This is a genomic window from Flectobacillus longus, from assembly GCF_030056705.1.
Lineage (GTDB): Bacteria > Bacteroidota > Bacteroidia > Cytophagales > Spirosomataceae > Flectobacillus > Flectobacillus longus.
On record NZ_JASHIC010000007.1, the window covers coordinates 1 to 57671 of the forward strand.

The following is a 57671-nucleotide window of genomic DNA, read 5'->3' on the forward strand; positions in this document are numbered from 1 at the left end:
TTAATGTGTTAATTTTGTTCATGGCTCGTCTTTTTTAGTTTGTTTGGTTTTGCAACTACAAATCTAAAAAATTCAAGCCTTTTTTTATGATACTTCTGAAACCGTGATAATGTCTATTATATTCTCAAATTACCACTTTAGCATAATTTAGTTCAACCCATTTTCTCATTTGAAATCATATCAGTAAAAACAATTTATTGGTAAACAAGGTTAAAACCTTGATAGAAATCTTGGAAAATCTCCAAGATTTGGTCTGCCCAATAGATAATATCCCTATTTTTGTAAAATAATCAAATGGGATTTGAAAAATTCATCTATATTATTTGCCAAAATCAGATAAGTTATCTAAAATTTATTAGCCTAGTAAATAAAAAATCTTGTTCTAGTAAATTTGCGGCATTAATTAACAGTACACAATTTTCATCAAGATTATGTCGGACGATAAATTCATCAATCCTATCAATAAAGATAAAGTAGCCGAAAATCCGGGCTTATTACCTTATGCACATACCGCTGGTGGTGCAGTAATTAGACCCGAGGATATGGGCAAAACCAAAGGTCGCTCGGTAACTGCAATGCGCCAACAAACTGACCGTCAAATGAACCAGTTGTATGAACAAATGGAGACTTTGGCAAGGCAAGCAAAAGCGCTTGCTCAGCGCCGTGAAATTTCTGAAAGGATTTACACTGCTACCGTGGGGTTTGACCCTATCATCAACGAAACCTACTATATGTACGAGAAAGAAGATGGTACAGATTTATTGTCGCTGGTAGCACCACACGAGTGGGGTCGTTCGTTCAAGTATGTTAGATATGTCGCAAAAGTATTACTTTTGGCCGACCATACTTGGGATGTTACTTACAATGAAGAATTAGACAAAGAACAATAAGGCATTAGTGCTTATTCATTATTTAATTATACAATTATGATTCAGTGGGAAACCATCAAGGAATATCAAGAAATCCTGTTTCAATTTCATGAGGCTGGGATTGCCAAAATCTCTATCAATCGCCCTCATGTACACAATGCTTTTACGCCATTGACCGTAAAAGAAATGATTGACGCCATGAACATCTGTCGTGACGACGAGCGTATTGGTGTTATTATTTTGACAGGTGAAGGTGGTCGTGCTTTTTGTAGTGGTGGCGACCAGTCTGTTCGTGGACACGGTGGATACATCGGTACAGACGCTGTACCTCGTTTGAACGTGTTAGATTTGCAAAAACAAATTCGTTCAATTCCTAAACCAGTGGTGGCTATGGTTGCAGGTTGGGCTATTGGCGGAGGTCACGTTTTGCACGTAGTTTGCGACTTGTCTATCGCTGCTGAAAACGCTCGTTTTGGACAAACTGGTCCAAATGTAGGATCTTTCGACGGCGGTTTTGGGGCATCTTACTTGGCTAGAGTAGTAGGTCAGAAAAAAGCTCGTGAGATTTGGTTCTTGTGTGACCAATATAATGCTCAAGAGGCTTTGGATATGGGATTGGTCAACAAAGTAGTTCCTTTAGAAAAACTTGAAGAAACAACCGTTGAATGGTGTTTGAAAATGTTAGAAAAGAGTCCTTTGGCACTTCGCATGTTGAAATCTGCGTTTAATGCTGAATTAGACGGACAAGCAGGTATTCAAGAATTAGCAGGAAATGCTACTTTGTTGTACTACTTATCTGACGAAGCAAAAGAAGGAAAAAATGCTTTCTTGGAAAAAAGAAAACCAGACTTCAGCAAATTCCCAAAATTCCCATAAAGAATCGAATACTGAACTAAAGAGCATTGAAATGCTTTTTTCAAAACTCAACATTCAGCATTTTCAAACGACGCCCAATCATATTTTTATGGTTGGGCGTTTTTGATTATTGACTCATATACAACAATTTAGATTTTATCCAAAAAAAACTTATCACCGCAAATCAACCTTTTATCTACAAATTGTGTCTATAGTGGAAGCAAATACTTCCAAATTTTCATAACAAGATTCAAGACCAAAGCGTTAAGTATATCAAGATTTCTCTTAGTTTTGGGGAAATAACAAACGAAGAAGATACGTACGGGATTTTCTTTTATAAAATTTGTAAAATACTTAATTCTTATAGAAATGAACTATTGGTTAGTAAAGTCTGAGCCTTTCAAATATTCGTGGGATGATTTTGTAGCGCAAGGAGTCGGTATGTGGGACGGTGTTAGAAATTATCAAGCTCGTAATAACATGAAAAGTATGAAGCTTGGAGATTTAGTGTTTTTTTATCACTCCAACGAAGGACTTGAAGTTGTCGGTATTGCTAAGGTGGTTAAAGAACATTACCCCGACCCTACTACCGACGATGAACGTTGGGTTGTTGTAGATTTATCACCTGTTGAAAAATTGCCAAAAACAGTTACACTTAAACAAATGAAGAATGATGAAAGACTACAAGATTTAGCATTAATCAAACAATCTCGCTTGTCGGTTACTCCTGTAAAATCGGAAGAATTTGACATCATAGTGGGATTGGCTCATGAGTAAATAGCTGATCTACAAGCTTTTGTTAATCTATAACCCAATCACAACATACATGAAAAAGATATTGTTGATTTTAAGTTGGCTACTTTGTACAACTGCAATGTATGCCCAAAGTGTAAAGCGCATAGAGATTCCGCTGCCCTCGGCATCTTCTGAATACTTTACAATTCCTTTACAAAAGCAAGGTGTGCTTCTTTTGTCCCAAATCAACAAAAATCAGTTTAACCTCATTAAACTTGATACCAACCTTGAAACTGTTTGGAATGTAAATGGTACAATAGATGGCAATCTCGATTATGTAAAACACTCTTATGATGGCAAAAATGTGTACTTGCTTTTTAGCCGCTATCGTAGCAATGTATTCGAAGTAATCAAGGTAAATCTTGGCCCTGGTTTTATCGAAAAATTTCAAATTATGTCAGTCGACAGACTTGAAGTTTCTGATTTTCAAGCACTCAACTCATCAGTATTTATCGGAGGACTTGTCAACAGCCAACCCATTATTCTGTACACAGATTTAGCCGCTCGCAAGACCAAAGTATTGCCTTCTGCTTTGAAAAATCAAGCTGAATTACAATCGATGGAGCTCGACACGGTAAACCATTTTGTCAACGTAACTTATGCTGTTGGTAATAAAGGGAAAAATTATCAATTAGTAGTAAAATCCTTTGACGAAGAAGGTACGCCTATCAATCAAATTGTGATGGATACCCAAGAAGATTTTGCTATGATGAACGGGCGTCTTAATATGGTTTCGGATAGCACTCAAATCATGTTTGGTACTTACGGTCACAAAAATTCAATCGGTACACAGCGAGGACCTACTTCTCAAGGAATTTATTTCAGTAAAATGCTCGACAATGAGATGACAGATTTGAAGTTTTATAGTTTTACCGATTTCAAAAACTTCTTTAATTATCTCAGCGAAAAACAGCGTTTGAAGCAAGAGAGAAAAATTCAAGATAAAAAAGATAAAGGTGAAGACCTCCGCTTGGATTATCGTTTCTTGGTACATGATATTGTCAAACAAGATGATAAATACATTCTTGTAGCCGAAGCATTTTATGCAGATTATCGTTACAACAACTTCAATAACCCTTACAGTCCGTTTAGCTCTTGGGGTTCTGGTTTGTATGGTAGCCCTTGGAATTCCTTCTATAATCCATACCGTTGGGGCTATGGCTACTATGGTTTGTATTCGCCATTTAGTAGTTACTACAGTCCATGGGGATATGGAAACCGATATTATGGTAACTCACAAACTTTTGATGGTTGGATATACACCCATGCCATTGTAGCTGCCTTTGATGAAAAAGGAAATCTGTTGTGGGATAACAGTATTCCACTAAAGGATGTTAAAGAGCCCAAATTGGTTGAAAAAGTACAAGCTTCAATCAAAGGCGATCAAATCACACTTACCTACAGTAACAGAGGTCAAATTTTTACAAAAACTATTGTAAAAGATGTTACACTAGATGATTTAACACCCAAACAAGTAGATACTCAAGTGGAGGGTGATGTTGTGAAAAAAACTACGTCCGACCATATCGATTATTGGTTTGATAATTACTTTTTGGCTTCTGGCATTCAACGAATTAATAACGATTCCGAAAACCTTCGCCGTAATGTATTCTATTTGAACAAAGTATCTTTTTAGAATGCATTATTAGATATTCTCAACAAGGAGTATTTTAGAGGAATAGCGAAAAATTGAATTTTATAAATTAACGTTCTGTTTTTCAGATGTTTAAAGCCAAAACAAAAAATATTCGTAGTAAGCTTGAAGCATATAGCTAAAATTGCACGTATTCTAACAAGTCTTTTTTGTAAATTTGTAGCGGTATTCGAAAAGGATACCGCTTTTTATTTGCAGAAGTTTAATCAACAGAACAATTGAGCACAACCGTAATACAAACAGCAACGCCCAAAAACTGGAAAGCCTATCAACTTTTAGATTCGGGTGGTTTTGAGAAATTAGAGAAATTTGGAGACTATATCTTACGTCGTCCCGAACCGCAAGCGGCATGGGACAAGTCACTTTCTGAATTAGAATGGCAAAATAAAGCGCATGCTTATTTCAAAAAAGACAAAGGCTCACAAGAAAAGGGCGAATGGATGCTGAAAAAAGGTATGGTTGATCGTTGGTATATGCCTTACCAAACAGCCACATTGAATCTTAATTTTAAATTAGCTCTTTCTTCTTTCAAACACGTTGGTATTTTTCCAGAACAAGCTATGAACTGGGATTTTATTATGGAAAAAGTAAAGAAAATGCCTGTAAAAAATCCTAAGGTTTTGAATCTCTTTGCTTATACTGGTGGTGCTTCCATCGCAGCCAAACAAGCGGGAGCCGATGTAACACACGTGGATTCAATCAAACAAGTGATTAGCTGGTCACGCGACAATATGGAAGCTAGTCAGCTCGACAATATTCGTTGGGTAGTCGAAGATGCCATGAAGTTTGTACGTCGTGAGGCAAAACGAGGAAATGTATATCAAGGAATTATTCTTGACCCTCCTGCCTATGGCCGTGGGCCAGATGGAGAAAAATGGATATTGGAAGAACAGATAAATGAAATGCTCAAAACTGTTGCACAAATTTTAGATAAAGAAAATTATTTTCTCATCTTGAATATGTACTCCATGGGATTCTCTTCTCTCATTGTCGAAAATCTAGTAAAGTGTAGCTTTGAGCATTCCAAAAATCATGAATTCGGGGAGCTTTACTTGGAGGATTCTTTCAAAAAGAAACTTCCTCTTGGTGTGTATTATCGTTTTGCAAGCATCTAAAAATAGTACGAATTGGAGGATTTATTAAAGAAAGTGCTATCTAACTCAACTATCTTCCAATGTAGTAGTTATTTTTATTGTCGAAAAACTAGATAAATACTTCCAATGCTTTGAGTAGCAACAAGAAAAGGGCTAAAAGATAAAATTTCTTCATAACAACAAAATCAGTGATTAGTTAAGGTTTTACTAGTAGCAAATATATTGTTATTTATATTTTCAAACAATAATTTTTCTTTGTTTTGGGAACTTTTAAATGTTTTTTAATACAGCAATAATTTACATAGTAAAGGCTGTAATTTTGAGAATGATGAAAAGACTGTTTTTCGACTTTATATTCTTATTGGGGATAGGACTTTTATTGATAAGCTGTAATAGCGAGTCTAAAAAAGGGCTTTCGATCCCTGCTGTTCCTGAAGTTACCGAAAAAGCTCGCAGAGCTGCCGCAATTGAATTCTTAACCGATTTGATTAATTCGTCTTCTAGTTCCTCTGAAATTTATTACAAAAGAGCCAAATTATATCTTGAAGACGAAAGACCTAAAGATGCCTTAGATGATATTAATACCGCTATTGGCATGAAAGCCAACAATGGTCATTACTATCAAACGAAAGCGTTAATATTAAGAGAACTCAAGGAGCCACAGCAAGCACTTGAGGCTGCTTCTAAGGCAGAGGTGCTCAATGTAGAGTCGCCAGAACTCTTTACTCTTTTAGGAGATTTGTATCAGCAAATTGGACAATTCGCCAAAGCAAAATTGTACTTGAATAAGTCCTTACAAATTTCTCCTAATCATGGCGAAACCTATTTCTTTAAGGGCGAAATTGCTGCAAGGCAGGGCGATACCACAACGGCTTTACAGTATTTTCATCAAACACTTAATTTCAAGCCAACGTTTTTACCGCTTTATCTCAAGTTTGCAGAGGTTTATACAGCCTTACGTCAATATGATTTGGCCTTGTTTTATAGTGATGAAGGGATTAAACAACATCCTAAAAACGCTGAATTATACTATAAAAAGGGGGTTACCTATCAACGCGCCTATCAAACCGATAGCGCATTGGCAAGTTATACCAAAGCTGTCAAGTTAGATTCTTCCTTGACACAAGCTAGTTTTAGTGCTGGAATGTTGTATTTCAAAATCAAAAACTATCGTTACGCTTTGCCTCAATTTGCCCACACGGTCAAGATTAACCCTAAATACCCAGATGCCAAGCTTTACATGGCTATTTGTCAAGAATTTACAGGTGATTTTACTTCGGCAATCCTCACTTATGAGCAAATTATCGCCGAAAATCCAACAGATTACCGTGCTTCAGGAGGACTTTATCGTGCCAAACGTAAACAAGATTATGGAGCCTTTATTCCAGACAATTATGGCTCGTCTACCGATACCAGTAGCTTAAGTCAATATGATATTCCAAGAAAGAATGTAGATACTACATTTAGACCATTGCAACCAAAGTCAAGATTAAACTTAAAACCTGATTCTTCTCGAAAGAATTAATTATCTTTGAATAGTCTTTACGTTTTAATTCATAAATACAAAAACCCACGCCTGTAATGGCTATCCCTTCGAAGAAAGTTGTTTGTATAATTTTCTGACTTGGAAAGATAGAATACTGGCCGAAACTAAAACAATCAAATGATTAAAATCACTTTACCCGATGGTAGTGTTAGAGAGTATGCCCAGGGAGTCACTGGGATGGACATTGCCCTCAGTATTTCAGAAGGTCTTGCCAGAAATGTACTGGCAGCGAAGGTAAATGGAAAGGTAGTTGACGCATCATTACCTATCAATGAAGATTCCAATTTTCAATTACTTACGTGGAATGATACGGATGGAAAGCAAACCTTCTGGCACTCTTCAGCTCACTTGATGGCAGAGGCTATCGAGGCTTTATACCCAGGTACAAAATTTGGTATCGGTCCTGCTATCGAAACTGGATTTTACTACGATATCGACATGGGTGATAAAACCTTAAGCTCGGAAGACTTCAAGAAGATTGAAGATAAAATGGTAGAATTGGCTCGTCAAAAAAATGAATATCAACGCTCACCAATCTCAAAGGCAGAGGCGATTGAATACTTCACCGAAAAAGGCGACGAATATAAATTAGAACTAATCGATGGCTTAGAAGATGGCTCGATTACTTTCTATTCTCAAGGAAATTTTACTGACTTATGTCGTGGACCACACATTCCTAATACTGGCTTTATCAAAGCTATTAAATTGATGAGTGTAGCGGGTGCTTACTGGCGTGGTGATGTAAGCCGCAAACAAATGACACGTGTATATGCCGTTACATTCCCGAAACAAAAGGAATTAGACGAATATCTACACTTATTAGAAGAAGCTAAACGTCGCGACCACCGCAAGTTGGGTAAAGAATTAGAATTATTTGCTTTCTCTGAGAAAGTAGGTATGGGCTTGCCACTTTGGTTGCCAAAAGGAACAATGTTGCGTGAGCGTCTGGAAGGATTCCTTCGCAAAGCGCAAGTTCGTGCAGGCTATTCTCCTGTTGTTACTCCACATATCGCTTCTAAAGAACTATATGTAACATCGGGTCACTATGCCAAATACGGTCAGGATTCATTCCAGCCAATTCATACACCTGATGAAAACGAAGAGTTCTTCCTAAAACCAATGAACTGCCCTCATCACTGCGAGATTTACAAAGTGAAACCTCGTAGTTATCGTGAACTTCCATTGCGTTTGGCCGAATTCGGAACTGTATATCGTTACGAACAATCAGGTGAACTACACGGTTTAACTCGTGTAAGAGGATTTACTCAAGATGATGCACACATCTTCTGTCGTCCAGATCAAGTGGAAGAAGAGTTCATGAAAGTAATTGACCTTGTATTGTATGTTTTCAAGGCATTAGGTTTCGATAATTATTCGGCACAAATATCGCTTCGTGACCCAGAAAATAAAGAAAAGTACATCGGTAGAGATGAGGACTGGGAAAGAGCAGAAGCAGCTATTATTCGTTCGGCAGAAATCAAAGGTTTGCCAACAGTAGTAGAATTAGGCGAAGCGGCGTTCTATGGGCCAAAACTCGACTTTATGGTGAAAGACGCACTTGGTCGTAAATGGCAGTTGGGTACAATCCAAGTGGATTATCAATTACCACAACGTTTTGAGTTGGAATACACTGGTTCTGACAACCAAAAACACCGTCCAGTGATGATTCACCGTGCGCCATTTGGTTCATTAGAGCGTTTTGTGGCAATTTTGATTGAAAACACCGCGGGTAACTTCCCATTGTGGTTGTCACCAGATCAATTGGCCGTATTACCAATTTCTGAAAAATACGAAGATTATGCAAACGATTTATTCTTGAGATTACAAGAACAAGATTTGCGTGGATATATCGACCATAGAGATGAAAAAATTGGTAGAAAAATCCGTGATGCGGAAGTTTCAAAAATTCCATTCATGCTAATTGTGGGAGAAAAAGAATCTGCTGAAGGAAAAGTTTCAGTGCGTAAAAAAGGAGAAGGCGATTTAGGAATGATGACGATTGAAGAATTTATTCAATTGGCTCAAGAAGAAATCAATAAGAATTTAGCACGCATTAGCTAGACATCAAGTATTTGTAGCATTGGGCAAGTAACAAAAGAAAATTTTGAATTGCTTATCTAATGCTACAGATCAAATATGTAATAGCATCGAAAAATAATTTTGTGGTTTCACAGACGTGGAAATTTGCATTTCATTTTTTTTTGATTTAGATTTCGGAAAGATAAATTGATAACTATCTAATAATCACGAAAATCTGTAAATAGACTTTGTGCTGGAACATTTTTAGGACTATTATAGTTATTGATTTAAACAGTTTTTGAACTTCTAGCTCAATCTGATTTTATATAATTTAAAACTAATAACTTTTACAATATGGCGTTACGCCCGAATAATAATTACAAAGGGACAAAAAGAGAAGAGGAACCTTACAGAATTAATAATGCTATCCGTGGCGTTCAGCAGGTTCGTCTTGTAGGTGAAAACGTTGAACAAGGCATCGTTGAGTTCAAACAAGCCTTAGAAATTGCGAGTCAACAAGGATTAGACTTGGTAGAGATTTCGCCAAAAGCAGTTCCACCAGTATGTCGTGTTATTGATTACGCAAAGTTTAAATACGAACAGAAGAAAAAACAAAAAGAAATTAAAGCCAACGCAGCTAAAACAGTTGTAAAGGAAATTCGTTTCGGTCCTAACACAGATGAACACGATTTTAATTTCAAGTTAAAACACGCTATCAGTTTCTTGAAAGAAGGTGCAAAAGTGAAAGCTTATGTACACTTTGTTGGTCGTGCTATCGTATTTAAAGAAAGAGGAGAAATGCTTTTGCTTAATTTTGCAAAAGGTTTGGAAGAAGTGGGCAAGCCAGATGAAATGCCAAGATTGGAAGGAAAAAGAATGTCTATTATCTTCTCTCCAAAAGTTGTGAAGAAATAGTATTCAATTTCAAATTCTAGTTTGACTTTGACAATCTAATAAATCTGTAAAGGTTTATAGGTATATTTCAGGTAAACCCCTGATAATCAAAAGCCATTAATGACTGTTCGCAGCATTAATGGCTTTTTAAGTATTAATGCAAAATAAAATTGTATTAATACGCTACTGGCCGTAAGCCATAAGCATTAGGCAAAAAAGGTTTACCTATTTCATGAGAAATACTTTTCAATTTTTAGCTCTATGCAGATGCTTGGGGCTTTCAGGTAACGGCTTTCGGCGGTGGGTTTTGGAAAAAAGCATGGATGTGGGTAATAAAACATTTTAACACTCTGTGCCTTGTGCCTGTTGCCTCGTGCCTAAACACATAACTTAAATCTTATTCTGCACGATTACTTATTTCTTAAAAATTAATTACTAACGCAATTAATTGCAAACTTTTTTGTATCTTTGCGGACTATTTTACCAAGCCAAGACAGAAATGTTAAGGCAATTACTTTTCACAATTTAAACGTTTAACAGAAATGCCAAAAATTAAAACTAAGTCAGGAGCGAAAAAACGCTTCAAAGTGACTGGATCAGGCAAAATTAAGCGTAAGCACGCTTTCCACAGCCACATTTTAACAAAAAAATCTACTAAACGTAAGCGTAACTTGGTTCATGATACATTAGTATCATCTTCAGATATGAACAGAGTTACAGCTATGTTAGTATTGTAATTTTTTTCGGAAATCTAATTTCCATTTAGTTATTGTTCAACCAGAGAATTGGCCTTAAAGTTTTCTTCAATGAAACGCCAAATTTCAAAAAACAAACAAGATTATGCCACGTAGCGTCAATCACGTAGCGTCGAGAGCAAGACGTAAAAAAGTGCTTAAATTAGCCAAAGGTTTTTATGGAAGAGGTAAAAACGTTTGGACAGTAGCAAAAAACAAGATCGAGAAAGGTCTTCAATATGCTTACCGTGACCGTAAGGTTAAGAAAAGAGATTTCCGCTCATTGTGGATTCAACGTATCAATGCTGCTGCACGTCAAGAAGGTCTTTCTTACTCAGCATTCATGGGTAAAGTGAGCAAATCTGGTATCGAATTAAATAGAAAAGTATTAGCTGACTTAGCAATGAACCACCCAGAGGCGTTCAAAGCTGTAGTAGCTAAAGTAAAATAGCACAACAAAAGCCGAACCTCTAAGGAAGTTCGGCTTTTTTGTTTTTCTAGGTTTCAATCACCTTTGTTTTGATACCCACACAATTTCCTTCGGTAGGCTTTCCTAACAAATACACCTCAATCTCTATATTTCCTATTCTGTATATTTTTATATCTGTTAAATTGGCTGTTAATAGGGCTTGTAAATCTTCCGAAGCTTTTAACCAGCCCAATTCTTCTTCTCCAAACCAATCTTCTTTTTTTAATAAAGGTTTAAAAAAAGTTTCTAAATCCCATTCTGAAGTGGTGACATCTGGAGGAATTCCTAAAAATATTTTAAGAGATGCCACATCTGGTGTTCCCTCTATGGCAAATGGAGCATCAAAGAATTCAACCTTTTCATCAGATTCACTGGGATAATAAAGGTCAGCTACTAAGGCTGTTATCTTTTCGCCTAAAGATAAATTTGGAGCTTCCTGTGACAAATTGATAGCTGTTTCTGTCATAACACTGATTTTTATAGATTTTAATCATATTTTAGTTGAATTTATAAAAAGTCTTTCTATTATTGTACTCAACACAAACCAAATTTAAACCCCCATAAAGATGTTAGAGCAACTCATGGGTCTAATCCAAGACCATTCTCAAGACGCAATCGTTAATAACCCCGCTATTCCTAACGAAAAAAACAATGATGCAATGCAAACTATCCTTGGTGCCATTACTGGCGGGCTGCAACAGCAAGCTCAAGGCGGTGGTTTAGCTAGCGTTATGGGTCTTTTGGGTGGACAAGCAAATACAGGTGGTGGAAGTCTTATGTCTAATCCAATTGTAGCAAACATTACTCAGCAAGCAGTAACAGGTTTAATGCAAAAATTTGGACTTGAGAATAGTGCAGCAGCAGGAATTGTTAGTCAAGTATTACCAGGCGTAATTGGCTCCGTTATTTCAAAAACTAATGATCCAAATGACAATTCATTGAACATGTCAGATTTCACAAACGCATTTAGCGATGGTAAATTTGATATGAACGATGTATCTAACATTGCAGGCAAATTACTAGGCGGAGACGCTGGTGGCATTGGTGGCATGTTAGGAGGCTTATTCAAATAATAGAATCATACCGAACCCATTTATATATTCGAAGGTGTAAGATTTTTCTTACACCTTTTTTATTTTATCACTCACCATATTTCTAGTTAAAACTGTGATAAAATTTACTCAAGATGAAAAATTGAACAAGTTTCACCTTTATGATAATTGATTTCGTTACAATTTTTTTCTATCACATGACGACTTTACTTTTCTGATTATAAGTATTTTCTGATAAAAACTACATTATTAAGGAATAACTTTCTATTATTTATCAGTATTAAAACAGATAGAAATGTGTAGTTTTGACACAATATTTGTGAAATTAAATTCAATCTATCAATCCCCAATTAACAAAGCGTAATGCTTTTTAACCTCAATTATGAAAAAAGTACTATTTATCGCCGCGATGCTTCTGCGAATTTCCAGCTTCGCTCAGGAAAATGTAAGTATCTTTAGTCCCGACAGGCAATTAAAAGTTAATCTGACTATTACAGATGGAAAGGCAAATTATTCTGTTACTTACCAAGGTATTAAAGTATTGGAAAATTCGCCGCTGGGACTCATCACAAGCATTGGAGACTTTAGCAAATCGTTGACTTTGGTAAAAAAAGAAGAAAAGCAAATCGATAAGAATTACCAACAAAGCAGAATCAAAAAATCCGAGGTTCGTTATGTAGCTAATCAGCTAGTTTGTACTGTTTCAAATGCCGAAAAGAAGGTAATGGAAATTACATTCAACGTAAGTAATAACGATATTGCATTTAGATATGGGCTTGTACCTTTTAAAGAAACTGCCAATTGTATCATCGAAAAAGAGCTGACAGGTTTTAGTTTTCCAACTCAAACCACTACATTTTTGACCCCTCAGGCTCCCTCAGGAAGTGGATGGATGCGTACCAAACCAAGTTATGAGGAAGAGTATGAGGCGGATGCTCCACTCAATCAAAACTCCAAATATCGTTTGGGATATACCTTCCCAGCCTTGTTTCATGTCGGCAAAGAAGCTTGGGCTTTAGTTTCGGAAACAGGTGTAACAGGCGCCTATTGTGGTTCAAAATTAAGTGAATCTAATAATGGTACATTCAGCATTTCATTTCCTGAAAAAGACGAAAACAATGGTCATGGAAGTGCGGAGCCAGCAATGGCGTTACCAGCTACGACGCCTTGGCGTACTATTACTGTGGGAACAAGTCTGAAACCAATTGTAGAAACCACAATTCCTTTTGATGTTGTTGATCCACTTTATGCTCCTTCTCAGGAATATAAAGCAGGACGTGCTACTTGGAGCTGGATTATGTGGCAAGATGAAAGTATGAATTACGATGACCAAATTACCTTTATTGATTTGGCACAAAAATTAGGATATGAGTATATTTTGATGGACGCCCTTTGGGATAAAAATGTAGGATACAAACGCATGGAAGAACTTATCAAATATGCCCATTCTAAAAAAGTAGATGTGTTTTTGTGGTATAACTCTAATGGTGCATGGAACAATGCCCCTCAAGGCCCCAAACACTGCATGGATAATGCCATTGCACGTAAAAAAGAAATGAAATGGCTAAAAGCACAAGGTGTAAAAGGCTTGAAAGTGGACTTCTTTGGAGGCGATAAACAAGAAACTATTCAACTTTATGAAGAAATTTTGAGTGACGCTAACGAATATGGCCTTATGATTATCTTTCATGGCTGTACACTTCCTCGTGGTTGGGAACGAATGTATCCAAACTACGTGAGTAGTGAGGCAGTGCTAGCGTCCGAAAACTTGATTTTCAATCAGCATTTTGATGATAATGAAGCATTTAATGCGTCTCTGCATCCGTTTATTAGAAACACCGTCGGAAGTATGGATTTTGGCGGTACACTTCTCAATAAGCGTCTTAACAAAAATAATAATGGAGGCAGAACCCGCAAAACAACAGATATTTTTCAATTAGCCACTGCCGTATTATTTCAAACTACAGTTCAGAATTTTGCACTTACGCCAAACAATTTGACGGATGTTCCAAATTTTGAAATTGATTTTATGAAAAAAGTACCTACAACTTGGGATGAAACTGTTTTTGTAGATGGTTATCCAGGGAAATATTGCGTATTGGCACGTCGTCATGGCACTGAATGGTATTTGGTAGGTATCAATGCTGAAAAAACTGCCCTAAAAATCAATGTAAAATTGCCAATGTTTGCAGGAAAAACCGTTGCAGAATACAATGATGATGACAAAAGAAATCCAATTTTTAAGTCAACAAAAGTTAATAGCTCTGGAGAAGCTACTCTAACTATTCAGCCAGAAGGTGGAGTTATATGGGTGAAATAACGGGGTTCTATTTCGGATTTTTGATTTCGGATACTGAATTTGTGCCTTTGTCGGAGAAAACTCTGACAAACTTGCGTAAGCAATAATTTTATTTCTTACCTAGTCCGAGACTGTGTCTTTAACTAGGTAAGAATCACTCATTGACAATCTTCTCACGAATCGCCTTTGCCACGGCTTCAGTACCACATTGTACCTGTAATTTGAAATAGATATTTTTCAAATGTCGGCGTACTGTCTCTATCGAAATTGTACATTCGTGGGCAATCATTTTATACGAAAAACCTTTGGTCAAATATTCTAATACTTCCTTCTCTCTCTCTGTTAAATGATAGGAATTGGGGGTAGGCGCAGGTTTTCTAAAGGTCTGCAAAATACGTTTAGCAATTCCTGGTGACATGGGCGCACCACCTTCAAAAAGCTGTTTTATAGCGCCAAACAGCATACTCGGCGAGTCTTTCTTCAAGATATATCCATCTGCACCGTAGCTCAAACATGCAAAAAGCCGGTCATCATCTTCAAATACCGTGTGCATGATGACTTTCATGTTGGGGTATTTTTCTTTAACAATTTTTACTCCTGCAATACCATCAATAATAGGCATATCAATGTCCATTATGAGCATATCTGGTGACTCAGATTGGATATGCAGAAGAATATTTTCACAGTTATGGTGCGTGCCAACAACCAGAAACTCCTCCGCAGAATTTATCAGTAATTCGAGTAGTTCACGAAGTTTAGGGTTATCTTCATATATTGCAATTCTATTCATTATGTTAATTTGGGCTGTAGGAAAAATGTTACGTTTAGTGAAGACCTGTCAAATATTTTTTAATATTACAAAACAACAGAATAAATAGATAGATGTAAATAACCTTTTTGGGTCAGATACCTTATTAATGCTATGCAAACATACAAACACATTATTTTTGATTTTGACGGAACTCTCGCCAACTCTGTTCCTATTTTTTTGAAAATCTACAATGAATTGGCTATAGAAAAAAACTTTAAGCCTATCACTGCCGAAACTATTCCTCAAATCCGACATTTATCTTATCTCAAACGTGCAGAATATCTCGGAATACCTTTATTTCAAATCCCCTTTATTATTCCCGTTTTATACAAAAAATACAAACAAAATATTAGCGCGCTACAACCCTACGAAGGAATTTTTGATTTTTTAACAACGCTTCATCAACAGGGATTCACCTTAGATATTGTCTCTTCAAACAGTAAAGAAAATATCTTACAATTCCTTGAAAATCAAAATTTTACTTATTTTTCAAACATTTACTGTTCAGAAAATTTTATGGGAAAAGATAAGGTTTTGAAGAAGTTATTAAAAACTACAGATTATCCTTTACAAGCATGTTTGTATGTGGGCGACGAAAACAGAGATATTGAAGCCTGTATGAAAATTAATATGGATTGCGCATGGGTCAACTGGGGCTATGAAGATGAATTACAGCCGCAGCTACAACATTATCCAAAAGGGCATTTCAAAACTCATGAGGAACTACAGAGGTTTGTTTTTGGAAAAACCTAACCGCTTAATCATTCCTTTATGGGAATTGTTTTTTGGCAAAGAATTTGCTAAAGGCAAAGTATACACTAGCACCCTTTTTAGCTCAGTAATACTGTTTTTTAAACGATTAATTACATCCAAACTAATGATAATCTTATGAAATTGGACACAAATCAGATAGATGATTGGGAATGGGAAATCAAACCATCGGTTGGGTGGTTCGATTTTAGTATCAAAAAATTATTCAATCATGCCGACTTGATTTGGAGTTTTACTAAGAGAGATTTACAAAGTAGCCATAAACAAACCATTTTGGGCAACTTTTGGTTAGTTTTTCAACCACTTATTACCACAATTGTTTACACTCTTGTTTTTGCTAATATCATTAAAGTTTCCACAGATGGCATGCCTCCTTTGTTGTTTTATCTGACAGGTAACATGTTGTGGAGCTTTTTTGCGGATAGTATGTTTGGCTCATTGTACACCTTCAGGACCAATGCCCATATTTTATCAAAGGTTTACTTTCCAAGAATCATTTTACCGTTGAGTAGCGTATTGGTACAAGCCTACAAACTAGGTATAAATCTATTGTTCTTTTTTTTAGCAGTTTTGTTTTATCAGTTTTTTACCAATTGGGAAATATCCTTTAACTATAACCTGTTGGCGGTTCCGTTTCTTCTTGCATTTATGGCATTATATGCCTTGGCGCTGGGTTCGTTTTCTTTTATTCTCACCACAAAATATAAGGATTTAGAAAATATCATCCAGTTGATTATGCGATTGTACATGTTTGTAACACCCGTATTTTATCCTGTTTCATTAGTTTCGAAAGATTTATCTTGGGCCTTTTGGTTTAACCCCCTGACTTCTATTTTCGAAAGTTTCAGAGCCTGTTATTCCTCAAGCGAGTTTTGGACAACTGAACTCTTGATTTCATTAGGTTCAATAGCTTTATTTAGTATTGTTGCTTTACTCATCTTCAGAAAATTTGAAAGTAAATTCATAGAAGTACTCTAATGGCCAAACCAGTGATTGAATTTGACCAAGTTTCAAAATCATTTGAAATTGGTAAACTCGGAAGCGAAACTTTACGTCAAGACTTGATTAAATATTGGAAAAAACTAACTCAAAAAGCTAGTTTGGATTCATCCAATAATACATTTTGGGCATTACAGGATATCTCTTTTTCGGTAAATGAAGGCGAGGTAATCGGTATTATTGGGAGAAATGGTTCGGGTAAATCCACTCTCATGAAAATCCTTTCGAGAGTTTTACTACCAACTCAAGGACATATTCGTGGCAAAGGAAAAATATCAAGTATTTTGGAAGTTGGGACGGGATTTCATGGAGAACTTACTGGGCTGGAAAATATATTTCTCAATGCTCAGATTTTGGGTATGAAAAAACATGAAGTAAACCAAAAGCTCGATGAAATCATCTCATTTTCTGGAATCGAAGACTTTATCAATACCCCAGTAAAGCGTTATTCAAGTGGGATGTATGTTAGATTAGCATTTTCAGTAGCAGCACATCTTGAGGCAGATATATTAATTTTAGATGAAGTATTGGCAGTTGGCGACGCAGATTTTCAGAAAAAATGCCTGATTAAAATGCGAGAGCTAGCCTCCACACAAGGAAAAACAACCCTCATTATAAGTCACGATATGCAGGCATTGAGACAGCTTTGTAACCAAATTGTTTATTTGGAAAACGGTAAACTCAAAGAGTTTGGTGCTCCTACTCCGACTATTGCGAAATATCTTTATCAGGAAAAAATAGAGTTTTTAGACCAAGATTACGCTTCGCCTGATACAGCTCCAGGAAATCAGTACTTGAGAGTCAAGCGGGTATCAATAACACCTTCTGAAAGAGTAAACCAGATTATTTACCGAAACTCTGTACTACGTTTTGAGTTAGAATATTGGAATCTCGTCCCAGAGATTCCAATTATAGTGAGATTGTTTGTATTCAGCTTTTCTGGAGAATGTCTGATTCAGATTGATACCCCATTGAAAAATTTAGGGAAGCAAAATCTCCATAAAGTTTCGGGAGAAGTCCCAAGCAATTATTTAGGGGCTGGCTCATATTATTTCTCAGTATACTTCTTGGATGCCTATGAAAAAAAAGTACTTGGTTTTGACACCTGTTTGTCAATTGACTTAGCCAGTGATTTATCAAATATCTTAGGAGATATGCCTCAGGCATACGTATCCTCCATTTTAAAACTTCAACATAATTAAATCTTATTCCAATTTTTTTGTACAAAATAGAAAGTAATCGTATTTGGGTTAAAAATGATACCTCGATTTTAAACTAAAATTTATTAATTCTTTTTGTACGAATACCTTTAACGATATTGTTATGAGTAAAACCGCTTATTCTCCACGAAAAATCCATCATTGTAGGTTGGAGGAAGGTATTCCTCCTCTCCCAACTGGAGAGGTAGCCTATTATCTTTTCTGGTTTAATAATATTCCAATGGGACATCTTTGGCTAGACAGTGTCTATCCAAAAGATCTTGCAGAATGGGAAAGGTTCGTCTTAAATGCCTTAAAAAAAGCTTTTTCATATTATTTTAAACCACTTACTCCTTAAGAAAGTCAAGAGCTATTGTACGCCTTTAAAGATAATCCCTCTTATTTAAATGTGCGTTTTTCAAGTAATTACAAAAAGGTATTCCAAAGCCTGATTTCGACCGAACTACCAAGTATATCTGTAGTTATCTGTACTAGAAATAGAACATCCGCCCTCAAAGAATGCCTTTCAAGGCTATTCCTTTCTACTGAACAAAACTTTGAGATCGTAGTAGTGGATAATGCCCCTTCTGATAATGGCACCGCAGAATTAATTAAAAAAGAATTCCCTTCTGTAAATTATGTTTTGGAACCACGTAAAGGTTTGGATATTGCACGCAATACAGGAGCTATGACCGCAACAGGGGAAATTCTTGCATATACTGACGATGATGTGATTGTTACTCCAGAATGGGTTTCTCAAATTAGACGAAGCTTTGCCGACCCACAAACCATGTCAGTAACGGGGTTAGTAATACCCTATCAATTACAAACAGAAGCTCAATGTTTTTTTGAAAGGTTTTGGGGGTTCAACAAAGGACATCAGCCTCTCGTTTTTGATAAAGACTATTTTGAAAAACACCTCTCAGTTGGCGTTCCTGCTTGGGATGTAGGCGCAGGAGCGAACATGGCTTTTAGAAAAACTGTATTTGAAAAAGTAGGTTATTTTGATGAAAGATTAGATGTTGGAGCTTCTGGATGCAGTGGTGACTCTGAGTATTGGTATCGCATTATGGCTGAAGGGTACACCTGTAGATACTTTCCACATATCTACGTTTACCATCAACATCGTGAGTCTTGGGAAGACCTAAAGAAACAAATATATGCTTACATGCGAGGAAATGTAAGTTCGGTATTGGTGCAATATCAAAAATACGGTCATAAAGGAGAACTTTACAGACTCAGCAGAAGCTTACCTATTTACTATCTCAAACGTATAAAATATGCAATTTTACATCCAAAATCTAAGCATAATAAATTCATTTTTGAAGAAATAAAGGGTTGCTTTTCTGGTTGGAGATTTTACCTTAAACATAAAAATTCACACTGCTACCCACTATAGTAAACACCCTGTTTAGAATTATCCCAACTCTTCTTGCTAGCTAGACAATCGTATAAATATCGGCAACTCCTAGTTGCCCTGTTTCCTTATTGCTTAAAATCAACATATTACTTCATACTATGTCTCTTTCCAATCCAAGAACTCCTGATAAACCTCCAAAAATCGAGGCACTCCGTGACCCCGTTAGGCCACTGATATCGGTCATGATACCAGCTTTTAACTGTTTTGCTTATGTCGAACAAACATTAACGAGTGTATTAAATCAAATCGAAGATTTCTCCATTTTTCAAATTGAGATTATCGACGACCATAGCACAGATGGAGATTTAAGCAGCATTACAGAAAAATATAGCCATTTGAATATCGGCTACTTTCGGCAAGAAAAAAATGTAGGTAGCTTAAGAAACTTTGAGACCTGTATCAATCGAGCCAAAGGTCATTGGATTCATATATTGCACGGTGATGATATGGTAAAAGAGGGATTTTACCAAGAGATTTTTAATCTAATAAAGGCTTTCCCAAATGTAGGAGCAGTATTTACGGATTATATCTACATGAATGAAAAAAATGAAGAATTATATGCCTTACCTGCCTTGCATCATGAATCAGGCATTCTTGATAATTGGTTTGAAAGAATCTCAAAAGGCCAGCGTGTACAGCCCCCAGCAATTGTTGTAAAACGTTCAGTATACGAAGAAATGGGGAGTTTCTTTGGAGTGCATTATGGCGAAGACTGGGAAATGTGGGTGAGAATTGCCTCCAAATATGACTTTGCTTATACGCCCAAATACCTTGCTCTTTACAGATTGCATCAAAACAATATTTCAAGTCGCTCATTTTTATCTAATGAAGATATCAAGAGTATAATTAAAGTTATTGATATTATTCAGCACTATTTGCCAAAAGAAAAAAGGAAGGAATTAAAACGAGAATCCTTGAAGAATTTCTCTCAATATTTTGCCAAAATTTCTGATAAAATTTATCACGACTATCAAAATCCTAGCGCTGCACACAAACACGCTTGGCAAAGTTTTTTAATGCATCAAAATAAAGTTACACTAAAATACTTTATTAAAAATACCATAAAACGTCTGATTAGATATCGAATTTAGTTGTATAAGTTAGTAGGCAAAATAAAATTTAAGATTATGCTTGGGGCTTTCAGGTAACAGCTTTCGGCGGTGGGTTTTGGGAAAAAGCATGGTTGTGGGTAATAAAAAACATTTTAACACTCTGTGCCTGTTGCCTAGTGCCTAAACACATAAAGCGTATTAAACAATAATTAACTATCCTTCCCAATTTAGTGATTGAAGGAATTAATAATTATGTTAAAATTTGTATACTAGCGGTAGAGAGGCAATGATTGCGTCTTGAGCTAAGTCAAATCTAGAATGGTAGCATCAAAAAGGGGGCGAAAAACAATTTTCACCCCCTTTTCTGGTATAACCTAAATCAATATTTTATGATGACTTACGTCTATCTAATTCTTATTTATTGGCTACTTTAAATACCCAAGCTGGTTGCGAAGCAACGGTAGTACGTACTTTTTCTGGAACAGCTACTTCAATCCCATTAGGTGTTACCTTATATTTCAAAGGTTTAGGCTCTCCAATCAAAGTAATTTGAGTTGCTTTGTCGGCCTTTTTCCAAGGTAAAACAATTGTTGCAGGAACAGTTTCTCCTTCTTTAGCCAAATAAGTCAAATATGTAGATTTGTCTTTTCCAGTAAATGCCCATTGTCCTTCACGGTATGGTGCTACAGGTTTGGTACCATAAATTGATTCGCCATTTACCGAAACCCATTTACCCATTTCTTCCATTCGTTGGTAGGCTTCGTTATGCCATTCACCATCAGGCCCAGGAGCTACATTCAACAATAAGTTACCATTTTTAGCTACAATATCAACCAACATGTGGATGATTTCACGAAGTGATTTGTACTTATCGTTAGGCACATACGACCAGCTCGTACCCATAGTTGTACATGTTTCCCAAGGAATCGGCATATAATGGTCAGGAATTGACTGTTCTGGTGTTACATAGTTTTCGAATTCACCTGTTACAGTACGATCAACTACCAAAAGACCCGGTTGATTCTTACGCCCCATCGCAGCAATCTTTGCCATGTCAATATCTTGGTCATAAGGAATCGTTTTTTGCCAGCTAATATTTGGGTCAATAGTCGAGAATGGACGTACCCAACCACCATCTAACCAAAGAATATCCATTTTACCGTATTGCGTCATCAACTCCTCAATTTGGTTGTAGGTAAAGTCTTTAAACTCTTGCCATTTTTGAGGATATTTTTTAGGGTCATAGTTGACATTGCGGTCTTTTGGTGGAAAATAAGACCACCAATAGGAAGGCGTATTCCAGTCAGGTTTCGAGAAATAAGCCCCGACCATGAAGTCTTTTTTGCGAAAAGCATCAAATACTTCCTTGGCAATATTGCTACGTGGATTGCTAGAGAAAGGTGTTTTTGCGTCAGTCACTTTGTAGTTTGTATATTTTGAATCAAACATACAGAAGCCATCATGGTGCTTTGTGGTAAAAACTACATATTTCATCCCTGCTTTCTGAGCGGCGTCTGCCCACTTTTCAGGAGCAAATTTTACGGGATTAAAAGTAGTTTGAAGGTTTTCATAAGCTTTTTTGTACTCAAAATAATTCGCAGAAGACGCACCTCTACGCTCGCACCAACCCTCATCTTCAGGACATAACGACCAAGACTCTACGATACCCCATTCGCTGTAAGTACCCCAGTGCATCAACAAACCAAACTTGATGTCTTGCCAGTTATCTAATTTCTTTTTTACCAACTCATCCTTCGGCCATACATACTTGCTATGGTCTTGTTCTGAGTGTTGTTGGGCATACGAATTACCCAACATCAAACTTGATAAGAGGCTGAGTAAGATTACTTTTTTCTTCATTGTTTTAATTATTGAAAATTGACTGTAGGAAAATAATGCTAGTTAAAAAAAGGTTTTACCCCTTTTGCCTTAAGTTTATCGAGCATAAAATTGCCAAGGTTTCTTCCTTGTGATTGCCCATTTGTGATGGCATCCATATAATGTATTCCGCCGTAAAGTCTCGAAACTGCTGCTTCGTTGGCTGCTTGTCGAAACGAGGTAAAATCACGTGGTTTTAAATCAAAGTAAATTTCTGAATCGTCGGTATAAGCAAAATTATCTCCTAAAAAGTAGGTTAACACTTCCGCCGATGCAGTAGAAATAACACTATGTCCACTAGTATATTCTGGGAAAGGCGGTGTCTGTAACAATGGTTGCCAATGTATATCCCAAAAGCGATTAATAACTGTTTCGGGACGGATACGGTTGCTTCTGTATTTCTCATCCCAGCAACTAATAAAGGCATCCATCAGTGTGGTGGCTACCAGTGAATGTAAAACAATGGCCTTTTCAAATGGTAAATTAATTTTATTACATGCAATACTCGTAATGTTCATCCAGTGCCCCCCAGGACTCATTTTTTTAAAGCCAATCGACATGTGACCCGAGGTGTTCACAGCAAATGGATTACAATCCCAAAATGCTGCAATCAAGCGCTGTTCGGCACTTAAACTTTTACCTACTTCATAAACTTCTTTTGCTAAACCATAAAACTCGCTTGATGGCTCAGCACTGTAGGCAACAGGCGGAACTGGTTTGAATTGAGCAGCGCTATCAATCACCATTGGTTTGATAGTTTTCCAATTTGGCTCCACAGCCTCCATATAAGCTGGAGGCGTTGGATACCAATAAGCATCCCCCTTTAAAGGGCGATAACGACGAAGTGTACTCAGTTTGAGGTAACCATCTGTTTTTGACCAAGCCACAATTTGCGGTGAAATGGACTTAGCGTAGGCAACAGAAGCGGTAATTTCTTTGTCAGCGTAGCCATCTTTTTTCCATTTTTCAAGGAGCTTTTGCTGATCTGTCTCTAGCTGAAAACCAGAAGGTAACATTAACCTACCTGTTTCCAGAATACTGTATAAGGCTGCTAATTTTATGTTTGTATCAGTAGGTTTATCAAACTTTAGTGTCGGAAAACCTTTGATATATTCTTTTGGATTCAGTACTTCATTTTTTTCTGCTGATAATATACTTTGTGCACTCACAAGGGCATAAGTATAAAATCTTGATGCTGCAGGAGGGTTCACTACGTCATGAAGCATCACCATCGTCAACGAAAAAATGGTTGGTTGAATGTAACCTTCAATGGGGGATTTGAGCTTTGTTGCCCAAACGGCTTGACTGCCCGCAAGGTATATTAGCAAAAGTATTAATTGAATTCTTCTCATTCTTTATAAAATTGTAAAGCCTGATTAAAGGCACCAATAATAAGGTATATTTTTCCTGCTATCTCTAATTCGACTTGTGATTTTACGTCTCCTCGAACTGACAATCCTGATAAACTTTGAGGAACATACTCCAATGTACCTTTCCCATTTCCTTTCAGTAAGCAACCATAATTTGCATCCATGCTTCCTAGTTTCAAGCGATTGTCGGTTTTGTTACCCAAAAGCAATACATCTTGATTACCATCTTTATCAAAATCCTTTATGACGATTTGTGTTACTGGGGCAAATTGTGCTTGAATCGGTAAATCTACTTTTTTAAAGCTCCATGATTTAGACGTTTCTTTATTACTCAAAAAATAAGATGTTTTTACTTCATCTAAGGTTAGGTTTGATGCTTTGGCTAAATCCTCAGGAGAAAACACTTCTTGAATCGTTGCATCTGCATAATTTTTGTAAGACGAAAACTTACGTCGCATCGGGAAAATTTGGTCATTTAGCTCGTCACGGCTCACGTAAGGATATGATTTTCCTTGTACATAAAAGCAGAAGAATGGGTCAATAGAACCATTATCATCAAAATCTGCAAAATATAGCTCAGCAGGCTCTTGTTTGGTCGCTTTTATAACGGCATTTGTACCTTGATTCCCAACAATTATATCCTTGATACCATCACCATTTAGATCGGCTAAGGCTATTGAGTACCAAAATCCATTATCTGCAAGAGGAAAATAGTCTCGACTCTTTTCGATAAATCCTGCATTTGTATTTATAAATACTTTGATAGACATCATCTCTCCTACCAAAATTAAATCTGGTCGTCCATCTTCATTGATATCATGCCAAACCGCATCTGTAAGCATTCCTATCTTCGCAAAAGGAATATCTTTACTTGTGAAATTACCTTTTCCATCATTAACTAGTAAGTAAGTTGTAGGCGCTAGAGGATATTTACCAGGAATAACTCTACCTCCTACCAATAAATCAATATCTCCATCCAAATCAAAATCACAAGTTTTAACAAATGCCTTGCTACTAGCGCTTACGTCTGGTAAGTTTTGTTTCACAAAACCACCTTTACCATTATTTAGAAACAGTTCATCTTGTAAAGAAGAAGTTTGAGGCTCAAAAACTGAGTATCCACCTTTGGCAATATATAAATCTTGGAAACCATCCCTATTAGCGTCAAAAAAAGTAGCTGCGGAAATTGCCGAGTTACTTTCGTCACCGAACTCTAAATCAGACAGTGTTGTAAACTTTCCATCAGGCATTTGCATAAAAATCTTTCCATTTTGATTTTTATTTCCACTGACAAACAAATCTTCTAATTTATCATTATTGACATCTGCTTTGGCCAAAACAGGTCCTACCGACGAGTACATAGAAAGCATCAAAGGTTGACGCTTGAAGTCATTTTCCAGATAGGCCTCATGACGATAAGGTATTAGCGCTTTACTTGGTTGAAAAGTTTCGGTTATATTACTAAAGATTTTTTCAGCAGGAGTCCCTGTTTTTTTCACTTTTAGTAATTGATTGGCAGGCACATTTTTTAGCCATTGTTCGGTACGGTCTGGCCATACAATTTTGATAGAGTCTATTTTTGTAGACGCCCCAACGCCAAAATGCAATCTCAATGATTCACAAGACAAATATCCACGATAAGGATTTACCTCTTGATATTGTATTTGCTTGTTCGAATACAAATACACTTTCGTTCCTAAAACCGTTTTTGATACATTGTCATTGGCAAGTGAAACCTGTAAATAGTTCTGTGATTTGTTGTTGCTACTAAGGTTTTCATAAATACTTGCCTCCTCATTAATGTTATTGATGATTAATTCCAAATCACCATCATTATCTAAATCGGCATAAGCAGCGCCGCTTGAAACAGTAGACTCTGTAAGACCCCAAGCTATTTGTTTATTGCTAAAATTAAGATTTCCTTCATTTTTGAAAATATAGTTAGCAAGCTTGGTAGAAGGCATTGCCATGACTAAATCCATCAATTGTATAGGCTCACGATCCATAGCTTTCTTGATTTTATAGTCTCCCCAATATCTTAAAAAATCCTTATTGGTATAATCACGGAGATAACCATTACTAATAAAGATATCTTTGAGACCATCGTTATCAAAATCAACAATTAGTGGACACCAACTCCAGTCAGTACTTGCAACTCCTGAAAGTCGTGCGATTTCACTAAAATTTGGATATCCACTTTTGTCATTTCCCAGGTTGAGTTGCAACATATTGTGCATATACTGCTTGTGCAAACCTTGCTGTTGCATTAACTCAAACGATTCATAATTTTCCTGCAACTGCAATAACTTCTGACGTCTATTGTCTTCAGGAAGCATATCAAGCGAAAGTATATCGGGCAGAGCATCATTATTGAAATCGGCAATATCTACCCCCATAGAGAACTGGGCTAGATGACGAAATGCACGAGGGGTTTGTTCCAAAAATGTTCCATTTCCCTTATTGAGATAAAGGTAATCAGGTTCGTTATAATCGTTAGTTACATAAATATCAGGTAAACCATCGGTATTTACGTCGGCAATTGCAATACCCAGCCCGAAGGTTAAAGGGTATTGATGAATTCCTGCTTTGACAGAAACGTCGATAAAATGTCCATTTTGATTTTCATAGAGTCTATTACCCGCCAAAGAATCCACCTCTGTGCGAAGGCGAGCCAATTCCATGTTATCATATTTTTTTACATTATGATTGAGCAGGAACATATCCAAATCTCCGTCTAAATCATAATCTAAAAAGGCAGCTTGCGTACTGTAACATGGGCTATCTAAGCCAAATTCTTTTGCTTTTTCAATAAACTTTACCGAACCATCCTTTTGTTTACCTTGGTTGATATAGAGTTGATTTTTACGTAATTCCTCAGAGACTTTTCCTGAATAACATATATAAATATCCAAAAATCCATCACCATTGACATCAGCCATCGTAACACCTGTTTTCCAAGCGCCTTTTTTACCTTCAAGCCCTTCGGCTGCTACTTTGGTAATATCCTTAAATTTTAGTTTTCCTTGGTTGAGATATAATTTATTGGCTTTCATATTTGCCGTAAAAAATACATCATCCAAGCCATCATTGTTCAAATCGCCCACTGCTACACCACCACCATTAAAGAAATACTCATACGCCATTACATTCAAATCCTCTGTTTCGTTAATGATATTTTTAAAATTAACACCAGAGTATTGAGCATCTACTTTTTTGAAGAGCGTATTTTGAGCAACAATTGATTTATTGCAAAAACAACAAATCGTTATTATCAATAAAGTTCGGGAAGCGAAAAGACGTGTCATGGGTAAAATCGAATAGAGTAATATAAAAACTTCGACCAAAATATTTGGTCGAAGTTGTAAAAAAATACAATATTATACTAGCCTGTCAAGCAAGAATTAAGCATATCTTTAACAGAAAGAGCAAGGGAAGTCCTTGCTCTTTCGTCAATAATTATTTATCCCACCAAGTGCGTGCAGTAAATGTATTACCACCTGATAACAAACCAACTGCTGCATTTAAGTTAACAGGGTTTGTAGATGATTCACTTGCTTTGTAAGGAATACGTCTTGGAATTACACCACCTGTAAAGTTATTAGCAAAGTTTACTGGAGTTAAAACAGGGTATCCAGAACGTTTCCAGTTAATCCAAGTTTCGATAAAGTTGAAAGTGATCGAAGTAGTAACCCAAATCTGCTCATTGATTTGTTTCAATGAAGCTGTTGTTGAGCTTGTATTCAAAGCATTAGTAGCCAAGTACGCAGGCATAGCAGCAATCGCTGTTTTGATAGCCGCATCACTAGCAGTAGCTGTATTGAAAGCAGCCAATGAAGCAACCGAAGCAGCAACACCATTTGCATAATGCTGAGCAGCTGTAACCGCACCAACATTCCAACCTCTTACTTTAGCTTCAGCCAAATATAACTCAACTTCAGAATAAGTCAACAAGAAATTAGCTCCACTACGATCCAAATAAACAGCTGTTCTTGGACGAGAGTATTTCCCTACACCAGCAACATCAGTTCCTGTACCCGAAGCACCAGGATATTGAGGGTGTTTGCTGATATCATTAGCACCACCATTCAAATCATAACCATTTGGCAAACCAATTTGTGCTGAAGCAGTATTATCACCAGCTAAGTTTTGGTTTGAATTATTTGCATAGCCAGGTAGAGAAACCTCTGCGATAGCCGAAATACGTGGGTCATTTGTAGATTTCAAATAATCCATAAATGTTTTGCTCCAACGAACCTCTCTATAATCATCAGCAACTCTTAATGCATTAGAGGTAGCATTAGAAGTTGTGCTTACATCTGTCAATACTTTTGCATCGTCAGCCACAGCGGTAAATACACCACCAGCGTAAGCCTTTTCAGCCCAAGTTTTTGCAGAAGCCTCATCAACTTTAGTCATACGCATAGCCAAGCGCAACATCAATGAATAACCAAATTTCTTCCATTTAGTCACATCACCACCATAAATCAAGTCGGCACTTGGACCTGCTTTGTTCACATCTAGGTTCTTAAGAGCAGTTTCCAACTCAGTCAACATACCAGTATAAATAGACTGTTGTGTGTCATACTTTGGTTGTGAAACACCAGATTTTGCCATCAATGCTTGCGTGTATGGGACATCTCCATAGTTATCTGTCAAACGAGCAATATTGATTACTTTCATTATTGCACCAACATTGTACAAGTTTGAAAGCTCAGGCTTGTCTTTTACCAGATTTTGCATTTCGAATGCCAAAGATGCAGAACGATAGTTTTCACCCCAAAGACGACCTTGATAGTCAATAAAGCTACCTGATGCTAAATACTTATCACCATTACCATAATAAGAGAAAGTAGAAGCGAGTGATTGAGACCACATACTTTGAAACAACAACTGCGAATAACCAGTGTTACCATAGTCAGACTCTGATTGTGATAACAAATAATTTGGGTTAAAAACTGCTGCACTAGTTGCATTTGGGTCGGTGTTGATTTGTTCAAACTCAGATGTACAACCTTGAGTAAGCAACGCCGATAATCCTATATATACCAATATTTTTTTCATGTTCTTACAAAAGTTAGATTAGAATTTAATGTTTAGGTTAAATCCATAAGTTCTTGTTGTTGGCAAGCTACTACCTTCGATACCTGCGTAGTTAAGCTGAGAAGAGAATCCAGCCTCTGGGTCGATATTGTCTGTATGTTTCAACAATGTCAACAAGTTACGAGCTACAAATGAGATACCTACTGATTGGAAAGGAAGGATACCTAACTGTTTTTTATTAAGTGTATAGCCTACTGTAATTTGACGTAATTTGATAAAGCTTCCGTCCATTACGTTCAATGCAGAGATTCTTCTAGCCAAGTTTTGGTAGTAAGTTTGTGCAGGTACATTTACAGTATTTACTTTACCATCTGCGGTAACACCATCAGCCACTACGCCGCCTTCACGACCAGCCAATGTAATTTGGTTCAAACCTCTGTAGATTGTGTAATAGTTTGTAGCTGATAAAACTTTGTTGCCAAAACGGTAATCAAACAAGAATGCAAAATTGAAACCTTTGAAAGAGAATTCGTTGTTGAAACCACCGTATAGTTTAGGAAGTACAGAACCCATAGCTGTTCTTGTAGCAGCTTGTACTGGAATACCAGTTGCATCAACTACAATTTTACCATTTGCATCTCTAACATAGTCATAAGCCATGATTTGTGGACCTGCCATACCTTTTACCAAAGCAGTGTTTGCATTCAACGGACGGTAAGTACCCAATGACAATTGCTCATTTTCAGCACCTGTTCCTGAAATATCAAGAATTTTGTTAGCTACTGATGTCAAGTTGAAAGAGGTTTTCCAAGTGAAATCTGGAGTTTGTATTGGCGTTCCACTCAACATTAATTCAATACCTGAGTTCTGAGTTGAACCTGTACCGATGTACTGTCCTGTAAACCCTGTTGCATCAGATAAAGAACCGTTGATAATTTCATTTTTAGTCTTACGATTAAAGTAAGCAACATCAATTCCTAATCTGTTTTGGAAGAATTTCAACTCAGTACCAAACTCCATCTCAGTCAATGTATAAGGCTTTAAGAACAAGTTAGGTAATGTTGAACTGAATGACCCTGTTGTGATACCTTGGATTGCTGAACCTACTGAGTAATACTGTTGAGTAGTATATGGATTAACTGGCTCGCCTGATACAACTGCATAAGAAGCTCTTACTTTACCATAGCTCAAATCTTTGATTTTAGCTAATTCTGTAATATCTGCACTCAAGGAAACTGATGGAGTAAAGATACCTGTGTTGTTGGTTGGCAACGTAGAGAATGCATCATAACGACCTGTTGTCGATAATGTGAACATTTTCTTGAATGCGATATCCATTGAGTAGTAAGCCGAATGAGTTTCTTTCTCAGCATAATTATAAGATCTGCTGAAAGACGTTACGTTCAATGGGCTGTAGAAGAATGGAATCACAAAAGGACCACCACTAATACCTATTTTGTCATATTTGTTATTTCTATAAGCAGCACCCACCAAGGCATCGATACTGATGTCTTCTGTGATATCTTTAGAAGCTGACAAGAAAGCATCCGCGTTTAATTCTGAAGTAGTAGCTTTCGACAATTCATCATAGCCACCTTTCAATCCATTTGAGTATGCAGTACCAGTTGGTGTAATTTTATCAATACCATCATTCATATAGTCATAACCCAAGCGAACTGTACCATTCAACCATTTAGTAAAGTCATATTTAGTAGAAAGTGAAGTAATCAAACGCTTTCTTGAAACGTTATTTTTGAATTTATTCACTACAAACCAAGGGTTTGTCACATAAATATCATCGTTGTATTGCATTTCAGCACCGTAGATTGAAGAAGCATCATAACCTGGTTGAAGAGCAATTTGGTTTACATTCGTAGCCAAATACTGGATATTATTAGCATTCAAAGGACCATCTGACAAGTTTGGTTTGTTCTTAGCCAATTCATCAATATAGTTAACCATCACATTCACAGTCATTTTGTTGCCCATTTTCTGAGAACCTGTGAAGTTAATTGTCTTACGATCTAATCCTGAGTTTCTCAAAATTGAATTATTACCCAAATTAGCCAATGACAAACGGAAAGCACCTTGATCACTAGCATTTGAAATAGACACAGAATTAGTAACAGAAGAACCAGTTCTATAGAATTGATCCAAGTTATCTTTCACTGCCGAATAAGCATAAGACTTGCCATCAAACTGAATCGTTGGAGCACCATCCAATTTTGCTCCCCAGCTATACATACCGCTGTTCAAAGCACTAGTTACTGAAGTTGGACGCAAACCATTTTGACCTTGACCGTACACATATTGGTAATCAGTAAAGTTGATAGCTTTATCGGCTACCATGTTCAAGTTGTATTCAACCGACATTTTACCTTTTTTACCAGTTTTTGTTGTAATCAAAATTACACCGTTAGCAGCTCTAGCACCATAAAGTGCAGATGCAGATGCACCTTTCAATACTGTCAAATCTTCAATATCATCAGGGTTGATGTTTGAAATACCATCACCGTTGTCGGCACCACCCCACTCACCAGCACTACCACGCTGAGTATTGTCCATTGGTACACCATTAATTACAAACAATGGTGAAGAAGCTGTAAAGCTAGCCATACCACGCAACAAAATACGAGCAGAAGAACCAGGACCACCGCTTGTTCCAGAAATGTTCAAACCTGCCACGCGACCTGCCAATGAGTAAGCCATGTTTGTTTCACGTGCTTTTGTCATCAAACCGCCGTCAACTTTTGTAACAGCATAACCTACTTTTCTAGCCTCTTTAGAAACCCCAAGGGCTGTAACAACGACTTCTTCAAGTGATTGTACATCGCTATCTAATACAACGTTTAATGTTGCGGCATCAGACACGACAACCTCTTTTTTTGCAAAACCAACAGAACTGAATACCAAAGTATTTCCTTTAGATGCACTAATCGTGAATGAACCCGTTGCATCAGAAGTGGTACCTTTTGAAGTTCCTTTGATTTGAATACTTACGCCTGCTAGGCCAGCATTATTACTATCAGTTACTTTACCTTTGATTGGGCCTTGTGCAAAAATCGTTTGCCAAGAAAGGAACAGTAATGCAGTAAATAAGAGAGTAAATTTACTTTTGCATGCTTTCATTTTTATGAACTGTTTCAGTGAAAAAATTGAATTGGATGTTAATGTGAATGATAATAAGGGATACTTTTCCCTAAGGGGGATTGGTGGCAAATAATGCGTTTTTCATGGATGGCTAAGAATAGTATAACGTGGAAAATTGGGATTATATAATTATTAAAAAAATGCTGAATCAAAATTACTTAAACTCAAAATAATACAGGTATTTCGTCTAATATATCAATAAGTATGCGATATTAGTAAATTATTTTAATAACAAGTGCAAAAAAAAACATTTGTATACCAAAGAGTAAATTTACGTCCAAAATACTCATTCGAAATTTTCATCAATTAAAAATAACGAAAACAAAATAATATTTGCAATTTTTATTGTAATATTACATATAATTTTAAAATATTAAAACAAAACCCTATATAATTCGAGTAAAAGTACTTAACATTTTTTTTAAAATATATTAATAAAGTAAGTATTTTTCACAAAAGCCCATAGACCCTACAAGTTTTTTTGATATTAAATCATATACTTGTTGCTGAAAGTATTAATTTTTCTTTTTTTTGTAGTACTGTAGACTGAAACGTTAGAAAATAGTAGCTTCAAATGGTAATATTTATTCAGGATTGATTTTTATCATTTTCGAATAACAACACGATAGGCGATTTTTTTAAGTGTCTTCGCAGATACTATACCTTAATTAATTTATACAATAAGCTCCACTAAGCAGAAAGCCTATCAAATTATTTATAAAAATATAAACCTTTTAGAACTGTTTAACGAAGTTTATGTTGGTAGAGTAACCGTCAGTTTACCCATAACCACGTACTTGAATTCTTATCCCTGAATATATGTCTGATTTGTACAAATCTGCTCCGGATAGCGAAATCGTCGAGAGAGAGTCAATTGTTGATTTAAAGAAAAACAAACTAAAAAAGAAACTTTTACAACACCTTTATAATGGTGGTAATTTCACTATTGCGCAGTTGACAAAACAGCTACACACCAGTGTTCCTTCTGTCACAGCTTTGGTTGAAGAACTTATCAATGAAAAGTGGGTAATTGAAGTTGGTATTGCTGAAGTGCAACTGGGGCGTAAACCTACTTTGTATAGTCTAAATCCCTACGAACGTTTTGTCTTGGCTCTTGATATCAACACCTATCAATCGAAAGCCTATATCCTGAATCTCCAAAACAAGGTAATGTACAGTGATGACATTCCTGTTTGTATTGATGGCGATACGCCTATAGCTGATCAATTAATTAGAGCAGTTGAGAAATTTTTAGCCATTTCGGCCTACAGAATTGAACATTTTGTGGGCATCAGTGTGTCTATGCCAGGGTTGATTAACCCTCGTACTGGATTAAACTATACCTATCCTCATGTAGTAGCCGATGGTGGTAGCTTGGTCTATCTTATGAAAAGTGCCCTTCATCTGCCTGTATTTATCATCAACGATACGCAAGCTATTACTTTGGGTGAGCACCATTTTGGACTTGCCAAAGATATGCAACATGCCATAACTGTCAATATGGACTGGGGTGGTGTAGGTTTTGGGGTACTCGTAAATGGACAAGTTCTACAAGGCGAATCTGGCTTTGCTGGTGAATTAGGACACATTCAGGTTCGTCCAGACGGCGAACTTTGTCACTGCGGTAAAGTTGGTTGCCTAGATACCGTTACGAAAGCATCATACCTTATCAAACGTATCAAAGAATTGTTGAAAGAAGGCCGTGTTTCGCAACTGGCTAATAAAAATATTGACCAAATCGACATCGAAATGGTGATTGAAGTAGCCAATCGTGGTGATGGTCTTGCGATTGACTTGTTACACGATATTGGTAAAGAAATGGGCAAAGGTTTGGCTATTGCGGTGCACTTGCTCAATCCAAAAACCATTATTATAAATGGAGCTTTAGCCAAAGCGGGTAAGTTTATCAGCAATCCTATCGAACAAGCTATTTATAAATATTGCTTAGCTGACTACAAAGAAAATCTCAGTATTGTGATTTCTGAATTAGGAGAATCGGCAAAAGTTTTAGGTCTACAAGCCTATGCACTTAACAAGGTTTTAGCAGAGGATTAAATAATATAAGCAGTAATCAAAAGAAATCCCCAATGGAATTAGTTCTGTTGGGGATTTCTTTTGATTACTGCTATTAAATATCTACGAGAACTTTTGCTTCAAATGTAATCACTTACTCAAACACTGCCACTGCTCGTACAGGCGACCCCGTTCCTCCTCTAATTTTGAGAGGCAAAGCAATAAACCGAAATCGTCCACGTCCGATTAATTGATGAAGATTAATCATGTTTTCATAATGCGTAAAACCCATTTTACCACAGATATAATGTACTTCCTTATTACTGAGTTTGGGTATTCCAGGCGATAGCGTTTCTACACCAAAAGCAGATATTTGCTTCTCTCCTAACCATTGTGCTGCCTCTGCTGTCAATCCTGGACCTTTGCTCCAATTTTCTGTGGCAAAATGCTTTCGATAATGATTGGTATATAGTAAAACGGTATCTCCTTTTTTGATGTAAAGACCAGCATTCTCACAAGCTTCTTGTAAATCTTCTGAAGTAATAAATTCTTGCAAGTCTTTATGGCTCAAATCAAGACAAATACCTTCGGTGTAAAACATGGATAAAGGCATGGTATCAATAGACTGTCCCACAAACTCCCTACCCATGTGATTGAGCGCATCTACGTGTGTGCCCGTGTGCTCGCTTAGTTCCAATTTATATACACTTGGCGTTTGGGTTTCTGCATCAACCAATCCTTCCCACTGTTCATGTGTGGCATGAATTTCCATTTTTACAGGTGGTAAACTATGAAAAACTGACATTCCATCAAATATTTCTTGGCTCAAATCAATCATTTCCATCATTCTAATATTTTTCCTCTGTTCAAAATCCCTTTCGGGTCCAAGGCTGTTTTCAAGGTTTTCATTAAAGCTATTTCCTCTTGACTACGACTCAAATGCAACCACATTTTTTTCTCTAACCCAACGCCATGTTCTGCCGTAATTGAGCCTCCAATAGCCGAAAGTGGTGTCAAAACAATTTCTTCTACTTGGTGTCGTGTGTCTGCTTGATTTTCGTCTGTACTTACAAAAAGATGTAAATTGCCATCTCCCATGTGCCCAAAAGCGTAACAGACTACTTGCTCAAATCGGTCTTGTAATTTTCCTTTTATTTCAGTTATATATGCTTCCATGGTATGAATCGGCAAACTTACATCGAACAAAAATACAGGATGATGAACTTGAAAAATAAGCTCTACCTGCTCGCGTATTCCCCAAAACCAATCCAGCTCCTGTTGTGACTTTGCCAAGGCTGCATCAGTAATAATCTCTCTTTCAAAACAGTTTTCTAATAATCCTTCAAAAAGCGCTGTGTCTGCCTGCTGATTTTGTCCTAACGCTTCAATTAACACATAAAAAGGGGCATTTTGTGGCAATGGAGGCGAATACGGCGATGGCGTCGAAGTCATTAATTGGTAATAATCTTGCCAAATAATCTCGTAAGTGGTCAGCAAACTAGCAAGACTCTTTTTTGCTTCATGTAAAAATTGAACCGCATCCTGAAAACTTGCCAAACATACTAAGGCGGTATTACGGGATTGAGGTGCATCTTCTATTCTTAAAACGGCTTTAGTAATAATTCCTAGAGTTCCTTCAGAACCAATAAAGAGTTGTTTGAGGTCATATCCTGCATTATTTTTCATCATTTTATTCATAGATGAAATGATAGTTCCATCTGCCAAAACAACTTCTAAACCCAACACTAATTGGCGCATAACACCATAACGCAAAGCCTGAAGTCCACCTGCATTAGTCGCAATATTTCCTCCAATCATACAGCTTCCTTTTGCGCCCAAATCTAAGGGAAACAAGAAGCCATGAGCTGCCACTTTTTGTTGTAAATCTTGCAAAATAACCCCAGCCTGTACTGTTACTGTTTTGTTTACGACATCTATTTCTTCTATTTCGTTCATGCGTTCTAGGGTAATGGCAATTTCATCACCTGAAACCTTTGCTCCCCCAGCAACGCCTGTCAAGCCCCCATGTGGTACTACAGGTTGCGCATATTCATGACAAATGCGTAAGATTTCGGCTAGTTCATCTGTGTTTTTAGGACGTGCCAAAGCTTTGCAATGAAGTGCTGCACCAGACATCCAAACACTAGCAGGACGATGAGCCGCTTCATGCTGTGAAAGAATACACTCCAAACCAAATAACTTTTGGAGTTTTTCTACAATATCATTCATTTATATACTTGTGTTTTATCGATACGATTAAAAGTTGTTTTGAACTAAATAGATACAAAGAAAATGAAATGTACTATATCTATTGTCTTTTCAAAAACTTAAAGAGCATGAAGATTAAAGGACTTTCTCCAAATTTATAACTTCTCTGCCAATGGCTATTCTAAGTAAAGATATTTTCGTCTTTCATTCGAATTAAATATTTTTTATAGCAACGAATTATTCCTATTTTTGCCTTGAGTCAGAAAAGAGGAAAGCGTAGGCGTTTTCTTTGCCTATTGTAGGCATAACGCTTCTTCATTCATTCACTCAATAGCACAATGAAAGAATACGGCACAAACGTCCAGAAATTAGTTGATTATATATTATCGGTTCAAGACAAAGAAAAGCGTACTAAATACGCCTATTTGCTTGTCGAACTGATGCGTCAAGTACATCCAAACATGCGTGATAATCAAGATTATTCCAACAAATTGTGGGATGACTTGTATATTATGTCAAACTTCAAATTGGATGTCGACAGTCCATTTCCTCCTCCGTCGCCAGATGCGGTGGGTAAACTTCCCAAACACGTTCCTTACAATGTTAATGAGTTGCGTTTTCGCTACTATGGTCGCAATGTTGAGTTGTTGATTAAACGTGCAATCGCTGAAAGTAACGAAGAAGAAAAGCGTATTTTGGTAGCACACATCGCTAGATTAATGAAAACTTTTTACCAAAACTGGAACAAAGAAGTAGTCGACGATGAAGTTATTTGGGGTCATTTGTTAGAAATGTCAAATAACGTACTAGCGCCTGTTGTAGAAGGAATCTCTGGAAAATCTGCCTTGGGTAACTTGCGTAATGCCCGTCCTGCAACTAGCAACAATAATTCGAATAACGGTCGCAATAACAATAACAGCAGTAATAATAACAATCGTAATTTCGGAAGTCGTAATAACAATAATCAAAACGACCGAAACGATCGTAACGACCGCAATAATAATCGTAATTCGAACGGTCCACGCAACAACGACAATAGAAACAATCACAATAATCGTAACAACGGAAAACGATAGTGCTGTTGGCCTCAAACACAATTCAACAAAACAATAAACCATTCGGCTCAACGGACACATTATCCCTTAATTATAAAATAGTATATGGCATCATTTAAAGTAACAGGCGGTCGCCACCTCAAAGGCGAGATTATCCCTCAGGGAGCCAAAAACGAAGCTTTACAAATTTTGTGTGCGGTGGTTTTGACAAAAGAACCAGTTACCATTCACAACATTCCAAACATTCGTGACGTAAATCAATTGATTGAGTTATTGGGCGATATGGGTGTTCGTTGCACACGTTTGAGTGATTCTTCTATCAAGTTTGATGCCGCAGAAGTAAACCTTGATTATCTAAATTCAGAAACATATAAGCGTAAAGCAGCAGCTTTGAGAGGTTCAGTAATGTTATTGGGACCAACTTTGGCTCGCTTTAAAAAAGGTAGGATTCCTTCGCCAGGTGGTGACAAAATCGGTCGTCGTCGTTTGGATACTCACTTTCATGGTTTCATGAAATTGGGTGCAAAATTCAATTATAGTCAAGAAGATGGTGGCATTTACGAAGTAGATGCTTCGCATTTGCAAGGCGCCTATATGTTGCTTGACGAAGCGTCGGTAACAGGTACAGCAAACATCGTAATGGCTGCTGTATTGGCAGAAGGTACAACAACCATTTACAACGCTGCTTGTGAGCCTTATTTACAACAATTGTGTAAAATGTTGAACCGCATGGGAGCCAAAATCTCGGGTGTAGGTTCAAACCTTTTGACGATCGAAGGTGTATCAGAATTGCACGGAACAGAGCATACTATGCTTCCAGATATGATTGAAATCGGTTCATTCATTGGTTTGGCAGCCATGACTCAGTCAGAAATTACCATCAAAAACTGTTCAATCCCTGATTTAGGAATTATGCCTCAGGTATTCCAAAAATTAGGTATCAAATTGGAAATCAGAGGAGATGATATTTTTGTACCAGCTCAAGACCATTATGAATTAGAAACATTCATCGATGGCTCGATGCTGACAGTTTCTGACCACCCTTGGCCAGGCTTTACTCCAGACTTGTTGAGTATTGTATTGGTAACAGCAATCCAAGCAAAAGGAACTGTATTGATTCACCAAAAGATGTTTGAAAGCCGTTTGTTCTTCGTGGATAAATTAATCGAAATGGGCGCTCAAATCATTCTTTGCGACCCACACCGTGCTACAGTTGTTGGTTTGAACCGTCAACAACAATTACGTGGAATCCGCATGACATCTCCAGATATTCGTGCAGGGGTTTCATTATTGATTGCTGCACTTTCAGCTAAAGGAACATCGATTATCGAAAATATTGAGCAGATTGACCGTGGTTATCAAAATATTGATACACGTCTTAATGCAATTGGAGCCGAGATTGTTCGTTTATAGAATAGTACAAAGGCCCAGTGTTAAAACACTTCAGCGATTCATGGGCTGAAGTGTTTTTTTTGTTTCAAATCTAAAGTTCTTTCAATTTTTAATTGATTTCATCTCTCCTTGCACCCTTCCTTTAAATCTAAATTACTATCTTTAGTTATTTACTGTAACTCCCCATATACATGAATATTAAACAAAAAACACTGCTTTACCTAATTGGCATTCCAGTTGCGTATCCACTTGTATTAAGATTGCTATACAAAGTCCCCCGTCTCGAAGGAGTTTTTACATTAATGTCTATCAGTTTTTTGTTTGTTGTTCCATTTATTGTGGGAACATTGACAACCTATTTAGCCTCCGAAAATTTCACAAATACTAAATTAAAAGCAGCCTTTCTTCCTTGGATACCAATACTGATCTTCTTTTTTATCACATTCTTATTCGCTATTGAGGGCTGGCCTTGCCTGTTGATGATAGCACCTATTTTTTTAATAGCAGCTTCAATTGGGGGTTCATTTGGCATGAAGTTGAAAAAAAGAGATAAAAGCAATCGGCTACAACTATCAGCTTTGACTGTCCTACCCTTTCTTATATCACCAGTCGAGCAAATGATTGGCGCACATACTTCTGAATACAAAGCTTATACCTATATCGACATCAAAGCGCCAGCAGCGAAGATTTGGAGCAATGTAACCAGAGTTAGAGCAATTTCAGAAAAAGAAGACCAAGGATATTTAACAAAACTCCTCAACTTTCCTAGGCCTGTAAAAGCTGAGCTTAACTATGAAGGTGTTGGAGCTTATCGTGCCGCCATATTTACCAATGGACTCGTTTTCCACGAAACTGTAACAGAATATATTCCACTCAAAAAAATGTCATTTACCATCAAAGCACTTCCTCACGAAATTCCACTTACCACAATGGATGAACATTTGGTGGTGGGAGGAAAATATTTTGATGTGCTCAATGGCACTTACGAACTCGAAAAGCTAGGCAATAATTCTTACCGACTTCACTTATTCAGTAATTTCAAACTGACAACTACCTTTAATTTCTATGCAAGTTGGTGGACAAAAAGCATCATGAAAGACATTCAAAATAATATTCTTCAGATTGAAAAACAACGATCTGAGTCTTTGTAAATACCTACTTAATTTTGTTCTGACTAAATCGTTTGGGCTTTACTCCTATTTGTTCTTCAAACACTTGTGAAAAATGACTCAAATTGGTAAAGCCCAAGTGATAACCCACCTCAGATACAGTCATATTGCCTTGTTGCAAGAGATTGACTGCACTTTGAATTCTAAATTTTTGATAATAGCTATAGATGCTATCACCAAAAATCTGCTTAAAAATTCGCTTGAGTTTCGATTCGCTCATAGTTGCTTTTTTTGCTAAATCAGCTATTAATGGAGGCTTACTCAGGTCATCCAAAATATGGTTTCTTATCTCATAAATTTTCTGGACATCTTGTATATTCAAGGAATGAAAAGCACTTTTACTCTCACGTTTAAGGAGCTCCGAAAGTGTTAAACAGACCAGTTCTTCGGCTTTTAGTTTTAGAAAAAACGGTTCTAAAATCTTCGGTACCGACACCTCCACAATCTCCTGAGCAACTTCCTGAAGTTTAGGAGAAATCAATTCTTCAAAAATACTTGGCTGCGATTTTTCCAGTAATTGCGATAAAAAAGCATTTTCAGAAATGTCTCCAATTAAGGTTTGGAGATACGCCAAATCGATGCTTATCACAATGGCGGAAATTTTGACACTACTCGGGAAAAACATCTCATAGTCCATACCTCCCGTAGCAATTTGTACCGAAGGTAGCTGATTTAATGCGCCCTCTCTTTGGGTATTTTTCGTAAGAATATGATGAAATGAAAAGGCGACATTTCGAATAGATTTGTCGATAACTTTTCTCCTAATAAACAAATCTTCCTTAAGTTCATAATCTCGAACCATCATTCTAATCGAAGTATTCAGATTGTAACCTTTGACATAACCATTGCCCAAATGGCTCGGAATAACGATTTGTCCATCCACAATATTTGTCCCCAAGACTTCTGCAAAAGAGGAAAGTAACCCTGTTCCGTCTTTTGATTCAAACTCTATTACCATTTGACCTGATTTAGCTATTTATTAAACATTTAAGGGTATTTTATCGCAAAATGAACATATACTTTTGCAAAGTAAACAAATTAATAAAGCAATGAATCATTTATTAGAACATAAAAAAGTTGCCATTATAGGCGGTGGACCAGGTGGATTAACCTTAGCAAACCTTTTGCAACAAAAAGGAATCGCTGTTAAAGTTTATGAACGCGATGCCAATCAATATACTCGACAACAGGGTGCGACACTGGATTTGCATCACGAATCAGGATTGAAGGCTTTGAGTAAAGCAGGATTGCTAGAAGAATTCAAAAAACACTACAGAATTGGGGCAGATAAATTGTATATTACAAACGCACAGGCAACCCCTCTTTGGGACGACCATCAGGATGAGGTTATTGCACATTTTGGCAACGAAGATTTCAGACCTGAAATTGATAGAGGTCCACTTAGAGATATACTGATCGAAGCTCTTTTGCCTGAAACAATTATTTGGAATTCGCATTTCGAAAAACTTCAACCTTTAGAAAATGGTTGGGAGATATTTTTCAAAAATGGTAACTCAGCATACGCTGACTTGGTGATTGGAGTTGATGGAGCTAATTCTAAAATTAGACCTTATTTATCAAATATTTCGCCAATTTATTCGGGAATAACTATTGTTGAAGGTAATATATACCATGCGGCTCAAAATACACCAACGCTATGGAAAATGACCAATGGTGGAAAAGTATTCGCGATGGGTTCTGAAAAATCACTTATTCTCAGTACGAAAGGAGATGGCACTTTGTCATTTTACACAGGTACTAAAGAGGCAGAAAATTGGCTTCAAACCTGTGCCATTGATTTTACGAATAAAGATTCTGTGAAAAAATGGTTCATGGAAAGGTATGCTAATTGGAGCGACATTTGGTTAGAGATTTTTGATACTAATGAATCATATTTTGTTCCTCGCCCTATGTATCATTTTCCTCTGAATCAATCTTGGGAAACTCAATCCAATCTGACAATCATTGGTGACGCTGCACACAGAATGCCCCCGTATGCGGGTGAGGGCGTTAATATGGCGATGCAAGATGCCTTGGAATTAGCCGAAGCATTAACAGAAAGTAACTTTTCAAGCATTCAAAATGCTTTACAGGCATTCGAAAAACAAATGTTGGCAAGAACTTCAGTAGTTACACAAGATACGCTCATTAACACAGACTTGATTCACTCAGAAAATGGATTGACAGAAATGTTGGCATTTTTCAAAAGTGAAAATACGACTGAAGCTGTAATTGTGTAAAAATAAAATGCGTGCTGATTTGTGCAAATCAGTACGCAAAACCTCCTAATTTTTTCAAATAGGCAAATCAATCAAGAATAGACTCCCCGACATTGGGTCGCTTTGAATACTTAGTTTTCCTTGGTATTTATTGACTCTTTCTTTGATATTTTGAATACCATTTCTATCAGTTTTTTGATTGGTGTCGAACCCAATTCCATTATCTTGAATCGAAAGAATGATTGATTTTTTCTGAATTATAATCTTAATATTTGCTTCTGTACACTGACTGTGCTTGGCAATATTATTGACGGTTTCTTTAAAAATCAAATAGATATCATGTCGTTTTTCCATAGGTAAGGCAATACCACTCAAATCTTCTGGAAGTTGTAATTGATAGTTGATATTCTTAGCCTCAAACAACTCACTGGCATAGCGTGTCATGCGTGAAAGTACGTTTTCCAAACTATCATTTTGAGGTTTGATACTCCACACAATATCGTCCAAAGCTTCGGCTATTTTTCTGGCATCCTCAGAAATCCTTTCGACAAAACCTTTATTTTCAGGTTGTTCATCAAGCCTTTGTTTGAGGATATTACTGATAATATTAATGCCGCTAATAGTTGAACCAACTTCATCGTGCAAATCAGCCGAAATCTTATTTCTCACGGTATATATCTCTTTAATTTGCTTGATTCGGTACAAATAGAGGCTATAGACAGCTACAAGAACTAGCAACCCTACCAATATCTGAAACCACCAAGTTTGGTAAAAATGAGGTTGGATTTCAAAATTAATCGACAAAGGAATACTCGCCCAATTCCCCTGACTATCACCTTGTTGTACCAATAATTCATATTGTTTTGGAGCTAAATCCGAAAAGCTTATCATTTCAGCATTTCCATTATCAATCCAATTGTCGTGAATATCAACCAGTTTAAAACGAATATGATTTTGCGAAGCTGATTTAAAATTCAAAGGACTTAGCCTAATTGTCAGATTGTTCTGTTGGGGTTCAAACACCAGCGATTCATGGGTATTTACTAAGGTTGTATCGCCCAATATTTCGATAGTAGAGATTTTCAAATTTGATTTTATCTGCTTTTGTTGAAGCCTTTCCAACCGCAAAATATTGAACTGATTGGTAAACCCCAGCCATAGCTGATTGGCTTGATTTAGGCTATAGCCAAACACCACGTCATTTTCTGCCAAACCATCTTTTTCCGAAAAGTAAGACACTTGATTTTGTTTTCCAACCGAGCAAACCCCTTCGGTAGTACCCATCCATATTGTGCCCTTTTTGTCCAACACAATCGAATTACAATTGCCTCCTTTTAGTTTTAAATTTCCCGATGCTCCTGTTCTAATGATTTTCCCAGTCTTGGTATTGAGCACATTAAAACCGCCATATCCCGAAATAGCGATCGTATTTGGCTCATGATAAGCTAGACTCAAATAGTAATCAGTGACAAAATCTGTATGTTTATTCTGGTTTTCGGCTAATACAAACTGCTTCTTTTCTATGTCAAAATGGGCAATACCAAAACCCTTCGGAAACCATGCCGAAAACCATAGATTTCCATCTTCAGTTTCGAGAACATCTGTAAATACATTTTGCTGAAAAAAGTTTTGATATGGTAGCTCCTTCCAAGGCAAAAGCATCTGATTCGTACGCCAATCATACACTTGAATCGCTCCTGACTCAGGCAAACACCAAAGTTGGTTTTGCCTAGTCAGGCATACTTTTTTGATATTGGTTGAAAAAGAAATACGCTTTTCCCATGATTTTGTTACCATATTTAATTTAAAAATGGCCTTTTGAGTACATGCCAACAAATTCCCTGAAGCATCTTTTAGCAATTGATTGACAGGAGTACCATCAGGAATGGCAAATAATTGAAAATCATTGGTATGCTCATTCCATGATAATACTCCTGTATGGGATAGTCCTAGCCAATTTCGTTCTGGATTTTCATGAAAAAAACAGGTCACCTTTACAGGAAATGCGACCAGTTTTTGGGGTAAATCTACCTGTAAAAGCGTTGCATCTATCGCAAAATCATGCTTCAAAAGACCAACTGATGATGCCAGCCAAGTGGTCTGATTTTGGGTATCCAAATAACAATCTTTCATGGCAATACCTTCTTCCCGCAGACTTGAAAAATCTGTAAATGATTGATGTTTGGCATCGAAAAGATATAACGAGCGGTCGGTGCCAAGCCAAAAATGAAACGGTAAATGAGCAGGTTTCAAAAACACAGGAACGTCTGTCTTCGAAGGAAGCTTGATGTAAGGACTAATACGTTTTTTGGAGATTTCGAGTAAAAAAATCTCCCCATTCGGTGTCGTAAAAAGCGTAGAATCTTTACTCAGAAATGCAATATCACTTACAGATTGATTTTTCAAAACTTTCCACAAATGCTTCGTTTGTGCGTCATAGCACTGGATTCCCCACTGATTGGCTACCCAAACACGCCCTTGAGCATCTTCTGTAACCCGACTTTTAAAAATATTGAATTGATAACTTGGTGTAATTCGGAAGACTTTTAAATGCTTGGTTTTAGGCTCATAACACTTGATATTGTTAAAATCATTAGACCAAATTCGCCCTTGACTATCTGCAAAGATATTTTCATAATGGTCATTTTCGGGATAGGCATCGTGCAAGTTAGACGAGATTTCTTTTTGAATCTTTAAGCTTTTTTCGTCAATGCTAAAAAGTCCATTGATGTTGGCAAACCAGATTTTCCCTTTGTGGTCGGAGGACAATCCAAAGAGCATTTCGGATTGAGGAAAATGAGTAAAATGATAGCCATCGTAGCGGCTGATACTTTGTTTGAACCCCAACCACAAAAACCCCTGAGCATCTTTGGTAATAAACTGAACTTCTTTGGACAACAGTCCTTCCTTGATTCCGAGTTGCTCGAAATTAATCCCAGAATTTTGAGACAACAATCGTTGAGTTGGAATAAGAATTAATAGCAAAAAAGTACAATATAATTTCCTGAGCATATTGAGTAAGGTATTTATCAAATCAATACAAATGGCGTTGTGGCAATACTATTCTGGTTAACAGCTTGTTATCTACGTAATCATCATGTGACAAAGAATTCGATTTTTGTGAACACTTCCAAAGCTTATTTCTCTTTTTGTCTTAAATTTTGAGTAAATGGAGTTTTTGAGTCATTTAAGCCCTAAATTCCCTTTTAAATAATAGGCTTAGACCATTATTTTTCACGAAACTTAAAGCAATTTCCTCTATATTTAGGTCATTAATTTCTGACCTTAAAACAATCCTTTTTTACAATTATGTCTGATAGAACCATTGCCACACGCAAACGTATTGCGCTCATTGCACATGACAACAAGAAAGCTGAATTAATCGATTGGGTTTATTACAATAGAGGAGTTTTGTCACGCCATGAGTTGTTTGCTACAGGCACAACAGGAAAATTAATTGAAGAAGCCATAGACCGACCTGTTAAGAAATTTTTGAGCGGACCACTGGGTGGCGATCAACAAATTGGTGCGTTGGTTGCAGAAGGTAAAATAGATGTTTTAATCTTTTTCTGGGATCCAATGGCGTCTCAACCGCACGACCCAGATATTAAAGCACTTTTACGCTTGGGTGTAGTTTGGAATATCCCGATGGCATGTAATCGTGCCACCGCCGATTTTATCTTGACCTCTAATCTTATCGCTGAAACTTACGAATCTGTACAAACTGATTATTCTGGATATTTGAATAGGAAGGTTTAATTATTAAAACATAAGTCATTCCTAATTGAGTGATTGAGCGCATAAGTGATTATTTCTAATATGAATTTTACTAGTGAAGATGCAATGCTTTGCGTCTAAAGAGGCGTTATGTTGAAGTATAGTCTCAAAAAAAGCGGTCGGAAAACATTTTCCGACCGCTTTCTTGACGAAAACTTGGAGGATAATCTTAAAATTCGGAATGACTCATGTTTTGAATCAACAACTTATTCTCAATTCATCGAACTTCCCAAAAGTACTTTCAAATAACGCTCCAAACGCACAAGATTTTGTTTTTGACCTTCATCCGCCTTGTGAGCTTTTACTACAATATCGTACATTTCTGGGGTATCAAACAGCATTGACCAATCGATTTGAGTTTCGTCACCTTTTTCTTCAAAAAAAACGGTTGTCGTAAAATGTGGGTTAAAATGTTCGAAAACTATTTTATGATAGGGAATAATCTCTAAATAAATACTTCGATTAGGATAATTTTTCCCATCTGGACCATGCATAGTCATTTTCCATTCGCCTTCTTCCTGCACATCCATCACATGAATCGTAGACGTAAATCCAGCGGGTCCCCACCAGTTGACTATATGTTTGGGCTCAGTCCAGACCTTCCAAAGTAATTCAATAGGAGCATCGAAGATAGTTACAGCTCGGAGCTCTTTGATACTTGTAGTATTCATTTTCATAAAGGGTTTAGCATTATCGTAGTTAAAAATAATCGAATTTTGCCTAATCCCAAAGTGATAAATTACTTTGTCAATATTCTTTTCGATTTACAACCATTAATGCCCAGTCGTTACTTTATCAAAAACTTTACAAAAATTACCTCCTCCAATTTTGACAATCTCTTGTTCTTTCAAGCTTAGTTTTAGTAATTCTTCCACCACGGTATAGAAATACCCTGAATGTTGAGATTCCCATATTTCATTTGTGCGCTCGCCATAACGTTTTGACTGATTGTTATTATTATTCTGTCGATTTTGGTTAGCATTGAGAGAACGATAGGCGGGAGTCAATTTGGTATCTGTTCCCAAACACACATGGTCAACACCAACTACATCTACCATCGCTTTGATATTTTGTGCATAAGCAGCAGGTGTATCAGTCAAATGTTTCCAAACACCTACTAATCCACCTAACTCTGCTATGATTTTGGCTTGCTCTTTTGTAATTAAACGAGGCATCATCATTTTAGCCATATTAGGATTTTGTCCCAATTGCGTATTCAAACTCGTGTGTGATACCACCATGGGTTTGCTTGAGAGTTTGAGTGCATCGTTTATGGCGGCATCGCTACAATGGGTTAAATCAATCAAAATACCTAATCTATTGCATTCTTTGACAACTTCCTTTCCAAAATCTGACAATCCATTATATTTGGGTGGATTGGTGTAAATATCGCCCAAAGGCACTGATGCGTCATTGTCGTGTAAAAGTCCTAATTGCCTTAGTCCTCGTTGATAAGCTATTACCAATCGCTCTATTTTCCCTTCTAAAAAATGCCCTCCTTCTACTGATTGAATCACTGTTGGAGTACCCAACTTATGTGCTTTTTTTAGATCTGAAAGATTATATACTCGATTTATTTGGTTGGTTTCCAGCATTTTATCCATAGCATCTAAACCATTCATAAAACGCTCGTAGGCTTCTCCTTCATAAGTGAGTTTTTGGTAGTCGACAACAAAAGTCATACAAATAGCTGAAAGCCCCGACTTTTTCATTTCAACTTTTAAATCTACTTCAGATCCTGGTAGCTCTTCTTTTTTGAGCGGAACATCTATGTGATTATGTGTGTCTATCGCAATGGTTTTATTAACGATAGTAGATATACGAAGATTGGTGTCATCTATGGCAAATGAATGAAAAGATTTAAGTAATATAATACCACCCATACCAGAGATAGCGGTCAAAAAATGTCTTCTTGTAAAATCGTTTCGGGTTTCTTTCATGATTTGATTGTCTGAATTGTTAGCAATAATTTACTCCATAAAATTTATGATTATATTATCCAGACAATCGATTAGACAATGATGTTGCCCAATTGTGAAAGCATTTTGATGGGAAAAGGTCTTTTTTCGACGTATATAAACTCTGGTACTATCACCAGAGATTTTTAACCATAAAAAACTGTTTAATAAAAAAGAGAAAGCACCGAAATCTCGAAAAGATACTCCTTAGTGCTTTCACATTTACGCTATTCAGATACGGCTAATAATGTCGTTTGCTACAGCCTTGAGTTCAGTTATAGAAGTTTTTTCAGAAAACTTATTCACTTTGAGTCTAATCATCTCATTCTTTTTTCTGACAATGACTAGACAAAAATTTTTGCCATCGCTATGAAAAAAAGCCTCTTCTCCTACACTGCTCAATATCTCATAACCACTTTGATGCTGGTTGCTTTTCTGGAATTCAGAAAACATTTTGATAGCTTCTGCATCGTTTGCATAACTTTCAAACATAAAATACAAGGCTCTTTGTGGACTATCAACTGTACTTGACTTGGTCAAAAACTTACATTTGTATTCATGTCCACCATTTTTTGAGGCACTTGTACTTTCGGTAAGCTCACAGGACTCTCCTAAAATTCTTGTTGCTTCTTGCTGGGTTATTTTATATCCACCTACAACAGGTGCAACCAACGAAAAGATAGAGATTAATCCATATAATATTATTTTCATAGCTTGAAGATTTTAAGTTTTTCTAGAGATTCTATTTCAACTTAAATTTTGTATATTTAAGTCTAATAATCAAACACTTAGCCGTCTATTTCTATATTGCCCAGGAGTCATACCTGTAATAGACTTGAATACTCTTGAAAAATAGGACACACTTTCAAAACCCGTTTGTGAAGCAATGTCTTCAAAAGACAAATACCCTGTAATCATCAGGTACTGTGCCCGCTCAATTCGTTTGTCAAGAATATAAGACATAGGGCGCAAACCTGTTGCTTGCAGGAATAATCGCGAAAAATAATCAACGTGCATATTGGCTCTGGACGCCAGCAGGTTTACTGATATTTTTTGAGACATATTAAGCTGAATATAGCTTATCGAATCCATGATTTTAGACGGAATATCAGAAGTATTTTTCTCTAAGTCAGGCTCTTTATTCAAGAATTTTGCAATTAATTGATATAAAATTCCCTGCGTTTCGAAATGGCAAGACAATGATTGTTGATGGTTTAAATCTTGATATTCTTTGTAATAAATATCTTTCTCATACACCTTGGGGTTGTCAGAACGGTTGATTCCTCTGCCAGGATTTATTTCTAGTAATCGCTTAAAATTGAAAATATCACCTTCGTTGGCTCTTACTCTCATTACTTTTCGCTGATTGGCAAATAAGGACAACCCATTACCCGATTCTTCAAAAAATTGAACAAAATATTGGCTCAGATATTCATCACAACTTAAATCACATACTGTAAAACTTGGAATGAGATACAAATAACCCACTTCCAAATCGACCACACCTTGCGGGCTTGTAATCTTCCCCTTTCCTTCATCGATAAAATATAGTCTATAATAGGGACTAATCACGGTTTTGTAATTCCATTTTACTCCCAGTTTCACATAATCTACATGAAGCAATGAAAAGAGTTGATTACTTGAAAAACTTCTCATAAATAAGTCTGATTTGTATAAATTAATCTAATAAAGCGATAGCCATCTTTTTCACTAAAAAAACAATCATTTAAGATTCAATACTAGATAAAATAAAGAATTTTCATAACCTTTTCTATGTAGTTTTATCTAAAAAATGGATATATATACCTCAAAAAAGTCTGATTTGTATAATAAAATTGCTGATTTATATAAGAACTAAACTGTCCTTGGCATTTAATTTTGCTTTATCAATTCAATGTATCTTGATAAACTATGAAAAGACGAGCGCTTTTAAAACAACTTGGTTTAGGCTTTTCAGCCCTTAGCTTGGCAAAGCCGACTTTTGCACAAAATTCTTTTACAAATTTTTCTGGAGGCGAAAAAATTGCTACTGGAAAATTTACGCCTGATTGGGCTTCTTTAGAGCAATATCAGGTACCAAAGTGGTTTCAAGATGCCAAATTTGGTATGTGGGCGCACTGGGGTCCCCAATGTCAGGCAGAGGCAGGCGATTGGTATGCCAGAGGGATGTATCAAGAGGGCGACTGGCAATATAAATATCATGTAGAAAAATTTGGGCACCCATCTAAGTTTGGGTTCAAAGATATTATTCATGAATGGAAAGCCGAAAAATGGAATCCAGACGAGTTGGTGACGCTTTATAAAAATACAGGAGCGAAATATTTTATTGGGATGGCCAATCACCATGATAATTTTGATATGTATGATAGTAAATATCAAAGCCAATGGAACTCTACCAAAATGGGTCCTAAAAAGGATATTATCGCTGGCTGGGCAAAAGCTGCCAAAGCCAACAATCTTCCTTTTGGCGTAAGTATTCATGCAAGTCATGCTTGGCGCTGGTACGAATCTGCTCAAAGAAGTGATAAAAATGGCGCATTAGCGGGAGTTCCTTACGACGGAAAACTACGCAAATCTGATGGAAAAGGACAGTGGTGGGAAGGGCTTGACCCACAAGATCTTTATGCTCAAAATCATGATCTTAGCGAGAATAGTCTTCAAAATGGGGCTATACATAAGCAATGGGAATGGGAAAATGGAGCCAACAGACCATCAAAAGAATATATTGAAAAGTTCGTAAATCGTACCATTGACCTCATCAATAAATATGACCCAGATTTACTGTATTTTGATGATACCAAACTTCCATTTTGGCCAATCAGCGATGCAGGATTGCGCATAGCAGCCCATCATTATAATATGAGTATCAAGCGTCATGGAGAATTAAGAGCTGTCATTAATGGTAAAATCTTAGATGAAAACGAGCGTAAAGCCATGGTTTGGGACATCGAACGTGGACAAGCTAGCGATATTCAACCTTTCGTTTGGCAAACGGATACTTGTATCGGAAGCTGGCATTATGACCGTGGCGTTTATAATCGAAATGACTATAAATCAGCAAAATCTGTCATTCATGCTTTGGTAGATATTGTTAGCAAAAATGGAAATTATTTACTCAACGTACCCGTACGAGGCGATGGAAGTATTGATGAAAAAGAACGTAAAATTGTAGAAGAAATCGGGCGTTGGATGGCCGTTAATAGTGGTAGTATTTATGGAACAAGACCATGGAAAATCTATGGCGAAGGTCCATCTACTCAAAACGAAGCGAAACTAAACGCCCAAGGTTTCAATGAAGGTAAAACGAAATATACTGCTGAAGATATTCGCTTCAATACTTTGGGAAATACGCTTTTTGCCACAGTAATGGATTGGCCTTCAAATGGAAAAGTGGTTATCAAAAGTTTAGCTCAAAATAGCCCTTTACATACACAAACCATCAATAAGGTAGAGTTCCTAGGAAATCAAAATCAAGCCTTGAGTTTTGAAAGACTTTCGGATGGCTTGCATATCCAATTTCCAGAAAACAAGCCAATAGATAGCTACGCGAATGTCTTGAAGATTTCGTAAAGTATAAAACAACATCTGTGACGAATTATAATCCTTTTTGTAAATTCAAGTAAAAAGAAGTTATAAGTTAATAGTATATCAGTTATTGGATTTCACTGCAACACAGATGTACTATTAATTTAATCTTTCCTATTGCTTATGTGTATTAAAAATTTCACCTAAAAATGAGCTATTACTAATTAAGTGATTTTAAAAATCTATATTCTAGTGGTAGGGACTCAAAGCATTGCGTCCCTACCACTAGAATTAAAAATAATCACTCATTCGCTCAATCACTCAATTAAGAATGACTCCATTTTACCCTTTCATTTTGAGTTATGAAACCGACGGGTGTAATTTCCCTATTCTAACTGTAGTGAGCAACAACATCACAAAAGTTCCCATTGAAAAATAGCCTAAAGCTAAGTCTGGTTGAGTAGCAGGATGTAGCATATTTACGACACCATAACTCAAACCTGAAGTCAGAATAAAGGCGACCCCTCCAGTAAATCCACCCGAAACGCCCGCAATTTTAGGAAAACGACTCAGACAATACGTAAAGTAATTGTTAAAGGTAAAGCCAGCCGCTAAGTGAATAAAAAAGGCAAATCCAAGCAAAGTGTAAAGGTTTTGCAGCCATTGCGAAGAAATGTACATCGCCAAAATCAAGGTTGTTTGTACCAAACTTGCTAATTGTATTTTGGGTAAAAATGGTTTATTCATCAATGTACGTCCCAAAAAACCACCCAACATCCATGCTATTCCCATAATCAAGGAAGCATATCCAACAGTCACAGGCGTATATCCCAACTGATGCTCGATGATAAAAGGAGCACTTAGGTTGAAAAGAAAAATCATTCCGTAACTAAGTCCTACAATCAATAAGCCTAAAAAGAAGTCTGGTGTTGCAATCATTTCCTTAAAATTACCCAGCAAATTACGACCATTGAAGGCTGTCTTTTTACGAATAGTCTCTCCCGAAAACAAAAACTCTAACACTCCTACCACACCGCTATATACTGCCAATAAATAAAAATTAGATTGCCAGCCAAAATGTTCTTGTAAATAGCCCCCAATAAAAGGTGCCACAATCGGACCTGCCGACCACACGATGGTCATCAGACTCAAATATTGTCTTCTTTCTTCACCCTCATACACGTCTACAAAAAATGCTCGCTTGGCAACAATCGCAAAAGCTGAGAGAATCCCCTGCACAACACGCATCGCATAAATCATGTATATGTCTGTACTTATGGCAGTTACCCAAAAAGATACCATAAATAAAAACAACGATAGTGTCGACAACTTATAACGCCCGAAAGCATCGAGAATACTTCCTACAAAAAACTGTGCAATAGCATAGCTACCTAAATAAAGGGATAGTGTCAGTTGAATACTATTTTCTGCCTGACCAAAATATTTTGCCATATAGGGCATCGAAGGTAAGTAAATATCCGTTGCCAAACCCGACATTGGTATTACTGCAAATGCTAACAAAGTAGCAATAACTCTATTTTTTTCCTGAACCGCTTTCATATTTCAAAGGAGTTAAATAGAGGCATCAGTTGTTAGGCAAGGAGTTTCAATCTTCAAATAAAAACTAATGCCTATACCCTAATCCCTCTTTATTACTCCACAAAATTATAGGACAAAAAGAAGGCTACAAAAGAAGATTCAAACAAGAAATTATAAAATTCAAACAAGTTCTAATTTTCTTAACTCTTTTGGTTTGTTGCCTGTAGCTTTTCTGTAAAAATTATTGAAGTAAGCAGGATATTCAAATCCCAAACAATAAGCTATTTCGGCAATAGCCCAATCGGTATAAGTCAATAATTGATTGGCTTCCAGTACAATTCTATGGGCAATATGCTCAGTTGTGGTTTTTCCTGTAATAGTTTTTACTGCACGATTCAAATGATTGACATGTAGGTTCAATGTATCGGCAAAGTCTTTTGCGGTGGTCAACTGCAATTGATTTTGCATAGAATCAATAGGAAATTGACTCTCCAATACATCAAAAAATTGCTGAGTAATGCGAGCATTAGCATTTACAGGAACTTCTTGTTGGGATTGATTAAAGGACTTTAAAGCATAATGAACAATCAAATGCAAATAATTTCGCATAATATCCTGTTTATAAGCATAGTTACCCAAACTTTCGCATTTCATTTTTTGAAATAAGTCTAATATTTCCCCTACACTTTTTTCATCAATAAAATATACTTTTTCGGTATTCATTTGAAACATTGGCAACTCTGTCAACAAATTGTCTCGTTGATGAATAAAGGCTTCGTTAAAAATACAAAACCAACCTTGTTGTAAATCAGATATTGATTGCCAATAGTAGGGCAATGTTGGGTTACTAAACAAAAGTGCTGGCTTATCGATATATATCGTTTTGTCAGCATATTCAACACGACCCTCTCCTATTACAAGCGTTACTTTATAATAATCTCTACGAGAATATGGCAAAAGATTTTTACAATCACCTCTTTCAAAAACATTGATATGAGGCGTATTATGACTAATAGATTCCCTTGGTTGAATTTCTAGTCTCTGATAAAATTCTTGTAAATTCTCTGTTACTTTCATATCAATAAATTATAAAATTCAAACTATATATATTCATATCTATTTGTAAGAAATGTATTTTTTCAAGAACAAGTTCCTCAATACAGACAGTTCTTTAGAATTTAATCTTTAATTTTATCAGGTTCGTTTCTCATAACAGAAATAGACTATTTTACGGTATTCACTCATTTTCTATCTAAACATTTATGCAATCTCCCAACCGTCGTACCTTTTTGCGTCAATCCATCAGTTTAGCATTAGCGAGCCTGCTTCCCTCTTCTATTTACCAAGGAGCGCCTTTTGCTAAAACAGTTAAAGCTAAAGTTCATGTCAATTTTGAAAAACCAATCGGTAAAATAGAACCTGAAATTTATGGGCAATTTATCGAATATCTCGGTCGAGCCATCACAGGTGGAGTCGTAGATGCTAAAACCAATCAAGTAAGAAAAGATGTTTTAGAAAAAATCAAAAGACTACAAACACCTCTTTTGAGATTTCCAGGAGGTACTGTTACTAAAATTTACCATTGGCAAGACGGTATAGGCCCCAAAAATCTGCGTCCTGTTCGACCAAACCTCATTTGGGGTGGCGAAGAAAGCAACCAATTTGGTACCAATGAGTTTATCGATTATTGTCGGACGCTCAAAACTGACCCATTTTTGGTGGTCAATATGAATACAGGTACACCAGAAGAAGCCTCCAACTGGGTCGAATACTGTAATGGTTCTGGAAATACTTCGTTTGCAAGTCTCCGTAAAAAACATGGTTATCCTCAGGCTCACAAGGTAAAATATTGGGGATTAGGAAATGAGGAAAGTGCTGTACCAGATACAGGTCGTTTGCAAGACCCCAATAAATATGTAGAAATTGCTTGGCAATATGCCAAATTAATGAAGTTACAAGACCCAAATATTTCGCTAGTTTTGGCAGGTGGAGATACCAAATGGAACGAAATTCTCATTAAAGAACTCCATCCTATTGCTGATTATATCTCTTTGCATTATTACGCCAATTCTAAGAAAGGTCAACCTGCTTCGCTATTTGCTCATATTGCTACTTTTGAAAAAGAAATAGTCGCTACCAAAAAACAGATTCATGATTTAGCACCCGAAAAAGTAGAAAATTTTAATCGTTGGTATCGTTTTCCTCCTCGTAAAAAGGCATTGAAAATTGCCTTGGACGAATGGGGGATTTGGGAAAATGAAGGAAAAGGTGCTTACAATCTTGAAGTAACGTATCAATGGTTTCATGCCTTAGGGGTTGCAGGCTTTCTGAATATATTCCAACGTCAAGCAGACATTGTGGGCATGGCTACTTGGGCGCAAACCGTCAATGTGCTAGCACCAATCATGACCAATGAAAAAGAATCTATCTGTCAAACTGTTTTTTATCCACTCGAACTCTATCGTAAATATTGCAAAGGAACAAGTATTGCAACTGAAGTCGAAAGTCCAGCTTTAGGACAATTGGGCGCTGAAAACCTTGGGATATTGGACACTTCTGCAAGTTATGATGAAGATACCAAAACGCTAACGCTCGCTATAGTAAACCGTCATCCTGATTTGGCAGTGGCAACAGAAATTGATTTCCCTGTAGCCAAAAGCTTGAAAATATTCGAGAAACATGAGCTTACTGCTACTTCATATACGGCAGCTAATACGCTTGAAAAACCCTCACAGAATGTAGTAAATTATCAACATCAAAATATCGATAACAGTATTTCAAGTATCACCCTAGCTCCTGCTTCTATTACACTCTTGAGATTTAGGTAAATAATGTAGTATTTGTTTTTACCCAGAAAGGCAATACGTTCGGTATTGCCTAATCTATAGATTTTCTTAGGGATTCAGTTTTAAAAACCCTAAATTTGCACTTTCTTAAGTAATTCGGCTGTTTTATGTAATTTTTCTGACTCAAAATTACCGAATTAGGCACAATCAACTATCAATTTGCTATCATCATGATTCATTTCTTCGGAAGTCACTCTGGTAATGTTTTTGCTGTCCAAGCTCAATCTGCTATCGCAGAGGAAGATATTCAAAAACTAGTGTGGCTTTTCAACAGTTCAAGAGACCATCGTTTCACTGTCATCAATCAAGAGGATGCTTCGTTAGAGGCGGTTTTTGTAGGTCCACGTGCCGCTATGATTACTCCATGGAGTACCAATGCTGTGGAAATTACCCAAAACATGGGTATTCAGGGAATTATCCGTATTGAGGAGTTTGCTCAGGTAGCCGAAGATTTTACGGACTTCGACCCAATGTTATCGCAAAAGTACACAAGCTTAAACCAAGCTATTTACACGATAAAAATTCAGCCTGAACCTATTCTCGAAATCGACGATATTGCAGCCTACAACAAACAAGAAGGACTTGCACTAAGTCAGGAAGAAATCGACTACCTGAATGGTCTTTCAGAAAAATTAGGTCGCAAATTGACAGATTCTGAAGTGTTTGGTTTCTCTCAGGTAAACTCTGAGCACTGTCGTCACAAAATCTTCAATGGTACTTTTATCATCGACGGAGAAGAAAAACCAAGCTCTCTTTTCAAGCTCATCAAGAAAACTTCTGAAACGAATCCAAACGACATCGTTTCTGCTTATAAAGACAACGTTGCTTTTATCAAAGGTCCTCGCGTTACTCAATTTGCTCCAAAATCTGCTGACAAACCTGACTTTTACGACGAAAAAGAATTCGATTCTGTTATTTCGGTAAAAGCTGAAACACACAATTTCCCAACGACAGTTGAACCATTTAACGGTGCAGCAACAGGTTCAGGTGGCGAAATTCGTGACCGTTTGGCTGGTGGACAAGGTTCGTTGCCTTTGGCAGGTACTGCGGTTTATATGACTTCGTACTCTCGCTTAGAAGAATCTCGTGCTTGGGAAAAAGGCATGAACGAACGTGACTGGTTATATCAAACACCTATGGATATCTTAATCAAAGCGTCTAACGGTGCTTCTGATTTTGGCAACAAGTTTGGTCAACCTTTGATTACGGGTTCAGTTTTGACGTTTGAACACGAAGAAGAAGCTCGCAAATTAGGTTTCGATAAAGTAATCATGTTGGCTGGTGGTATTGGTTATGGCAAAGAAAGTCAAGCCAAAAAACAAAAGCCATCGGTTGGCGATAAAGTAGTGGTATTGGGTGGTGAAAACTACCGTATTGGTATGGGTGGTGCAGCAGTATCATCTGCTGACACGGGCGCATTTGGTTCAGGTATTGAATTGAACGCCATTCAACGTTCAAACCCAGAAATGCAAAAACGTGCTGCCAACGCTATCAGAGGCTTGGTAGAATCTGACGAAAACCCAATCGTTTCTATCCACGACCACGGTGCTGGTGGACACCTTAACTGTTTGTCAGAATTGGTAGAAGAAACAGGCGGTTTGATTGATTTAGACAAATTGCCAGTTGGTGACCCAACGCTTTCAGCAAAAGAAATCATCGGTAACGAATCACAAGAACGTATGGGCTTGGTGATTGGTGAAAAAGATATAGCAACCCTTCAACGTGTAGCAGAGCGTGAGCGCTCACCAATGTACACCGTAGGTGATATTACAGGCAACAACCGTTTTACTTTCCAATCAAAATCTACAGGTGCAAAACCAATGGATTTTGCTATTTCGGAAATGTTCGGAAGCTCACCTAAAATTGTGATGGAAGATAAAACCATTGAGCGCAATTACGCAGGTTTGTCTTACGCTGAAACAGAAATTCCATCATATTTGAATCAAGTATTACAGTTAGAAGCTGTAGCTTGTAAAGATTGGTTGACCAACAAAGTTGAC

At 36.8% G+C, this 57671-nt stretch carries 44 protein-coding genes (1 of these 44 running past the window's edge); 27 read left to right on the top strand and 17 right to left on the bottom strand.

Annotated features, from left to right (window positions below):
* The first annotated feature begins 431 nt into the window (after positions 1–431).
* From QM491_RS06370 to rplT, 10 genes are all read left to right on the top strand, one after another.
* Complete coding sequence (locus QM491_RS06370) at positions 432–890, top strand: DUF2452 domain-containing protein (RefSeq protein ID WP_283326475.1); 459 nt, start codon at positions 432–434, stop codon at positions 888–890.
* A gap of 36 nt (positions 891–926) precedes the next feature.
* Complete coding sequence (menB, locus tag QM491_RS06375) at positions 927–1745, top strand: 1,4-dihydroxy-2-naphthoyl-CoA synthase (protein ID WP_095167294.1); 819 nt, start codon at positions 927–929, stop codon at positions 1743–1745.
* A 348-nt stretch (positions 1746–2093) separates the two neighbouring features.
* A complete protein-coding gene (locus QM491_RS06380) occupies positions 2094–2501 on the top strand; it encodes an EVE domain-containing protein (protein WP_166551094.1) in 408 nt (135 codons plus the stop codon).
* Positions 2502–2550: 49 nt separating this feature from the next.
* Entirely contained in the window at positions 2551–4155 is a 1605-nt protein-coding gene (locus QM491_RS06385) for a hypothetical protein (protein ID WP_283326476.1), read from the top strand.
* Positions 4156–4391: 236 nt separating this feature from the next.
* Positions 4392–5288: a class I SAM-dependent methyltransferase gene (locus QM491_RS06390; RefSeq protein WP_283326477.1), complete on the top strand. Its 897-nt coding sequence runs from the start codon at positions 4392–4394 to the stop codon at positions 5286–5288.
* Positions 5289–5592: 304 nt separating this feature from the next.
* Positions 5593–6792, top strand: coding sequence for a tetratricopeptide repeat protein (locus QM491_RS06395; RefSeq protein WP_283326478.1), 1200 nt, complete (start codon positions 5593–5595; stop codon positions 6790–6792).
* 138 nt (positions 6793–6930) lie between these two features.
* The gene (gene thrS / locus QM491_RS06400) at positions 6931–8874 is read left to right on the top strand and encodes a threonine--tRNA ligase (protein WP_283326479.1); all 1944 of its coding nucleotides are present in this window, start codon (positions 6931–6933) and stop codon (positions 8872–8874) included.
* 312 nt (positions 8875–9186) lie between these two features.
* Positions 9187–9747 carry a translation initiation factor IF-3 gene (gene infC / locus QM491_RS06405; protein WP_095167282.1) on the top strand — a complete coding sequence of 187 codons (561 nt, stop codon included), beginning with the start codon at positions 9187–9189 and terminating at the stop codon, positions 9745–9747.
* Positions 9748–10268: 521 nt separating this feature from the next.
* Positions 10269–10463, top strand: coding sequence for a 50S ribosomal protein L35 (rpmI, locus tag QM491_RS06410; protein ID WP_166551099.1), 195 nt, complete (start codon positions 10269–10271; stop codon positions 10461–10463).
* Positions 10464–10566: 103 nt separating this feature from the next.
* Complete coding sequence (gene rplT, locus QM491_RS06415; RefSeq protein ID WP_095167278.1) at positions 10567–10911, top strand: 50S ribosomal protein L20; 345 nt, start codon at positions 10567–10569, stop codon at positions 10909–10911.
* Positions 10912–10957: 46 nt separating this feature from the next.
* Here rplT and QM491_RS06420 read toward each other — a convergent pair whose 3' ends face one another.
* Positions 10958–11395: a nuclease A inhibitor family protein gene (locus tag QM491_RS06420; RefSeq protein WP_283326480.1), complete on the bottom strand. Its 438-nt coding sequence runs from the start codon at positions 11393–11395 to the stop codon at positions 10958–10960.
* A gap of 100 nt (positions 11396–11495) precedes the next feature.
* On the opposite strand from QM491_RS06420, the gene QM491_RS06425 reads away from it, so the two are divergent.
* Entirely contained in the window at positions 11496–12002 is a 507-nt protein-coding gene (locus QM491_RS06425; RefSeq protein ID WP_283326481.1) for a DUF937 domain-containing protein, read from the top strand.
* 361 nt (positions 12003–12363) lie between these two features.
* Positions 12364–14301: a glycoside hydrolase family 97 protein gene (locus tag QM491_RS06430; RefSeq protein ID WP_283326482.1), complete on the top strand. Its 1938-nt coding sequence runs from the start codon at positions 12364–12366 to the stop codon at positions 14299–14301.
* Positions 14302–14434: 133 nt separating this feature from the next.
* Here the strand turns inward: QM491_RS06430 and QM491_RS06435 are convergent, their stop codons facing one another.
* Positions 14435–15070, bottom strand: coding sequence for a response regulator (locus tag QM491_RS06435; RefSeq protein WP_283326483.1), 636 nt, complete (start codon positions 15068–15070; stop codon positions 14435–14437).
* A 132-nt stretch (positions 15071–15202) separates the two neighbouring features.
* On the opposite strand from QM491_RS06435, the gene QM491_RS06440 reads away from it, so the two are divergent.
* From QM491_RS06440 to QM491_RS06465, 6 genes are all read left to right on the top strand, one after another.
* A complete protein-coding gene (locus tag QM491_RS06440) occupies positions 15203–15844 on the top strand; it encodes an HAD hydrolase-like protein (RefSeq protein WP_283326484.1) in 642 nt (213 codons plus the stop codon).
* A 135-nt stretch (positions 15845–15979) separates the two neighbouring features.
* Positions 15980–16840, top strand: a complete 861-nt coding sequence (locus QM491_RS06445; RefSeq protein WP_283326485.1) for an ABC transporter permease — start codon at positions 15980–15982, stop codon at positions 16838–16840.
* On the top strand, positions 16840–18063 hold the full coding sequence (locus QM491_RS06450) for an ABC transporter ATP-binding protein (protein WP_283326486.1): 1224 nt from the start codon (positions 16840–16842) through the stop codon (positions 18061–18063). The genes QM491_RS06445 and QM491_RS06450 overlap by 1 nt, the downstream gene beginning before the upstream one ends.
* 121 nt (positions 18064–18184) lie before the next feature.
* Positions 18185–18418, top strand: a complete 234-nt coding sequence (locus QM491_RS06455; RefSeq protein ID WP_283326487.1) for a hypothetical protein — start codon at positions 18185–18187, stop codon at positions 18416–18418.
* A 51-nt stretch (positions 18419–18469) separates the two neighbouring features.
* Complete coding sequence (locus tag QM491_RS06460) at positions 18470–19459, top strand: glycosyltransferase family 2 protein (protein ID WP_283326488.1); 990 nt, start codon at positions 18470–18472, stop codon at positions 19457–19459.
* Between the two features lie 89 nt (positions 19460–19548).
* Positions 19549–20571, top strand: coding sequence for a glycosyltransferase family 2 protein (locus QM491_RS06465; protein WP_283326490.1), 1023 nt, complete (start codon positions 19549–19551; stop codon positions 20569–20571).
* Between the two features lie 375 nt (positions 20572–20946).
* On the opposite strand, the gene QM491_RS06470 is transcribed toward QM491_RS06465, so the two are convergent.
* From QM491_RS06470 to QM491_RS06490, 5 genes are all read right to left on the bottom strand, one after another.
* Entirely contained in the window at positions 20947–22392 is a 1446-nt protein-coding gene (locus tag QM491_RS06470; RefSeq protein WP_283326491.1) for an alpha-L-fucosidase, read from the bottom strand.
* Between the two features lie 38 nt (positions 22393–22430).
* On the bottom strand, positions 22431–23762 hold the full coding sequence (locus QM491_RS06475) for a vanadium-dependent haloperoxidase (RefSeq protein ID WP_283326493.1): 1332 nt from the start codon (positions 23760–23762) through the stop codon (positions 22431–22433).
* On the bottom strand, positions 23759–27085 hold the full coding sequence (locus QM491_RS06480; protein WP_283326495.1) for a VCBS repeat-containing protein: 3327 nt from the start codon (positions 27083–27085) through the stop codon (positions 23759–23761). Before QM491_RS06480 ends, QM491_RS06475 begins: the two co-directional genes overlap by 4 nt.
* A 151-nt stretch (positions 27086–27236) precedes the next feature.
* Positions 27237–28841: a SusD/RagB family nutrient-binding outer membrane lipoprotein gene (locus tag QM491_RS06485; protein ID WP_283326497.1), complete on the bottom strand. Its 1605-nt coding sequence runs from the start codon at positions 28839–28841 to the stop codon at positions 27237–27239.
* A gap of 18 nt (positions 28842–28859) precedes the next feature.
* Positions 28860–31949, bottom strand: coding sequence for a SusC/RagA family TonB-linked outer membrane protein (locus tag QM491_RS06490; protein ID WP_283326499.1), 3090 nt, complete (start codon positions 31947–31949; stop codon positions 28860–28862).
* 840 nt (positions 31950–32789) lie between these two features.
* On the opposite strand from QM491_RS06490, the gene QM491_RS06495 reads away from it, so the two are divergent.
* Entirely contained in the window at positions 32790–34025 is a 1236-nt protein-coding gene (locus QM491_RS06495; RefSeq protein WP_283326500.1) for an ROK family protein, read from the top strand.
* A 112-nt stretch (positions 34026–34137) separates the two neighbouring features.
* Here the strand turns inward: QM491_RS06495 and QM491_RS06500 are convergent, their stop codons facing one another.
* A complete protein-coding gene (locus QM491_RS06500) occupies positions 34138–34830 on the bottom strand; it encodes a cyclase family protein (protein WP_283326501.1) in 693 nt (230 codons plus the stop codon).
* A complete protein-coding gene (locus QM491_RS06505; protein WP_283326502.1) occupies positions 34827–36212 on the bottom strand; it encodes an FAD-binding oxidoreductase in 1386 nt (461 codons plus the stop codon). Before QM491_RS06505 ends, QM491_RS06500 begins: the two co-directional genes overlap by 4 nt.
* 317 nt (positions 36213–36529) lie before the next feature.
* On the opposite strand from QM491_RS06505, the gene QM491_RS06510 reads away from it, so the two are divergent.
* The 3 genes from QM491_RS06510 to QM491_RS06520 all read left to right on the top strand — a co-directional run bounded on the left by QM491_RS06510 (position 36530) and on the right by QM491_RS06520 (position 39789).
* Positions 36530–37267, top strand: a complete 738-nt coding sequence (locus QM491_RS06510; RefSeq protein ID WP_283326503.1) for a DUF4290 domain-containing protein — start codon at positions 36530–36532, stop codon at positions 37265–37267.
* Positions 37268–37351: 84 nt separating this feature from the next.
* A complete protein-coding gene (murA, locus tag QM491_RS06515; RefSeq protein WP_283326504.1) occupies positions 37352–38659 on the top strand; it encodes a UDP-N-acetylglucosamine 1-carboxyvinyltransferase in 1308 nt (435 codons plus the stop codon).
* Between the two features lie 170 nt (positions 38660–38829).
* Entirely contained in the window at positions 38830–39789 is a 960-nt protein-coding gene (locus tag QM491_RS06520) for a hypothetical protein (protein WP_283326506.1), read from the top strand.
* A gap of 4 nt (positions 39790–39793) precedes the next feature.
* Here the strand turns inward: QM491_RS06520 and QM491_RS06525 are convergent, their stop codons facing one another.
* A complete protein-coding gene (locus QM491_RS06525; protein ID WP_283326507.1) occupies positions 39794–40765 on the bottom strand; it encodes a helix-turn-helix transcriptional regulator in 972 nt (323 codons plus the stop codon).
* A gap of 91 nt (positions 40766–40856) precedes the next feature.
* Here QM491_RS06525 and QM491_RS06530 point away from each other — a divergent pair, with 91 nt between their 5' ends.
* Positions 40857–42047 (top strand): FAD-dependent oxidoreductase, encoded by a 1191-nt coding sequence (locus QM491_RS06530; protein ID WP_283326508.1) that lies wholly within the window; start codon positions 40857–40859, stop codon positions 42045–42047.
* 54 nt (positions 42048–42101) lie between these two features.
* On the opposite strand, the gene QM491_RS06535 is transcribed toward QM491_RS06530, so the two are convergent.
* On the bottom strand, positions 42102–45038 hold the full coding sequence (locus QM491_RS06535) for a ligand-binding sensor domain-containing protein (protein WP_283326510.1): 2937 nt from the start codon (positions 45036–45038) through the stop codon (positions 42102–42104).
* A 297-nt stretch (positions 45039–45335) separates the two neighbouring features.
* On the opposite strand from QM491_RS06535, the gene QM491_RS06540 reads away from it, so the two are divergent.
* Complete coding sequence (locus QM491_RS06540; protein WP_166553087.1) at positions 45336–45785, top strand: methylglyoxal synthase; 450 nt, start codon at positions 45336–45338, stop codon at positions 45783–45785.
* Between the two features lie 230 nt (positions 45786–46015).
* Here QM491_RS06540 and QM491_RS06545 read toward each other — a convergent pair whose 3' ends face one another.
* From QM491_RS06545 to QM491_RS06560, 4 genes are all read right to left on the bottom strand, one after another.
* The gene (locus QM491_RS06545; RefSeq protein WP_283326511.1) at positions 46016–46474 is read right to left on the bottom strand and encodes an SRPBCC domain-containing protein; all 459 of its coding nucleotides are present in this window, start codon (positions 46472–46474) and stop codon (positions 46016–46018) included.
* Between the two features lie 102 nt (positions 46475–46576).
* Positions 46577–47743 carry a dipeptidase gene (locus QM491_RS06550; RefSeq protein WP_283326512.1) on the bottom strand — a complete coding sequence of 389 codons (1167 nt, stop codon included), beginning with the start codon at positions 47741–47743 and terminating at the stop codon, positions 46577–46579.
* A 249-nt stretch (positions 47744–47992) separates the two neighbouring features.
* Positions 47993–48472 (bottom strand): hypothetical protein, encoded by a 480-nt coding sequence (locus tag QM491_RS06555; protein ID WP_283326514.1) that lies wholly within the window; start codon positions 48470–48472, stop codon positions 47993–47995.
* A gap of 69 nt (positions 48473–48541) precedes the next feature.
* Positions 48542–49417, bottom strand: a complete 876-nt coding sequence (locus QM491_RS06560) for a helix-turn-helix domain-containing protein (protein ID WP_283326516.1) — start codon at positions 49415–49417, stop codon at positions 48542–48544.
* Between the two features lie 255 nt (positions 49418–49672).
* Here QM491_RS06560 and QM491_RS06565 point away from each other — a divergent pair, with 255 nt between their 5' ends.
* Positions 49673–51331, top strand: a complete 1659-nt coding sequence (locus QM491_RS06565) for an alpha-L-fucosidase (protein ID WP_283326517.1) — start codon at positions 49673–49675, stop codon at positions 51329–51331.
* 315 nt (positions 51332–51646) lie between these two features.
* Here QM491_RS06565 and QM491_RS06570 read toward each other — a convergent pair whose 3' ends face one another.
* Both QM491_RS06570 and QM491_RS06575 read right to left on the bottom strand, forming a co-directional pair.
* Positions 51647–52846, bottom strand: coding sequence for an MFS transporter (locus QM491_RS06570; protein WP_283326518.1), 1200 nt, complete (start codon positions 52844–52846; stop codon positions 51647–51649).
* 159 nt (positions 52847–53005) lie between these two features.
* Positions 53006–53902 (bottom strand): helix-turn-helix domain-containing protein, encoded by an 897-nt coding sequence (locus QM491_RS06575; protein WP_283326519.1) that lies wholly within the window; start codon positions 53900–53902, stop codon positions 53006–53008.
* Between the two features lie 185 nt (positions 53903–54087).
* Between QM491_RS06575 and QM491_RS06580 the strand changes: the two genes are divergently transcribed.
* Together QM491_RS06580 and purL are read left to right on the top strand one after the other, a co-directional pair.
* Entirely contained in the window at positions 54088–55653 is a 1566-nt protein-coding gene (locus QM491_RS06580; protein ID WP_283326520.1) for an alpha-L-arabinofuranosidase C-terminal domain-containing protein, read from the top strand.
* 188 nt (positions 55654–55841) lie between these two features.
* Positions 55842–57671 carry the start of a phosphoribosylformylglycinamidine synthase gene (gene purL / locus QM491_RS06585; protein ID WP_283326522.1) on the top strand. It continues 1860 nt past the right edge of the window, so 1830 of the gene's 3690 nt are visible here — the first part of the coding sequence; its start codon is at positions 55842–55844; its stop codon lies beyond the right edge, outside the window.

Excerpts from the sequence above, each read along its gene's own strand:
- QM491_RS06565 (WP_283326517.1), top strand. The coding sequence starts at position 49,673 with ATGAAAAGACGAGCGCTTTTAAAACAACTTGGTTTAGGCTTTTCAGCC.
- QM491_RS06510 (WP_283326503.1), top strand. The coding sequence starts at position 36,530 with ATGAAAGAATACGGCACAAACGTCCAGAAATTAGTTGATTATATATTA.
- QM491_RS06395 (WP_283326478.1), top strand. The coding sequence starts at position 5,593 with ATGATGAAAAGACTGTTTTTCGACTTTATATTCTTATTGGGGATAGGA.
- QM491_RS06525 (WP_283326507.1), bottom strand. The coding sequence starts at position 40,765 with ATGGTAATAGAGTTTGAATCAAAAGACGGAACAGGGTTACTTTCCTCT.
- QM491_RS06570 (WP_283326518.1), bottom strand. The coding sequence starts at position 52,846 with ATGAAAGCGGTTCAGGAAAAAAATAGAGTTATTGCTACTTTGTTAGCA.
- QM491_RS06445 (WP_283326485.1), top strand. The coding sequence starts at position 15,980 with ATGAAATTGGACACAAATCAGATAGATGATTGGGAATGGGAAATCAAA.
- rplT (WP_095167278.1), top strand. The coding sequence starts at position 10,567 with ATGCCACGTAGCGTCAATCACGTAGCGTCGAGAGCAAGACGTAAAAAA.
- QM491_RS06530 (WP_283326508.1), top strand. The coding sequence starts at position 40,857 with ATGAATCATTTATTAGAACATAAAAAAGTTGCCATTATAGGCGGTGGA.
- thrS (WP_283326479.1), top strand. The coding sequence starts at position 6,931 with ATGATTAAAATCACTTTACCCGATGGTAGTGTTAGAGAGTATGCCCAG.
- QM491_RS06520 (WP_283326506.1), top strand. The coding sequence starts at position 38,830 with ATGAATATTAAACAAAAAACACTGCTTTACCTAATTGGCATTCCAGTT.
- QM491_RS06385 (WP_283326476.1), top strand. The coding sequence starts at position 2,551 with ATGAAAAAGATATTGTTGATTTTAAGTTGGCTACTTTGTACAACTGCA.
- QM491_RS06500 (WP_283326501.1), bottom strand. The coding sequence starts at position 34,830 with ATGATGGAAATGATTGATTTGAGCCAAGAAATATTTGATGGAATGTCA.
- QM491_RS06505 (WP_283326502.1), bottom strand. The coding sequence starts at position 36,212 with ATGAATGATATTGTAGAAAAACTCCAAAAGTTATTTGGTTTGGAGTGT.
- QM491_RS06560 (WP_283326516.1), bottom strand. The coding sequence starts at position 49,417 with ATGAGAAGTTTTTCAAGTAATCAACTCTTTTCATTGCTTCATGTAGAT.
- QM491_RS06370 (WP_283326475.1), top strand. The coding sequence starts at position 432 with ATGTCGGACGATAAATTCATCAATCCTATCAATAAAGATAAAGTAGCC.
- QM491_RS06485 (WP_283326497.1), bottom strand. The coding sequence starts at position 28,841 with ATGAAAAAAATATTGGTATATATAGGATTATCGGCGTTGCTTACTCAA.
- QM491_RS06455 (WP_283326487.1), top strand. The coding sequence starts at position 18,185 with ATGAGTAAAACCGCTTATTCTCCACGAAAAATCCATCATTGTAGGTTG.
- QM491_RS06420 (WP_283326480.1), bottom strand. The coding sequence starts at position 11,395 with ATGACAGAAACAGCTATCAATTTGTCACAGGAAGCTCCAAATTTATCT.
- QM491_RS06555 (WP_283326514.1), bottom strand. The coding sequence starts at position 48,472 with ATGAAAATAATATTATATGGATTAATCTCTATCTTTTCGTTGGTTGCA.
- murA (WP_283326504.1), top strand. The coding sequence starts at position 37,352 with ATGGCATCATTTAAAGTAACAGGCGGTCGCCACCTCAAAGGCGAGATT.
- QM491_RS06490 (WP_283326499.1), bottom strand. The coding sequence starts at position 31,949 with ATGAAAGCATGCAAAAGTAAATTTACTCTCTTATTTACTGCATTACTG.
- QM491_RS06550 (WP_283326512.1), bottom strand. The coding sequence starts at position 47,743 with ATGAAAGAAACCCGAAACGATTTTACAAGAAGACATTTTTTGACCGCT.
- QM491_RS06440 (WP_283326484.1), top strand. The coding sequence starts at position 15,203 with ATGCAAACATACAAACACATTATTTTTGATTTTGACGGAACTCTCGCC.
- QM491_RS06580 (WP_283326520.1), top strand. The coding sequence starts at position 54,088 with ATGCAATCTCCCAACCGTCGTACCTTTTTGCGTCAATCCATCAGTTTA.
- QM491_RS06470 (WP_283326491.1), bottom strand. The coding sequence starts at position 22,392 with ATGAAGAAAAAAGTAATCTTACTCAGCCTCTTATCAAGTTTGATGTTG.
- QM491_RS06435 (WP_283326483.1), bottom strand. The coding sequence starts at position 15,070 with ATGAATAGAATTGCAATATATGAAGATAACCCTAAACTTCGTGAACTA.
- QM491_RS06545 (WP_283326511.1), bottom strand. The coding sequence starts at position 46,474 with ATGAATACTACAAGTATCAAAGAGCTCCGAGCTGTAACTATCTTCGAT.
- QM491_RS06425 (WP_283326481.1), top strand. The coding sequence starts at position 11,496 with ATGTTAGAGCAACTCATGGGTCTAATCCAAGACCATTCTCAAGACGCA.
- QM491_RS06430 (WP_283326482.1), top strand. The coding sequence starts at position 12,364 with ATGAAAAAAGTACTATTTATCGCCGCGATGCTTCTGCGAATTTCCAGC.
- QM491_RS06450 (WP_283326486.1), top strand. The coding sequence starts at position 16,840 with ATGGCCAAACCAGTGATTGAATTTGACCAAGTTTCAAAATCATTTGAA.
- QM491_RS06575 (WP_283326519.1), bottom strand. The coding sequence starts at position 53,902 with ATGAAAGTAACAGAGAATTTACAAGAATTTTATCAGAGACTAGAAATT.
- QM491_RS06495 (WP_283326500.1), top strand. The coding sequence starts at position 32,790 with ATGTCTGATTTGTACAAATCTGCTCCGGATAGCGAAATCGTCGAGAGA.
- rpmI (WP_166551099.1), top strand. The coding sequence starts at position 10,269 with ATGCCAAAAATTAAAACTAAGTCAGGAGCGAAAAAACGCTTCAAAGTG.
- menB (WP_095167294.1), top strand. The coding sequence starts at position 927 with ATGATTCAGTGGGAAACCATCAAGGAATATCAAGAAATCCTGTTTCAA.
- QM491_RS06475 (WP_283326493.1), bottom strand. The coding sequence starts at position 23,762 with ATGAGAAGAATTCAATTAATACTTTTGCTAATATACCTTGCGGGCAGT.
- QM491_RS06535 (WP_283326510.1), bottom strand. The coding sequence starts at position 45,038 with ATGCTCAGGAAATTATATTGTACTTTTTTGCTATTAATTCTTATTCCA.
- QM491_RS06380 (WP_166551094.1), top strand. The coding sequence starts at position 2,094 with ATGAACTATTGGTTAGTAAAGTCTGAGCCTTTCAAATATTCGTGGGAT.
- infC (WP_095167282.1), top strand. The coding sequence starts at position 9,187 with ATGGCGTTACGCCCGAATAATAATTACAAAGGGACAAAAAGAGAAGAG.
- QM491_RS06540 (WP_166553087.1), top strand. The coding sequence starts at position 45,336 with ATGTCTGATAGAACCATTGCCACACGCAAACGTATTGCGCTCATTGCA.
- QM491_RS06480 (WP_283326495.1), bottom strand. The coding sequence starts at position 27,085 with ATGACACGTCTTTTCGCTTCCCGAACTTTATTGATAATAACGATTTGT.